We start from the raw sequence: 57,671 nt of genomic DNA on the forward strand, positions 1-57,671 counted from the left end.
TTACTAATAATGTAAATAGAATTGCAGATGATATTATTAGTGATGTAAATAAGAAAAGATTCTAGGAGTCTTTTCTTATTACCACAAATATCTTTGAAAGGCTTAGTTTTATAATTTCATATTAATTTTTCAAGCAAGATTTTGCAATTTACAAAACTATGTTAATTGCTTGAATTTATTATAAGTCAATTTTTATTTTGTGGTTTATTTGCATGGATTTTTATTGAGAGAAGATTTAATCTCTATTTGTAGTATTATACTTTTAGGCTTTCTATTTTTTGATTGTAATTTCCGCTAAATACATAGCTACCAGCCACAACAATATCCACTCCTGCTTTTTTTAGTTCCTCTACATTTTGATTATTTACGCCACCATCTACTTCGATTAAACATTGCGGATTTATTCTTTCTATTAAATCTTTTAATTCTTTTATTTTATCAATTGTATTTGGTATAAATCTTTGTCCTCCAAATCCTGGATTTACGCTCATTACAAGCACCATATCAATATATTCTATTAGATATTTTATGCTATCTATGTTTGTGTGTGGATTTAGAACTATTGCAGGGGAGATCCCATAGTTTCGTATTTTTTGCACTAGAGAGTTTGCGTGTTTTTCTTCTTCTATGTGGAATGATATGTATTTTGGTTTATATTTTGCAAATAAATCAACAAAAAAGCTATTATTTTGCACCATCAAATGTATATCTAGTGGTTTTGTGGCTACTTTTGCTACTGATTCTATTACTATAGGACCTATTGTAAGGTTTGGGACAAAGTGTCCATCCATAACATCTATATGTACTAAATCACAATTTTTGCAAATAATCTCTATATCTCTTTGTAGATTTCCAAAATCAGCCGATAGAATACTTGGTGCCACTAGCATAGCTTGTCCTTATGGTGTTTATGCGGATTTTAGCAAAAAATATAGAATTTACAAAATACCCTAAATTCGCTATAATGGTGTTATTTTATAAAATTTTGGTGCTGTTATGGAAAATAACTTTAAATATGATATTGAAATTATATTTGATACAATAAAACTTGCTAGTGTTGAAATTTTTGATTTATTAAAAAATAGCATGGGAGAATACACTAGCACACAGAATTCTACTGGAGATATGCAACTTAAAGTCGATGTTCTATCTGATGAAGTAATAATTAAGCATTTTAAGAATTTAAGCATTGTTAAGCAAATATGTAGCGAAGAGCAAGAAAGTATTATTAGTATAAGTCAAAATGGAAAATATAGCATAGCTTATGATCCTTTAGATGGCTCTTCTTTAATGGGTGCCAATTTAAGTGTTGGAAGTATTTTTGGTGTTTATGATGGAGATTTTCTGCCAGAAAATATAGTAGCAAGTGCATATGTGGTGTATGGTATGGTTATTGGAATAGGGTTTGCTTCTAATGCTTGTGATGGCGTTAGCTACCATGTATATAATGGCAAAGAATTTGTGTATAAAAAAACACTGAGTTTAAATAATAGTGGCAAAATAAACGCAACAGGTGGCACTCAAAAAAATTGGAGCACATCGCATAAAGAAAAGATCGAATCTTTGTTTAATCGTGGATATAGATTAAGGTATAGTGGAGGAATGGTACCTGATTTACATCATATATTAGTTAAAGGCGGAGGATTATTTTCATATCCTGCTACAAGCGATGCTCCAAATGGTAAGCTTAGAATGCTATTTGAGGTTTTTCCATTTGCATATATATTTGATAAAGCAGGTGGGGATTCTACTAATGGCAAAGATTCTATTTTGTCATTAAAGCCAAGGAATCTGCATGATACAACACCTTGCTTTTTTGGTAGCAAAGAGGAGATAGAATTTGTTAGAGAAAAATAAAATTGACATTTATTTAAGAGATCTAAAAGATTGTCAAAGTAGTCATGCAACTACTAGTTGCGACTTTTGTCAGCTTGCAAATAATTGTCAAAAAAAGAAAGACTTCGAAAGTCTGGTAGTGCAGAATCTGAATGAGCAAAGTAGTGTAATTGTAGAATGTCAAAAGTCAAATGGAGTTAGTAGTTGCTTTGTGTGTAAAATGGTTTTGGAATGCAATACTAGAAATAATTATGTAAATTCTGTTTATTTAAGCATGAATCGAGGCAATGGAGGTAGTTTTGAATTCTAAGTTTTATGTTACAACACCTATTTATTATGTCAATGATAAGCCTCATATAGGACATGCTTATACTACTATCATTAGCGATACACTAGCTAGGTATCATAGGCTATGTGGAGATGAAGTATTTTTCTTAACTGGGACAGATGAGCATGGGCAAAAAATTGAGCAATCGGCTAAGAAAAACAATGAAAATCCTAGTGAATATGTAGATAAGGTGGCTTCTAAATTTAAAGATATGTGGGATAGTTTTAATATAAGCTATGATAAGTTTATAAGAACTAGCGAAGTTGAGCATAAAAATAGTGTTAAAAACGCATTTATAAAAATGTTTAACAAGGGTGATATTTATAAAGGAGAATATGAAGGTAATTATTGTATTTCTTGTGAATCTTTTGTTATGAATGCTATCTTATGCCCTGATTGTGGTAAGGAATTAGTAAAATTAAAAGAAGAAAGTTATTTCTTTAAGCTTAGTGCGTATGAAGATAGACTTTTAAAGTTCTATGATGAGAATCCTAATTTTATCTTGCCAACTTATCGTAAAAAAGAAGTTATCAATTTTATAAAAAATGGTTTAGAAGATTTATCAATTACTAGAACTAGCTTTAAGTGGGGTGTAGAGATTCCTAATGAAGTGGCTCAAATGAGTGATAAAGAGCATGTTGTCTATGTGTGGCTAGATGCATTGATGAACTATTTAAGTGCACTTGGATATGAAAATAACTTGGAATCTAAAATGGAATTTTTCCCACCTGATATACAACTTGTAGGTAAGGATATTCTAAAGTTCCATGCAATTTATTGGCCTGCATTTTTGATGAGTCTTGATTTGCCTCTACCAAAGCATATAGCAGCACATGGCTGGTGGACTAAAGATGGTGCTAAGATGAGTAAAAGTATAGGTAATGTGGTGAATCCTAGCGAAGTGGTTAGCGAATTTGGATTAGATGTATTTAGATATTTCTTGCTTAGAGAAGTGCCATTTGGGCAAGATGGAGACTTTTCTCAAAGGGCAATTGTTGAGAGGAGTAATGCAGATTTAAGTAATGTGCTTGGTAATCTGCTAAATAGACTTTTGGGAATGGGTGAGAAATATTTTGATAATAATTTAGATTCTTTATCTTTTGCCAGTGCTTATGAGGTAGAGTTAAAAGAGGTAGAAGATTCAATTAATATAGCTAGAGAATATATTTTTAAAGTTGAATTACATAATTATTTAGAAAGCATTTGGAGAATCTTTGATCTAGCAAATTTGACAATCACAAAAAAAGAGCCGTGGAAACTCATAAAAGAGAACAAGTATAATGAGGTAGCAGAATTGTTGGTTTTTATATCAAATACATTAATTAAAGGTGCTTACATGCTATATCCTTGTATGCCTGCTTCTGCTAAGAAAATTTTGTCAGTTTTTTCATTAGGTGATGATGGATTTGGTAGATTTGTTGTTAATAAAGAGATTCTAACTTCTGTAAAATTAAATCATATACCACCACTATTCCCAAGACTAGAGGTAAAAGAAGAAATAAAACAAGAGATAAAGTCAGAAGCAAAATTAGAGCCATTAAGTATAGAAAATGTCATAGATAGAGATTATTTTATGAATATTGATATTAAAGTTGGCACTATAATAGAGGTTGAAGTATTGCCAAAAAGTGAGAAGCTACTAAAACTTAGAGTTGATTTAGGAGAAACAAGACCAAGACAGATTATTGCTGGAATCAAGCTTTACTATGAGCCACAAGAATTAGTCGGTATGCAAGTATGTGTGCTAGCAAATCTAAAACCAGCTAAGCTAATGGGAGAGATTAGTGAAGGAATGATACTAGCAGTTAAAGATGATAGCGGATTATCTGTGATTACTCCGCATAAAGTGGCACAAAATGGAAGCAAGATAAGCTAAGGATAGGTTATGAAAAAGGGAAATATACAAATTGGCGTTAATGAAGTTGTTGAAATTACTTTTGGAACATTATTAAATAAGCCCAGTATATCCTTTTTTAACCGAATCTGTGATGATGTAGAGCAAGTAACAAGAGGCGATTTGTTTGTAGCGTTTAATGCAAATGATATAAATTTAGCAATAGAGCGTGGTGCATTTGGTATCTTATTTAGTGAGGATATTGCCATTACTGATAATGAGGTAGCATGGATTTGTGTAGCAAATATAGAACAAGCTATAACCAAATTATTGCGACATTATTTGATTGTTAAGAGTAAGATTTTATTTTTATTAAGTAGTGATGAGTATGATATTGCTAGTTGTATTTTAAATCAAAATAAGAAAATTGCATACTTCAATGGTGGTTTTGTGCAATTATTACAATTTGTGATAGAGACAGAGAGTGCGTATGTGATGTATAGGTATAATGGGGACTTTTTATTAAATGAAATAGAACAAGAAGCAAAAATTCTAGATGATACAAAAATAGATGATGATAAGTTGCCATTTTCTATTAATTCATTCTCGCTTTTTGGCATTAAGATATTTTATAAGTCATTAGACTATTCGTTGCAGATTCCAAAGCTTTTTATACAACCACTATCAAGGATTATAAAGTTGGCTGATGAATATTGCTTTTCTGTGAAGCTTGATAATTTAAATGGAATCTCTAGTTTTAGGCCATTGTATTTAGATGAAAGAGGTTATATCTCTCAACCGGGCACTACTAATAAGGTAGTCCTATCATGCGAAGATGTAAAGCTTTATGAGCAATATTTGGCTTATTTTTCCATGTATGCTAAATGGGCTAAACTTATATTGTTTGTGCCAAAAATATATCATGAGTTATATACTCCATATGCTGATGTGATATGCTATGAAGATAATGACAGGCTTTTTGATGAGTTAATACATCAAAAATATAACTTTGCACTTATTTTAGGAATTAGTTCAGATATGCTTGAGAAGCGTTTTACAAAAGAAGATAAAGAAATTAGTTTATTTGATTTATAAGGAATATTTATGAAAATTGCAATACCAGTATATGACGATAGTCTAAGAATCTTTACAAACACGGGGCATACACCATTTTTTGCCATTTTTGAGCAAGTTGGTTCTGGAATGTTTAAAAAGATTGATTTCGTTGAATTAAGGCATAACCCTAGAGGTAATGTAGAGGCTAGTGAAGGTTGTTCTCATAATGATTCAGATATGAGCGAAGAAGAGCAAATAGCGCATAAACTAGAACATAATATCTTAGGTGAGATAATTAAAGATTGTCAAGTTGTGCTTGTAAAGAAGGCTTGTAAAAACACAGCAAAAGTATTTAATGAATATGGCATTAAAATATGTAAAATAGAAACTAATTGTTTGAATGCAAAAGATTCGTTTGTGTATATAAAATAATTTATTTTTGAAGGAGAATGTGGTTGTTAAAAGGTAATACAAAAAATAATATTTGTTGTGGGGGGGGGGGGTAATTATTTATTAGTATTAATGGCACCCTTGTATAAAGTGAGGGTAGCATGAAGATAAATACTCACAATTATGCACCATATGAAGGTAGGTTTGTAAATTTAAGAGAAGCAGAAATAGAAGATTCTAGCTTCATTCTTTCTCTACGGACAGACGTTAAAAAATCTAGATATCTACACAAAACACAAAATAGCCTAGATAATCAAGCACAATATATGCAAAGATATAAAACATTGAACAATGAATGGTATTTTATAGTTATTTCTAAAGAACAAAAGAGGCTTGGGACAATTAGTATATATCCACATGAAATACTTATTCCGCATTGGAATAATCAAAAAAATATAGATTCTGACAATCTAAAAGCAATAGGAATTGGACGATGGATTATGAGTGATGAGGCTTCATATGTGGAAGTTTTAGAGAGTGTATGTATTGCAAAGAGAATATTATTTATGGACTTTTTGGTGGATTTTGAGCCGTTTATTGCGCATAAAGATAATTTAAAAGTATTGCAATTTCACAAAAGATGGGGTGCTAGGATAGTTGGGAGTAGTGGAGATTTACAGCTTTTAGAGCTACATAGAGATGATTATTTGAAGAATAAAGTTAAGTTTGAAAATATGTTAAAAGAAGGAGAATAAATGAAAGATGAGCAATTAGAGAAAATAATTTTTGAGATTTTAAAGAATCTAGCAGACGAATTAGATGTAAGAGAGTTAGAAAATCCAACATTAGACACCAAGTTATATGGTGTTGGAGGCAACTTAGATTCTTTGGCTCTAGTTAGTTTTATATCTGATTTAGAAGATAGAATGAGTGATGAATTTGGTTTTAATGTTATATTAGCAAATGACAAAACAATGAGTGCTAAGCATTCCCCGTTTAGAAATGTAAAAGCACTAAAAGAGTATATATTGGGAATGCAATAATGCGTGTTGTTGTAATTACTGGCACAAGAAAGGGTATTGGTAGAAATCTATCAGAGTATTATCTTAATTGTGGTTATATAGTATGTGGTTGCTCTAGGAGCAAGAGTGATTTGGTGCATGAGAATTATAGGCATTTTTGTTTGGATATTAGCGATGAGAGTGCTGTTATAGATATGATTTTAGCCATAAAATTAGAGTTTGGCAAAATTGATATTTTACTAAATAATGCAGGTATTGCCTCCATGAATCATGTTATAACAACACCATACAAAAGTGTCAAAAATATTTTTGAGACAAATTTTTTTGGCAGTTTTTTATTTATTAGAGAAGTTTCAAAAGTTATGATAAATTTATATAGAAAGCAATATAAAAATAGCAATTTATCTCCATTTAGAATAGTAAATTTTGCAACAATAGCAGTTCCATTACAATTAGAAGGTGAAGCAATATATGCAGCTAGTAAGGCTGCAATTATTAATTTTACTAAGGTTTGTGCAAAAGAGCTTGCAAGTTTTGGCATTACTATTAATGCAATAGGACCAACACCAATAAAGACGGATTTGATAAAAAATGTACCAAAAGACAAAATAGAACTTCTATTAAATGCTCAATCCATAAAAAGATTCGGAACTTTTGATGATATTTGTAGAGTAATCGATTTTTTTATAGATTCTAAGAATGACTTTATAACAGGTCAAGTTATATACTTAGGCGGGATTAATGATTGATTTTAAAAGTCCATATTTAAATAAAATATCACAACATAAAAAAGATTCCATTGCTTTAATTTTTAACGATACTTGTATTAGCTATGGAGAGCTATTATCTTTAGTTGCTAATAATATTAAGCTATTAGAGTCTTATAGTGATAATGTTGTGGCTATTATTGGGGATTTTGACATACAAACTATAAGCTTTTTTTTAGCTTGCATAGAAACCAAAAAAGTTATTGTGCCTCTTTTTAGTGGTTTAAACAAATCGGATGTAGATAGCAAACTATATGAGAGCAATGCTAGTTTGATTTATAAAAATGGCAATTTAAAATCAATATCGTCAAATTGCAAAAATCATAAAAGTATAGATATGTTATTGAAATTAGGACATGGTGGATTAGTGTTGTTCTCTAGTGGTTCAACTGGTAAACCAAAGGCAATTTTGCATAATTTAGATAATTTGCTAGATAGTTATTTAGATAAGAAAAACAAAAATATTAATATTTTATTGTTTTTGATGTTTGATCACATAGGAGGATTGAATACATTGTTTAACGCTCTAGCAATAGGGGCTTCAGGGATAGCTATACAAGATAGAAAAAATATTGAAAAAATAGTAGAGTCGATTTGCAAATATCAAATTTCCATGCTTCCCGCTTCTCCTAGTTTTTTGAATTTGCTTTTATTAAGTGGGGTTCTCTTAAAGTTTGATGTGTCTTCTTTAAAAATTATTACTTATGGCACTGAAAAGATGCCAACAGCTTTGTTGGATAGGCTTAAAAAATCTATGCCAAGAGTTAGGTTTCATCAGACATTTGGGACTAGTGAAGTTGGAATCTTACAAACAAAAAGCTATCAAAATGCAATCAAGCTAGAAGGTGTTGATTATAAAATTTTAAATAACAGGTTGTATTTGAAATCAAAAACACAAGCTTTAGGGTATCTAAATGTCGATGATCATAGTTTTGATGAAGATGGATATTTTGATAGTGGAGATATGGTAGAGACGGAAGTAATTAATGGAGAAGAGTATATAAGGATTCTAGGTAGGGCAAAAGAAGTTATAAATGTAGGTGGAGAAAAGGTATTACCACAAGAAATTGAAGGGGTGATTATGCAAATAGATGAAATACAGGATTGTTTAGTATATGGTGAATCTAATGCAATAACTGGTCAGAGAGTTAGTGTAAAGGTCGTATTAGAAAGTGGCAAAAATCTAAGTAATATAGAGTTAAAACAAAAAATAAGAAATTTTTGTAAAGATAAACTTGACAGATATAAAATCCCAACAAAAGTCGAAATAGTAAGCAATCTTAATATAACCAACAGATATAAAAAGGAAAGACTGTAAAGAAAAATACATGAATTCGTGGATTCTAAATTTTAATATATTTTGGAACACCTTTTGCTTTTTACTACTTTGAATATTTTTATAAAGGGTAGTAAATGCAAGGCGGATATTATAGTTCTGTTGGCGGAATGGTAACGCAGATAAATCGTCTAGATGTTATTTCAAATAACATTGCAAATGCTAATACAACTGGATTTAAAAGAGATGATGTTGTAGTTGGTGATTTTTTGCGACTTTATGAACAAAGTAAAGATTTTTTGCCAATAGATGATCAAACTAAAGATGCAGCCAAGTTTTACAATAGATCCTTAAATCGTGTTCCTCAAATCGTAGAAGAATTTACAGATAGAAGTCTTGGCGGAATGATTAAAACTGATAATACATTTGATTTTGCTCTATCTAGAGAGAATGCGTATTTTATGATTGAAACTCCAAATGGAATTAGATTTACAAGAGATGGATCTTTTGTTTTAAATGAGGAGGGCAGGTTGGTAAATAAGGAAGGATTCCCAGTTTTACCAAGAGAATACCTAGATGCTCCACAATATATAGAATTTATCGATGGCTATCAAGTTGAAGTTGATACTAACGGGAATATCTATACTAGATCATTAAACAATGAAGAAATAAATGAAGCTATAATGATTTCAAATTTAGCGGTTGCTTCATTTGAGAATCCAAAATACTTAAAAAAAGTTGGTGATAACTTATATGAGTATCCACAAGCTAAATTAAATCAGCTTGAAATGCTAGAGCAAAGTGGAGCAGTAAGGCAAGGATTCCTAGAAAAAAGCAATATAAATGTTGTTTATGAGATGACAGGGTTGATTGAGACAAATAGGTTGGTTGAAGCTTATTCAAAAGTTCTAAAAACACATATGGATGAGCTAAATACTGAAGCAATTACAAAATTAGCAGCTAAAGCATAATAAAAGGATTTAATATGATGAGAGCACTTTATACAGCAACAACAGGTATGTTAGGACAACAATTACAAATAGATGTAACTTCAAATAATATCTCAAATGTAAATACTCATGGATACAGAAAAGAAAGGGCAGAGTTTTCAGATTTGTTTCATCAAGTTTTACAATACGCTGGATCTAGCACTAGCGAGACTACTACATCTCCAACTGGAATTGAAGTTGGTCTTGGTGTGCGTCCTACTTCTGTGCAAAAATTATTTGGTCAAGGTAATTTTAAAGAAACAGAGAATAACTATGATATAGCAATTGAAGGGAATGGATTCTTTCAAATAGAGCTTCCAGATGGAACTATTGCCTATACTAGAGATGGTGCTTTCAAAAGAGATAATGAAGGAAATGTTGTTAATTCGCAAGGGTACTTGTTGGTTCCTAATATAACAGTGCCTGATGATGCTACGCAATTTAGTGTTGGGACAGATGGAACTGTAACGGTTGTGCAAGGCAATGAAACAACCGAACTGGGTCAAATAGAAACAGTGAATTTCATTAATCCTGCTGGTTTGCATGCACTTGGGGATAATTTATATCTAAATACAAATGCTTCTGGTGATCCTATTGTTGGAACTCCGGGGTTAAATGGATTTGGAACTCTAAGACAAGGGTTTATAGAGACAAGCAATGTAAAATTGGTTGAAGAAATGACTGACTTGATTGTTGGACAAAGGGCTTATGAGGCAAACTCAAAATCGATTCAAACAGCAGATTCAATGCTACAAGTTGTAAATCAATTGAAGCGTAATTAATAACTAGCGAATCTTTTTAAGATTCGCATTCTTTGCAGATTCCAAGTAGGGCAATCGAGCTATCTCGAATCTTATAGCCTGTTTCTTTTTCGCAACTTTGCTTTAGATTGTCTATTACTTCTTCTAAATGTATATCTTTTATCATTCCGCACCTTTCACATACCAAATGTATATGTGGCTTTTTTGTTAGCTCATATCTTGGTTTTTGGTTTGGTAGTTTTACTTCGTCAATTATTTTTACTTCTTGCATTGATGTTAGATTCTTATAAATTGTAGCTAAAGACATTGATGGGTGATTTTTTTTGATATTTTCATATATCTCGTCTATACTTATATGTCCTTTGGTATTTATTTCTTGTAGAATTGCCATTCTTTGTGGAGTAACTTTTAAATTTCCGTTTTTTAAAATTTGTTCAAACATTCTATGCCCCTTAAACAAATAATTAATAGTGTTTTAAATTTTTGTAATTGCGATTATATATTATAGGATTGTTAGTTGTCAATAAAAATTATTCTTTAGATTTTAAAAATTTAGATGTAAAATTTTTACTTTTATTATTTGTTTTAAATATATTTTTTGCTAGAATCACCGCTATTATTTTTTTATTTTTAAGGTGTGAAAGTTTGTTTGGTGCTATACAAGATGGTTTTCAAAACGCTATAAATAAGATTAGATTCCATGATGATGAAAAGGCATTAAAAAAGGCTTTAGATGAGCTTAAAAAGGCATTGTTAAAGTCAGATGTGCATTATAAAGTTTTAAAAGAATTGCTAAGTGATGTTGAGCAAAAAACTAAAAGTGCTGGAATTGGCAAGAAGTCTTTTTTAGATTCTTTACAATCATCTTTAACAAATATACTAAATGCACCGGGCAATTATGGATTTATCTTTGCTTCTAAACCACCAACTATCATACTTATGTCAGGTCTTCAAGGAAGCGGTAAGACAACTACAACGATAAAATTAGCCAATTATTTAAAGCTAAAAGGAAAGAAGGTTTTAGTTGCCGCTTGTGATTTGCAAAGACTAGCAGCAGTTGAGCAGCTAAGGCAGTTAAGCTCTCAAGCTGAAGTTGATTTTTTTCATATCGAAAATACAACTGCAGTTGATATTGCAAAAGAGGCTAAAAAGAAAGCAGAACAAGGTTTGTATGACGTCTTGCTTGTAGATACTGCCGGTAGATTGGCTATTGATGAAGCATTGATGAATGAGTTAGAAGATATAAAAAATAGTATAAATCCTAATGAAATATTTTATGTAGTGGATAGTTTAAGTGGTCAAGATGGTGTAAAGAGTGCTGGTTTATTCCATGAGAAAATCAAACTAGATGGAGTAATTTTAAGCAAGTTTGATGGAGATAGCAAGGGTGGCATTGCACTATCAATCGCTCATCAATTAGGAATCCCTCTTAGATTTATAGGTGTTGGGGAGAAGATTCCTGATTTAGAAGTCTTTATCCCAGATAGGATTGTAAGTAGGCTAATGGGAGCAGGTGATATTCAGTCTCTTGCTGAAAAAACTGCATCTATTATAAGCGAGAAAGAAGCAAAGAATCTTAGTAAAAAAATAAAAAAAGGAAAATTTACCTTTAATGATTTTCTAGCACAGCTTGAGAATCTAAAAAAATTAGGCTCTATGCAATCTATATTATCTATGGTTCCGGGATTGTCAAATATGTCTAGTGCTTTAAAAGATGTTGATTTAGATAATTCTAAAGAGATAAATCAAATAAAGGCTATGATCTTCTCTATGACGCCTAAGGAGAGGGAGAATCCAGAACTACTAAATGGAAGTAGAAAAAAAAGAATTGCAGCTGGAGCGGGCATTGATGTTAGTGATGTAAATAGATTTCTAAAGCAGTTTGAAAACGCTGCTAAGATGGCAAAAAAATTCTCAAAAGGTGGTATGGGAGATTTTATGAATCTTATGAAAGAAGCTAGAATGGGGCAGCTTAGACGATAAAGTTTGTCCAAAGTAGAATTTTTCTATTTTTGACAGATTTTATTCTGTATTTTAATTTTAGGAGTTTTTATGGCAACAGTTATTCGTCTAACTAAAATGGGACGCAAGAAAAAGCCTTTTTATAGAATTGTAGTTACAGATAGTAGAAAAAAAAGAGATGGTGGTTGGATAGAATCTATTGGTTATTACAATCCTCTAACAGAGCCTTCTACTGTTAAGTTTGATGCTGATAGATTGAAATATTGGGTTAGTGTTGGCGCTAAAATGAGTGAAAGAGTTAAAACAATTACAAAATAAACATGATAGACAAATTTATTTTATCTTATGTTCAAAAGATAGTCTTAGAACCAGAAAAAGTAAAAATTGTAAAGCGTGTCATAGAAGATAATTTTTACGAAATTGAGATTCTAGCCTCTAGCGTTGATGCTGGACGCTTGATCGGTAAAGATGGCAAAATGATAGGTGCTATGAAGACATTTATCTCTGGGCTAAAGGCTAAAGATGGTAGCTCATATAGAATAGTAGTAAAGCCAATATAAGTGAAAAAACTAGATGATAAAATAGTTGTAGCCAAGATTGGCAAGGTTTTTGGCGTTAGGGGAGAGTTGCTATTGCATGTGCTTAGTGATTTTCCGCAGTCAATTAAAAGTGGTTCTACATATTTCTATGAAAGAGGAGAACTAGTTATCAAGTCATTTGATAGGTTAAAATCCATAGTTAGCTTTGAAAAAATAGACAATAGAGAAGAAGCTAGACTTCTTACAAACTGTCATTTATATACTACAAAGAATGATACGGCTAATACTTGTATTTTGGGTAAAGATGAGTATTTTTGGTTTGATATTGTCGGCTCTAGTGTTTATGAGAATAATATACTTTTAGGTATTGTAGATGATATAGATAGGTTTGGTGGTGGTGATTTTTTGTGCGTTAAGACCGATATAAATCTAGTAACACAAGGAATGCCAAAACAATTTCTAATACCATATACTGATAGATATATTTTAAATGTAAAAAATACGAAACCAAAAAGTATATTTGTTCAATTTTGTAAAGATATTTTGGAAAATAGCTAGATGAAGTTTTCGTTTGTTAGCTTATTTCCGAATTTAATCGAGCACTATTTTTGTGATTCAATATTAAAAAGAGCAATAGATTCTAAACTTATTGAGGTTGATTTTTATAATCCTAGAGATTTTAGTGATAATCGGTATTTGAAGGTAGATTCATATCAGGTTGGTGGTGGAGCTGGTTTATTATTAGATGTGTATTCTTTGGGTAATGCACTTGAATTTTTGACACAAAGATATCCTAGAGCACATATTATATTTTTAACCCCATGTGCGAAATTATTTCATCAAAATGATTCAAAAAGATTAAGTAGATTAGAACATATAATATTTGTCTGTGGCAGATATGAGGGGTTTGATGAAAGGATTTTAGAGTTTTATGCTAATGAAGTTTTTAGTATTGGTGATTTTATCCTAACTGGTGGCGAACTTGGTGCATTATGTCTTTGTGATAGTATTGCAAGACATATTGATGGTGTATTGGGAAATTCTGATTCTTTGCTTGGAGAGAGCTATGAAGATAATTTGCTTGAAGCACCAAATTTTGCCAAACCTTATAAATTTAAAAATTTAAGTATCCCTTCAGAATATTCAAAGGGAAACCATGTTAGAATCCGAACCTTAAAAATGAAAGCGTCAGAGGCTAAGACAAAATATCATAGACCAGATTTATACTGGCAACATAAACATAAGGGCAGATAATGAGAAATAAATACATAGAGCATTTTGAAAATGCACAAATTAAAGACAAGAACATTCCACAATTTAAAGCTGGTGATACTCTAAGAGTTAGTATTAGGATTTCAGAGGGGGATAAAACTAGGATTCAAAACTTTGAAGGTATATGTATATCTCTAAGAGGCACAGGTGTTGGCAAGACTTTTACTATTAGAAAAATTGGTGCTAATGGTGTTGGCGTTGAGAGAATCTTGCCTATTTACTCTGATAGTATCGAGGAGATTAAGGTATTAAAAATAGGTCGTGTAAGAAGAGCGAAATTATATTATCTACGCACTAGAAGTGGAAAATCAGCAAGAATTAAAGAGATTAGAAAATAATCCTTTTGATTCTGTAGCTAATCCTTTGTGATTTTTCGCACACTATATTTCTTTAGTAAAATTAAATACTTTTACAATCTTTAAGCAATTTTTCATTACAATAGCAGGTTTTATTTTGTCATAGAGGTATTTTTATAATGATGAGTTTGTTTAAAGTGTTAATAGCATCTTTGTTTTCCATTTTATTCTTTTCTTCTTTGGCTTATTCTTCTCCGTTTGGCAATAAATTAATTGTTCCTATTGTTGAGATGGATAAGGATTCTGAACATTATGCTTATGTGCCCGCATTTGATTTGCGTGTTGGTGAGAGTGGAGAGATTATTAGATGGTTTGATAAAGATCACTCGGGGATTGTCGCAAAAGCTGCGATTGTAGAGGTTAAGGATAATTTAGCCAAGATTGCTTTTGAGCCTTTTGAAGGCTTGGAACAAAAGGCGTTTCCAACGCCAACACTTTTGCCTCAAAAGAATGATGAAGTAATATTTCGTGCATTCAATGATAGAGCATTTTTGATAGCACCATCACAAGACATATATGAGAAAATAAAGGACGCTTACCCAGATGTTACTTGGATGCACCCTGATTTGTTTGCTGCATATCTAATGGATGTAGGTCATACTGCACCTGTTAAATCTGACTTTAGAAAGGTATGCACACAATATGCAACAGGTATTGTATATATTGTTAATTTGAATGAGGGTCAAGCCCTAGATTGTCAGACATTTTCGGTTGTCAAGAAGGATTATATTACAGGAAGAGCACCGATAGAAGATAGAATGTTGCCATTTTTCTCTCGCATAGGAAATAATAATCAAGAGTGGTTTGAGTATTTTATTAATGATGTTAAAACACAAGATTATTACTTGTATTTTGATTCTTTGTTAAAAGGTGAGATTAAAGATGAAGATGCTACTTTCTTTGGTCGTATAAATAGATATTTTTCAAATACAATAAAGAATATTTTTTAGAGTTTGATATGCGTGATTCTCACTTTGAATACTTTAAAACAATAGTTGGCGATAATGATTGCTTTAATGATGAAGCACATATTCAAGCATATTGCTATGATGCAACAAGAGAGAGGGCATATCCTAAGTATGTTGTTTTTCCACATAATGAAGATGAAGTATCTAAGATATTAAGATATTGTAATGATAATCTAATCTCAGTTGTGCCTAGAGGTGCTGGAAGCGGTTTTACTGGAGGAGCATTACCAGTCAATGGTGGAGTTGTATTAGCATTAGAAAAACATATGAATAAGATTCTAGAAATAGATATGGAAAATATGGTTGCTAGGGTAGAGCCGGGTGTCATAAATGCTCATTTACAAAAGGAAGTTGAATCTCTTGGATTATTTTATCCACCAGACCCAGCAAGTGAGCAATATTCTACAATAGGTGGTAATGTCAGCGAAAATGCTGGTGGTATGAGAGCTGCAAAGTATGGAATCACAAAAGATTTTGTAATGGCTTTAAGGGCAGTATTGCCAAATGGAGATATTATAAGAGCCGGTAAAAAAACAATCAAAGATGTAGCAGGATACAATATTGCTGGTATTTTAATAGCAAGTGAAGGGACACTTGGTGTAATTACTGAAATTACATTAAAATTACTTGCTAAGCCAAAATTTTCTCAAAGTGCAATGGGAATCTTTCCTAGTATAGATAGTGCTATGAATGCAGTTTATAAAACTATGGCAAGCGGGGTAACACCTGTTGCTATGGAATTTTTAGATAACCTTAGCATAAGGGCAGTTGAGAGCAAGTTTCACAAGGGATTGCCTGTTGATGCTGGGGCGATTTTGATTACTGAAGTTGATGGTAGTTTGCAAGAGGATATTGATTATCAAATCAAAAAAATAGAAGAAAAATTCTATGAAAATGGTGCTATTAATTTTATAAAGGCACAAAATTCTGAAGAAGCAGAGAATCTATGGTTTGCAAGAAAGAATGCTTCTCAAAGTATTACAATATATGGAAGTAAAAAATTAAATGAAGATATAACTGTGCCTAGAGCCAGTCTACCAAAGCTATTATCAAAAATACAAGAAGTATCAGATAAATATGGAGTTATTATACCTTGCTTTGGTCATACTGGCGATGGCAATGTGCATACAAATGTAATCGTTAATGGTGGCGATGAAAATGAACTTAAAAAAGGTCATCAAGCAATAGAAGAAATATTTAAAATCACAATAGAGTTAGGAGGCACACTAAGCGGAGAGCATGGAATAGGAATTTCAAAAGCACCATTTATGAAGTTAGCTTTTAATGAGTGTGAGATGAATCTATTTAGAAGTATAAAAAAGGCATTTGATCCAAACAATATTTTAAATCCGGGTAAAATGGCATTATAAAGGACAAACATGATAGATATTCAAAAAATAAAAGATATTTTACCTCATAGATACCCATTGTTATTGGTTGATAGAATCGTTGATATAAAGGTTAATGAAAGTCTTAGTGCATATAAAAATGTAACAATAAATGAAGATATATTTAATGGTCATTTTCCAGGACAAGCAGTGTATCCGGGAGTGTATATAATTGAAGGTATGGCTCAAGCTGGTGGCGTATTGGCTTTCATTAGTATGTTTGGCGAAGATTCTGCTAATAATGGGGATAAAATAGTTTATTTTATGAGTATAGATAATGCAAAGTTTAGAAAGCCAGTTGTTCCGGGAGATAGGCTTGATTATAAGCTTGAAGTCTTAAAGCATAAAGGCGATATTTGGGTTTTGCAAGGGTATTGCTATGTAGATGATAAAATGGTAGCTCAAGCAGAGTTAAAAGCTATGATTGTAGATAAAAAGGCTGAAAGATGAGCAAAATCGCTAGTAGTGCAGTAGTAGAAGAAGGTGCTATTTTAGGCGAGAATGTCGAAATAGGGCATTTTTGTTTTATAGGTAAAGATGTAAAAATAGGTGATAACTGCAAAATACACAATAATGTAACGATTGTTGGTAATACAACTTTGGGGATTGGAAATGAAGTATTCCAAAATTCTGTCTTAGGCACTAAGCCACAAGATTTAAAATATAACGATGAACCAAATGAGCTAATTTTTGGTAATTTTAATAAGATTCGTGAATTTACAATGATAAATCCAGGAACAGAAGGTGGTGGAAGTATCACTAAAATTGGAGATTCAAATTTGCTAATGGCTTATGTGCATGTAGCACATGATTGTATTATAGGCAATAATTGTATTTTGGCAAATGGTGTTACTCTTGGTGGTCATGTAATACTTGGGAATCACATAAACATAGGAGGCTTAACCCCAGTTCATCAGTTTGTAAAAATTGGGGATTATGCTATGGTGGCTGGTGCTAGTGCATTATCACAAGATATTCCTCCGTTTTGTATGGCAGAAGGAAATAGAGCTGTAATTAGAGGATTAAATCTTCATAGGTTACGCAAAAATTTTGAACACCACGAAGTTGATAAGATTAATAGTGCTTATAAGCGGTTATTTGTGGCTAATAAACCCATAAAAGAAATAGCAAGCGATATTTTAGCTGAAGATTGTGATTTAAATGTTTCAAATTTATGTAATTTTATAATTCAATCAACTAGAGGCATACCTTTTGTGAGGAAGAATAATGAGTGAACGAGTATGTAATTTTTGTAAATCAAAAGAAACAAATAAGAATCCATTAATTACAGGAAATGATGTATGTATATGTAAAAATTGCGTTATTGCATCTTATAAAATAATTTTTGGTGTGGAAGATGAGTATGACTATAAAAATAGTGAAGAAGATAGCAGTATAGATGACAATTTGATTCCACTAATACCACCAAAAGAATTAAAGGTTACACTTGATGAATATGTAATAGGACAAGAAGAAGCAAAAAAGGTATTTAGCGTAGCTGTATATAATCATTACAAAAGAATATCTCAAAATGTTGGCGATGATGATGTAGAAATTGCAAAATCAAATATCTTGCTTATAGGTCCAACTGGTAGTGGCAAGACATTAATGGCACAGACTTTAGCAAGATTTTTAAATGTCCCAATTGCAATTTGCGATGCTACAAGTCTTACAGAAGCTGGATATGTTGGAGAAGATGTAGAAAATATATTAACTAGATTGCTACAAGAAGCAGATGGTGATGTAAAAAAGGCAGAGAGAGGAATTATATTTATAGATGAGATTGATAAAATATCTCGTCTATCAGAAAATAGATCTATAACAAGAGATGTATCAGGTGAGGGAGTTCAACAAGCATTGCTAAAGATAATAGAAGGAAGTGTTGTAAATGTTCCTCCAAAAGGTGGTAGAAAGCACCCTAATCAAGAATTTACTCAAGTAAATACAAAAGATATATTATTTATTTGTGGTGGTGCATTTGATGGGCTAAAAGATATTATCCAAAGACGCACAAGTGGAAATACTCTTGGATTCCATAATGTTAAATTAGAGCAAACTTTAAAAGATGATTTGCTAAGCAAAGTTGAACCAGATGATTTGGTATCTTTTGGGCTTATACCAGAGTTAATAGGTAGATTGCATATGATAGCTACTTTGGGAGAAATCACAAAAGAAGCAATGATTTCAATACTTAAAACACCTAAAAATTCTTTAGTTAAACAATATAAAAAACTTTTTGAAATGGACGGGGTTAATTTAATTTTTGAAGATGATGCACTAGAAGGGATAGCCAATTTAGCAATAGAGCGTAAAACAGGTGCTAGAGGTCTTAGATCTATTATGGAAGAAGTTATGCTGGATATTATGTATGAGTTACCGGAGCTAAAGGGATATGATGTGATTATTACAAAAGATTCTGTACTAAAAGCTTCAAAACCAATATTGGTAAAACAAAAAAAGAATAAAAAAAGTGCTTAAGGAGAGAAAGATATGCTAATAGATAAGATAATTGGTTGGTTTTCGCATGATATTTCTATTGACTTAGGAACAGCAAACACAATAGTAATAGTAAAAGGGCAGGGTGTAATAATAAATGAGCCATCAGTAGTAGCAGTCCAAAATGATAGGTTTGGTAAAAATAAAATACTAAGCGTAGGACAAGAAGCAAAGGAAATGGTAGGCAAAACCCCCGGAAGCATAACTGCAGTTAGACCAATGAAAGATGGAGTTATCGCTGATTTTGATATGACAGAGAAAATGATACGCCACTTTATAGAAAAGGCACATAAGAGAAAAGCATTAATGAGACCACGAATTATAGTGTGTGTGCCATATGGACTAACTGGAGTTGAAAGAAAAGCAGTAAAAGAATCTGCAATGAGTGCTGGAGCAAGAGAGGTGTTTTTAATTGAAGAACCCATGGCAGCAGCTATTGGTGCTGGGCTTCCAGTAAAAGAGCCTAAAGGTAGTTTGGTGGTTGATATTGGTGGTGGAACTACTGAAATTGGTGTTATTTCTCTTGGTGGTTTGGTTATTTCAAAGTCTTTAAGAGTTGCTGGTGATAAGCTCGATTGTGCGGTAGTTGAGTATGTAAGGAGAAAATATAGTCTTCTAATAGGAGAGAGAACTGGAGAGGAGATTAAAATTGGAATTGGTTCTGCAATTAGCTTACCTGAACCTTTAAGTATGCAGGTTAAAGGTAGAGACCAAGTAAGCGGTCTTTTAAATACAATAGAGCTTACAAGCGAAGATGTAAGAGAAGCTATGAAAGAACCGCTAAAAGAAATATCAAATGCCCTAAAAGATGTGCTAGAGCAAATGCCACCTGATCTAGCAGGAGATATAGTAGAAAATGGGATTGTCTTAACTGGAGGTGGAGCTTTAATTAGAGGGCTAGATAAATATCTATCAGAGATAGTGAAATTACCTGTATATGTTGGAGAAGAGCCATTATTGTGTGTAGCAAAGGGAACGGGTAAAGCATTAGAAGAAATTGATGTATTACAGCAATTATCCTATGAGTAATGTATGAGAAAACTTGCTCTTTGGGTTCTTTTTTTATCAATTGTATTGTTTTTATCCATTAGGCTTTCTAAGGAGATTCATGCACAAGTGTTGTATTTTTCTGATTTAGTGAAAGTTGGGGTTTTAAACTTAAACAATAATGTCGTCAATACAATTACAAGGCATTTTGACCAAGCAAAACAGATTAAACATTTAAATAATGACTTAAAAGACAAGGAAAAGATAGCTTATGAGTTGGAGTTTCTAAAATCAGAATATAATGCCCTGCTATCTTCGGTTAATTCTACATTTGGTATGGAAATGCCAAATATGCAACTAGCAAGAACACTATCTTATGTGAATATAAATGACTATACAAAGGTATGGCTAGAATCTCATACTGGTAGAAATGTTGATCATTCGGTAATTTATGGGTTGGTGGTAGATGATAAAGTAGCAGGTATTGCAAGATATGAAAATGAAAGACTAATAGGCTACCTAAATGGTGATGAGAAGTGTAGTTATGGTGTTGTTGTGGGTGAGAATAAATTAGGTGGGGTTGCCAAATATGATTTAACAAAAGGATTCATTGTTGATTATATACCTTTGTTTCCTGCCATTGAAGTTGGTGATTTGGTTTATACAAGTGGTTATGATGGAATCTTTTATTCTAATATTTTTGTAGGAGAAGTTACTGGAATAGAAAAGAGACAAGGTTATCAAATCGCTACTTTAAAAGTTGCCATAGATGATGTATCGCGCTTATATTGGTTGATTGATATAGGTAATGAACATGTATTAAATAATATTCACCTAAATGACAACAACTCTACTGATTCAAATGAAACTAATTTTAAAGATTTGATAAATATAAATTAAAATATAAAATATTGTGATAGAATTAGGTTAATTTAAAGTTAAACTTAAGGGGGTTTTATGGACATAATAGAAGAATCTTTGTTTAGTAAGGCAGAAGCTAGATTAAATCAGCTAAAAAAACTGCCCGCTCTAAAAAAGGATAGAAGCATTACAAAGGCTTTAAAAGAGCATGGAATATCAAGAAGAGATTTTATGAAATGGGCTGGTGCTATGACTGCTATGCTATCTTTGCCGGCTAGTTTTGCACCATTGACTGCTAGAGCTGCTGAAGTAGCTGATAGATTACCTGTGATTTGGTTACATATGGCAGAATGTACCGGCTGTAGTGAGAGCTTGTTAAGAAGTGATGGTCCTGGCATTGATAGTCTTATATTTGATTATATTTCTTTAGAATATCACGAAACATTAATGGCTGCTTCTGGATATCAAGCAGAGCAAAACTTAGAAGACGCTATTGAAAAATACAAAGGAAGATATGTTCTAATGGTAGAAGGTGGTGTCCCAACGGCATTAGAAGGGCAGTATTTGACTATTGGCGCACATGGTATGACTGGTTTAGAGAGTGCTAGAAAAGCTAGTGAGAATGCAGCTGCTATTTTTGCTATTGGAACTTGTTCTAGCTTTGGTGGGATTCAAGCAGCAAACCCAAATCCAACTGCATCAAAGCCTCTAAGTGCCGTTACAAATAAGCCTGTAATTAATGTTCCCGGCTGTCCTCCTAGCGAGAAAAATATAGTTGGAAATGTATTGCATTTTATTTTATTTGGCACATTACCTAGCGTTGATGCGTTTAATCGTCCAAAATGGGCATATGGTTTAAGAATCCACGATTTATGTGAGAGAAGAGGGCATTTTGACGCAGGTGAGTTTGTGCAAACTTTTGGCGATGAAGGTGCTAAGAATGGGTATTGTCTATATAAAGTAGGCTGTAAAGGACCATATACATTTAATAACTGCTCTAAACTTAGATTCAACTCTCATACTAGTTGGCCTATACAAGCAGGACATGGTTGCATAGGCTGTAGTGAGCCAAACTTCTGGGATACAATGGGACCATTTGAAGAACCTATGGCAAATAGATTGTTTAATACTCCTATGTTTGGTGGTGCTGATAAAACAGCAGATAACATAGGAATCGCACTCTTAGGAGCAGCAGCTATTGGTATGGCAGCACATGCAGTATTATCAAACATTAAAAAAGATAAGGAGCAATAATGACAAAGAGAATTATTGTAGATCCAATTACTAGAATTGAGGGGCATTTAAGAATTGAGGTTATTGTAGATGAGAACAATATAATACAAGAGGCGTATTCTAGCTCTACACTATGGAGAGGATTGGAAGTAATAGTTAAAAATAGAGATCCTAGAGATGTTGGATTTATGGTGCAAAGAATCTGTGGTGTTTGCACATATTCGCATTATAAAGCCGGTATTACAGCAGTAGAAGATGCACTTGGTATTGAAGTGCCATTTAACGCACAAATGGTTAGGGCGTTAATGAATGTTTCTTTGGTATTGCATGATCATTTAGTGCATTTTTATCATTTGCATGGGCTTGATTGGTGTGATATTACTTCTGCACTAAAAGCAGATCCAAAAAAAGCTTCAGAATTAGCATTTAAATATTCCAAAAATCCTATTGCAACTGGTGCTGATGAGCTAAAAGCAGTGCAAGAGAGGGTAAAAAAGTTTGCAAGTGGAAAACAAGGCTTAGGACCTTTTGCGAATGCGTATTGGGGACATGGGACATATAAATTCACACCAGAGCAGAATCTAATAGTATTATCACATTATCTTAAAGCATTAGAGATTCAAAGAGTAGCCGCACAGCTTATGGCTATTTTTGGTGCAAAGCAACCACACCCTCAATCTTTAAGCGTTGGTGGTGTAACTTGTGTTATGGATATATTAGATCCTTCAAGACTTGGTGATTGGCTTACAAAATATAAAGAAGTAGCCGATTTTGTGAATCGTGCTTATTATGCTGATGTTGTAATGGCTGCTGAAATGTATAAAAATGAACCTAGCGTGTTAAAGGGTTGTGGAGTTAAGAATTTTATCAGTTATGAGGAGATTCCTGTAAATAAAAGCGAATTTTTATATAGCACTGGTATTGTGAGAAATGGTGATATATCAAAACTTCTGCCACTTGAAGAAGATCTAATAACTGAAGAGGCAACTCATTCATGGTATAAAGAAGATAAACCTCTTCACCCATATGATGGAGAGACAGAGCCAAATTATACTGGATTTGTAGATGCAGATACTATTGGACCTGATGGGAAGCCAATTCATACTAAAGCATTGCAATTAGATGGAAAATATAGCTGGATTAAATCTCCTAGATATAATGGTGAGCCTATGGAGGTTGGACCATTGGCTGCTATTGTTGTTGGATTAGCAGCAAAGAATCCTAGAATCACAAAAATTGCTACACAATTTTTAGAAGATACTGGATTACCTGTTGAGGCATTATTTACAACGCTTGGAAGAACGGCAGCTAGAGTGTTAGAATGTAAACTTTCTGCTGATTATGGTATTGAAGCATTTAACTCTTTGGTTGAAAATCTAAAAACCGGCGATCAAGCTACATGTGCTCCTTATAAAATAGATAACAATAAAGAGTATAAAGGTAGATATATAGGCAATGTTCCTAGAGGAATGCTTAGCCATTGGATAAGAATTAAAAATGGTGTTGTGCAAAATTATCAATGCGTAGTGCCTAGCACATGGAATGCTGGACCAAAAGATTCAAAAGAACAAATGGGACCTTATGAGGCTTCATTGGTTGGGACAAAAATACAGGATTTAACACAACCTTTAGAGATAATAAGGACTATACATTCATTTGATCCTTGCATTGCTTGTTCTGTGCATGTGATGGATACAAAAGGGCATGAGCTTGGAGAGTATAAGATAGATCCAATAGCAATTGGTTGTAATATCTAAGGAGATTCCTATGGAGAAGAAATATAAAGCAGTCTATGAGTTCTCAAAACTCACTAGAATACTCCATTGGGTTAGGGCTATTTGTATAGTTATACTTACAATAACTGGATTTTATATTGCATATCCGTTTATAGCACCTGATAATCACACTGGTGAGCCTACTGGATTTTTATATGCATTAATGAGGAGTTGGCACTTGATACTTGGATTTGTATTGATTGCTATTTCTGTATTTAGAATCTACTTGTTTGCATTTACTAAAGAGTGTTCTTTTGAGAGAAGATCATTTTTAGATGTGGTAAATCCAATTGTGTGGTTTAAAGTTTTGAAAGCTTATTTGCTAGTTGGTGGGCATCCTCATTTAAAGGGTGCGTATAATCCTTTGCAAATGGTTACATATATAGGTGTTATGTTGCTTATTATTGGCATTAGTGTTACTGGATTAATATTATATGCACATGTGTATCATAATGGTCTTGGTGGTGCTATCATGCCATTTACTAGAGAGCTTGAAGTGCTTTTTGGTGGATTAGCAAATGTTAGGTTTATACATCATATATTAACTTGGGCGTTTATTATATTCTTACCTATCCACATATACATGGCTTCTTGGAATGCTACTAGATATCCCGGTGCTGGTATTGATACTATAATTAGTGGATATAAATTCGAAAAAGAAGAGCAACATTAATTGAAGATTCTAGTTTTAGGTATTGGAAATATACTATTTGGAGATGAAGGCATAGGCGTTCATCTATCGAATTTGTTAAAGCTTAATTATACTTTTAATGGTGAGCATGAAGTTGTGATATTAGATGGTGGCACTATGGCACAACATCTAATCCCTATCATTACTGAATATGATAATGTGCTAGTTATAGATTCAGTAGATGCAAACGACGCTAAAATAGGAGATGTTTATTTCTTTGATTTTAGCGTTATACCTGATAATATCACTTGGGCTGGTAGTGCTCATGAAGTAGAAATGCTCCAAACTTTAAAAATGATAGAGATGTTAGGCGACTTGCCTCCTACTAAGATTTTGGGTGTTAAGCCATTTATAATAGGTGAAGATCCAACCTTTAGCCTATCTCCAAAAATATTAGAATCTGCAAAAACAATGGAAGCACAAGCAGTAAAGCACCTAGAATCTCTTGGTGTGGTTGTTACAAAAACTGATAATAGAGATTTGCAAGAAATTGCACATCATTCTTATAGAGGGTATTAAGTGATAGCTTCTTTTGTCTTTAGCAAGATAGATGATTTTGGGTTTTGCGATGAGGTTTTGTATTTTTTTGTAGAAACTTTAGATAAAGCATGTGATGATTATAAGCTTGAGCATAGATTTTTAATAAATACAGATTCATTTTGCCTAGAAGTATGTGGAGATGATACAGATATTTTAGAGTTTGCAAACCATATCTCTCGTGTTATACCTCTATCTTTGCAGTGGTGCTTTAGAGAGCTAAAAGTTATTTTAGAATTTAGTGCAGATTCAACAACAAAGATTCAGCACAATTTTGATGTAAGCAGATTTATAAATCCACTAGAAATCTCTAAAATAACCAATATAGATAGTGAATATTTTTGTGATTTATGGGGTGATTTTGTGTGTTTTAAACAAAGTAAAATGCAACTTTTTAAAAACAACACAAAACTAGAAATACACAATAAAGAATCTTTAAAAGAAAAATTGCAAGAAATATCACGATCTTTAATTAATGGTGATAGTGTATTTGTTAAGACTATTTTTGGCAAAAAAGAGATAATTTTATTCAAAGAAGATTCAAGCAAAGTAGATGGGGATTATATTTTTATGCCATTTTGTCTAAATTCATTACAGACAATATTTAGAGTAAAACAAGAAGAGCTTCAAGCATTAGCCACAATAGAAAAACCAATAATAACGCTAAAGCCAAAGTCTGTATTTAAGAATCTCTTAGGCGATGATACAAAATGTATTTTGCCTTTTGAGCCTTTATTAATTCTATTAGTTAAGTTTTTGCCAGATTATAGTGGGCTTTATTTAAGAGATATTGGAGATTCTAAGAAGCATTTTGGTGTGTGCTATTTTGTGCCACAAGATTTTAAAGAAGCAGAAATTAGTGTTGGTAGTAATTCTTTAATTTTAAAGCATAATTTTTGTGATTCTTCTTTTGCTAATGAAGCTAAGAGAGTTATTGTAAAAAATAATCTACTAAAGACTTGTGCTATATATCTTGGGAGAGATAAGAGTAGTGTTTTTGTGTATTTTGATACTTCTTTTAAAGAGCCAATTAAGTTTGCATATGAGACAAATTTGAATCTTATATTTAATGAATTAAAGATTCAAAGTGAGACTACAAGCAAACTTTATAATAACTTTAAAAAAGAAAATGAAAGTTTGTGTAATGCTATAGATGGGATTCCTAGTGTTAGTAAGTATTCATCAAATTTACTTCATTTAGTTGGTGTATGTGGTGTTTTGCTCAATTTAGGAGAGTGTGATGAAGACTTGTATGAAGTCTCACAAAGAGTGTTTACATGTGCTAGTGAGTTTATGGGGGAAAAAGGTCCTAGAATTGATTTTAAGCTAGTTAGGGATTTGGATAATAAAATACATCTTGATACTTTTAAGACAATTAGGTCTGTAATGAGCTTCAAGCTTGCTGGTGTTGAGAGGGAATTACTTTGCTTTGGGATAGTGGATTCTTTGGCTGAATTTTTTGCAAACTTCGCTAGAGATATGAATGAAAATTATCAATTAAAAGATGTGATTATTTGTGGTGAAATGTTTTTAAATAAGCAATTTTTGGATAAGTTTATACACTACTATGCGAAAAATAATGAGATTTTTCCATGTGAAGTTATGGAGTTTAAGGAGTGATTATGAATAGCGTTGAGATTCTCTCTGCGGGGGGGGGGGCTAATTTAGAGCCTTCTTTAGCTTCAACTATTAGCTCTTTGAAGCTTGAGAAGATTTGTGAGTTTATAACTTTAACTATCTCCCAAGAGACACTTAGTTTTATAAACAACAATATAGATTTAATATATTCTTGGATTACTTCTTTAGAATTTGAAGTCAAATATAAAAATACAAAATTCCCTCCGCTCATGAAACCTAGCGTTATTGATTATAAACAGCTTCCAGCAAATATTGCTTGGGAGCTTAATATTCCTCTGCCAAAATGCAGATTCATATATGCTACTGGACATGGTAGTGGTGGGACAGCAATGCTTCATTTTTTAAGAGCATTATATGATGAGAGTGGTTATTTTTTAAATGTAAGTTATAGTTAATCTTTGGCAAAAGACAGATATATTTATCATTATAAGAATCTTGTAGATAATGCTGATAAAACAAATGCCATAGCGATTTTAGATTATGGGCTTAGCAAATATGGGAGCAGACTTGATAGGGATAAGTTTTTTGCACTTTTACCAAGAGATGTGCCATTAATTATGCAAGTTAGAGATCCTATTTCTGTTATAAAGCATGGATTTCATAAAAGTGGTGGTGTTGGAACTAGGGTTACTTTAGGCTTAAATAGTGATTTTAATACACTATCTCCATATATTTCGTGGGATGGGTACACAAGAGAGTTGGTGCCAGTTTATGATAGCTTTAAGATCCAAAGTTTTATTTATCATTCTTTGCTTAAGAGTATTGCTAGTCCTTGTGTTTATTATGTTGATTTTGATGATATTGCTAAGGAAAATGTTTTAAAAACAATGGAAAATATTGCTAATGCATTTTCTTTATATGCACCAACTAAAACAGAGCATTACAAAAAGATTTTTTGTGCAAAAATGTTTAGAGGTGCATTGCATAATCTATGGCATACATATCCGCTAACGCTTATTGCAAGAGCTAGAGATATAGGATTGGATAGCGATTTAGAAGTTCAGCTTTATATCTCAAAACCAGCTGCACATTTTGGTGGGTGCTTGGATATTATTTCTTTATTTGCTTGTGAGTTTAGCGATGATATATGTGTGTATATTACAGAGGATTCTTTTGGAATTTTAAAGAGCAATGAGGTTTTATATAAGGCTACTTTTGATTATGTAGAGAGACTTTTGTCATTTTTGTGTGATAAATCAAAAGAATATGATTCACAAATCACACTTACAATACAAGATGTATTAGAATATTTTAGAGGTAACAAAGGCGCTAGGGAGAATCTAAAAGAGATTTTAGATTATGAATTAGCACATATTAAAAAGCATAGAGAGGATATTGTCAATAATTGGCAATATTATTTGGAGTTTGATAGAATCTAATAAAAACTTTTAGGGTCCTTGCTTGTTAGAGATTATTATTGGTTGTTGTTTAGTATTATGTGTGATTGTTGGTTGGCTTTTTATAAGACAAAGAGTTCTTTATAGCAGCCTAAAGGTGCAGTTAGCATTAAAAGAAGAGCTATTAAAAGAAAAGGAGCTTCAACTAAAGAATATAAAAGAAGAAGCAATGCTGCAAAAATCACAGCTAGAAGAGCATTATCAAAGACTATTAGAAAACCAACAAAAGTTTGCTAAAGAATCTTTAGAATCATTAGAAGGTAAATTTGATAAAAACCTAAAAGAAACTCAACAAAACTTTCTAAATCAAAATAAACTCCAAATAAGCGAGGATTCAAAAAAGATATTAGATTCTATCTTTACACCTATAAAGCAGAGTATTGATGATTATTCAAAGCAACTAATCAAAAATGAAGAATCTCTAAAAGTAAATATAGACCATATTTTTAAATATACACAAAACATAGGAGATAAGGCTGATAAATTAGCTAGTGTACTAAAGGGCGATAAGAAGATTCGAGGGAATTTTGGTGAGTTGCAACTAAAAAATGTCTTAGAGCAAAGTGGGCTTAAAGAGGGTGAGCAATATAAATTGCAAGAAAGCTTACGAGATGAAAATAACAATAGATATGCTCCTGATGCGATAATTTATTTAAGCAAAGATAGGAGTATTGTTGTAGATTCTAAGTTTTCTTTGCCCAGTTTTGATGAGAGTAGTGATTATGAATTACTCTCAAAAGAAATAGCAAAAAATATAAAAGCAAGAATTGATGAGCTAAGCAAAAAACCTTATGCCTATATTGCTAATGCACATGAATTTACGCTTTTATTTTTGCCATATCAGAATCTGCTTGATTTAGCATTGGATAGTGATTCATCAATCTATCAATATGCTTATTTAAAAAAGGTCTATCTAACCACACCAAATACACTCTTTATTGCATTAAAGACAATAGATGCAACATGGATTAAGATAAATAGTAATACAAATGTTCTAAAGGCTTTTAAAGAAATTGAGAATTTTTATGATAAGTTTTCTAGTATTTTAGATGATTTTGATAAGGTTAAAAAGACTATAAATACTTTAGTAAATGCAAGTGAAGATATGGATAAGAAGCTAAGCAGTGGCAAGGGGAATTTGGCAAATAGATTTGATAATCTAAAGACTTTAGGTCTAAAGGTGCAAAAGGAAATTAAGCAAGATTACTTAAAGGAATAGTAAAATTATTTTAGTTTATAATCCAAAATCTAGTTTTAAGGTAGAGTATGTTTTCTCAACTAAAAATAATTCTAAGCAAACGCGATAGAGCTTTTATATATTTTTTGCTTTTATTTTCTTTGCTTGTATCTTTAATAGAGCTTATTGGAATCTCTGCTATTGCTCCATTTATATCTATAGCAAGTGATTTTACTCTAATAGAAAATAAACCATATTTTGCTTATTTTTATCATGGTCTAAATTTTACATCTTATTATGATTTTGTCGTGTTTTTCGGTATTTTCTTGCTTTGTTTTTATGTCTTTAGAAGCATTATAAACTTAGCATATCAGCATTTTTTGGCCAAATTCACATTTGGTAGATATCATTTGATAGTTGGCAGATTGTTTGTAAATTATCTGGGTATGAATTATGAGGAATTTATTACTAAAAATACTAGTTATCTAACCAAGACAATCACAACCGAAGCACATAATTTTACTATTTTGTTATCTGCTACACTTTTTATGATTTCTGAAATTTTTGTTGTATTGCTAATTTATATTACGCTTTTATTCGTAAATTTTGAAATCACATTTAGTATTACTATTTTATTAGGTATTTTTGGTTTTTTGATGACAAAATTTGTATCTAAAAAAATAAAAGGTCAAGGAAAACAAAAAGAACAATTTCAAAAAAGCTTTTTTCAGAGTATTGCAAATAGTTTTGGTAATTATAAAATAATTAAGCTAAATAGTGATGATAGTTCGATTTTAGAGAATTTTAGCAAGTCTTCTTGGGGTTATTCTCTATCAAATATTAAAAATCAAACTTTCTTTCATATCCCTAGATTGCTTTTAGAGGCTATTGGATTTTGTTTGATGATTTTTGTTGTGTTGTATTTATTTATAACGGATGGAGATAATATTGCTAGTTATTTACCATTATTATCAATGTATGTTTTAGCATTATACAGACTGCTTCCTTCAATTAATAGAATCTTAGATTCATATAATAAAATATTATTTAATTTTAGATCTTTAGAAATAATATACAATGATATAAACATACAAACCAAGAATCTTGGAAATGGTGAAATAAGCTTCAAAGATAGTATAAAGCTTAATAACATAAGCTTTGGCTATGGTGATAAAAATGTCTTAGAAAATATAAATATGCTAATAAAAAAGGGAGAAAAAATAGCATTTATAGGAGAATCTGGGAGTGGTAAAAGCACATTAGTTGATTTAATTATCAGTCTTTTAACTCCAAAGAGTGGTGAGATATATATAGATTCCACTAAGCTTAGTGATGCAAATATAAAAAGTTGGCGTAAGAAAATAGGATATATACCACAACAGGTTTATTTGTTTGATGGAAGTGTGGCTGATAATGTGGTCTTTGGCAGAATCTACAATGAAGAGAAGATTAAGTATTGTCTAAAATTGGCAAATATTTATGAGTTTTTAGAGGGTAAAGATGGATTAGATACCAAAGTTGGAGATAGTGGTGTAGCACTTAGTGGTGGGCAAAGACAAAGAATTGCAATTGCAAGGGCATTGTATGGAGAGCCTGAAGTATTAGTGTTAGATGAGGCTACAAGTGCATTGGATAATGCAACAGAGCAAAGAATAATGGAAGAGATATATCAAATCTCACAAGGAAAAACTCTCCTAATAATAGCACATAGGCTAAGCACGATAGAAAAATGCGATGTGATATATAAAATACAAAATGGGATTCCAACAAAAATAAACTATAAGGATATAGGATAATGGATTTAAGTCATTATTCAAAATTACCAAAAGTTAGTATAGTCCTTACTACCTGTAATAGAGAATATTTTTTTACTGAAGCAATTTTAAGTATATTAGACCAAGACTATCCAAACTTAGAGATAATAATTAGCGATGATAAATCAAGCGATAATACCTTTGTCTTTGCCCAAGAATATGCAATGGAGCATTCAAATATAAAGGTTGTGCAAAATACTAGAAGTAGTGGTTCAGCTGGTAATCGAAATAATGGTTTAGATTATGCAAATGGTGAGCTTGTATTATTGCTTGATGATGATGATGTGCTTTTTAAAGAGGCTATTTCAAATTTGGTAAATATATATTTGCAACATGATAAAAGATATGGAATCATTATTGCAAATTGCACTAGAAGTGATGATGGCTCATTATCTGGCAGAGGAGTAGATGAATCTGGTGAAATTAGTTTTAAGGATGTCTTAAGTGGTAGGCTTCAAGGAGAGTTTGTAACTTTATTTGAGAGGAATTTGCTTGGAAGAAGGAGATTTAGCGAAGAGAGGGGTAATATGGGCTTACTTTGGCTTAGAATGCATAAACAAAGTCAGAGCTATTATTATCATAAGCCTTTGAAATTTTATAGAATTCATGCAGATTCTCTAAGTCATACTCTAAAATATAATCCGCTTTTAATGGCAAAGAACTATGAACAAAATATTTTGTTATTCTATAAAGAAAGAAAAGAAGTATGTCCAAGGTATCTATCAGAGTTATGTGCTACTGCTGCACTTTTGTATCATCAAGGCGGAAATAGAAATATGGCTTTTAAAAAGATTCTGCAAAGCTTTACAATATACCCTAGCTTACAAGCATTAAAGGCATTGTTTTATATATGTCTTCCAAAAACATTTATCCCAAGAATAATTACAAAGCAAATAGTAGAAAAATGAAAATATTACTAACTATACGATCTTTAAATTTTGGTGGGGCGGAGAGACAATGGGTAAATCTTGCTAAAGGGCTTTATGCTAGAGATGATATTGAGTTGTTGTTATGCACATTTTATAGTGGTGGTGATTTGTATGATGAAGTCTCTCATTTGCCTTATGTGTGTGTAGATAAAAAAGGCAAGAGTGATTTTTTATTTTTATGTAGATATAGAAAAATAATCAAAGACTTTAAGCCAGATGTTATCTATGCTTTTATGCCAGATTCTAATCTTTTTAGTCTGTTTGCTTCTGCTTTTTTAAATATACCAGTTGTTTTTGGATTTAGATCTAGTGCTATTAATGTAACAAAGCTACCATTTTTTTCAAAAGCATATTTTTATGCACAGAAGTATTGCAGTAAATATGCAAAAGCGATAGTTTGTAACTCTAATGATGCAATTAGTTTCTATAAAGAGTATGGATATTTTATGGATAGAGCTTGTGTTGTGTATAATGGGATTGATACTGCATGTGTTAAAGATAGAGACAATATCCTAAAAGAAAGGCTAAACCTACCTAAAGAATCTATTATATTTGGAATTGCAGCTAGAATGAATAAAGTGAAAGATTATCCGCTTTTTGCCAAAGCTGCTAGATATTTGTGTGGCAAGAATAGTAATGTATATTTTATATCTATTGGCAAAATAGATGATGTAATTTTAAGAGAATGCTTAGATGTATTGGGAGATTTTAAAGATAGAGTATTGTTTTTAGGGGCTAAAGATAATGTATGGGACTATTATTCTATCTTTGATTTTATACTATCTACTTCATATACGGAGAGTTTTTCTAATTCTATTGCAGAAGGCATGGCGTGTGGGGCTTTACCTATTGTTAGTGATGTTGGAGAGAGTGCTGTAATAGCAAATTTTGGACAAGACTATAAATTTTGCTTCAACAAGCGTGATGAAAGGGGCTTGTATAAGTGTTTAGATTCTGTAATATCATTAAGCAATGATGAACAAATAAGACTAAGTTTTGAATCTAAAAAGCATATTATTGATAGATTTTCAATATCTAAAATGGTAGATAATACTTGTGAGGTTTTAGGTAAATGCATATAGTAATACTTATTTATTCATTTGGTGCTGGTGGTGCAGAGAGGGTTACTTCATTGCTTCTAGAAGAGCTAATAAAGGAATATAAAATTACCCTTGTATTGCTTGAAGATGTTTGTCATTATGAGATACCAAATGGTGTAGAGAAGATAATCTTAGGTAAAAATAGCAATAATGAAAATGGGGTGATAAAGCTTTTAAAATTACCATTCCTTGCTTATAAATACTCAAAAATTATTAAAGATTCTACACATTCTCTATCATTGATGACACGCCCAAATTATATAAATATACTTGCGTCATTTTTTGTGAGACAACCAAGAATCTTTATATCAGAGAGATGTTATCCATCAGAGCAATATGGCTATAATAATCTAGCCTCTAAGATTAATAGATTTTTAATTAAGGCTTTGTATAACAAAGCGTATAAAATCTCTGCTAATTCAGAGCAAAATGCAGATGACTTAGTAGAAAATTTTGGTATAGCAAGAGAGAAGGTTACATTTTTACCTAATGTATTTTGTATAGATAAGATACGAAATTTATCACAAGAGGAAACAGAACTAAAGCAAATAATAAAGCGACATAAAAGCAATGGTGAAATAATTTTTGTAAGTGTAGGGCGACTTGATGTTGGGAAGAATCATATTTTACTAATTAATGCATTTAATGAAATTTTGTCTTTAGGTTATAAGGTGCATTTGTTTATTATAGGATCTGGTGAGCTAGAATCCTACCTTAAAGAAGCAATAGGAGATAGTAAGAATATTACATTACTTGGCAAGACAAAGAATCCTTATGCACCTTTGAGTGTGGCTGATTTTTTTGTGTTTGGTTCAAATCATGAAGGATTTCCAAATGTGTTAGTAGAATCTATCTCTCTAGGTGTGCCTATAATCACTACAGATTGTGCTCCTAGAATAATTTTGGGAGAAAAGAGACGAGATATAGATTCTATACCTTTATTTAAGTGCGGGATAGTAACCTCTATAAATGACCTAAATAGCATGGTTGGAGCTATAAAATATGTTCTTGATAATTCAAATATATTTCATAAAGATGAGCTCTTAGAGTATTCTATGGAGTTTGATATATCTAAAAAAATAGGAGAATATAAGCAGTGGCTGGAGATATAGCTTTTAAACTTTCAAATCTAAATTAGTTTTTTTATTATTTTTATTTTCTACATTGTTTTTATTCATTTCAGATATTATCTCCATAGAATCATCATTTATATTATTAGTATTTGTTTCAAATAAAATATCAAGCATTTTTTCTTTGTTAAATTTACTTTCTAATAATGTTTGTAATGCTTTATTTATATTTTCATCTACATATGTTTCATTATTGTCTGATTTACCTTGTATGGGTTTTCTTTTAGTTGGTTTGTCTTCGTTGTTGGTATTGTCTTGTGTTGCTAGCTTTTTTTGTATTCTTTTAGTGCATCAAGCCATTTTTCTTTAAACTTTTCCTTGTCTGTTAAGCTCAATAGTTCCAATGATGTGTTAATATCATGCGACATAATGCCACTTAACACATTATCGCCTTCAATCATATAAACGCTATTTTTTCTAATAAAATTTCTTAATTCACTATCATATTCTACTTGTTTTCTTATAGAGTGAGTACCAATTATATTTTCATTTAAAGACGCTATTCTGTTAAAAAGTAAGAAAAATTCACCACTTTCATTAATATTTCCATTTTCATCTAAAAATTCGTCTCTAAATGAGAAAAAATCGCCATATACATCTTCTCTATATTCTAACTCTTCTTTTGCTAATATAGCCCTTTGTTCACTTGGAATTTTAGAAAAATCATTATATATATTAGACAGAGTAGCTACTATATCTATATGACCATAATCTCTAATGTTTGAGTTTGCAGAAATTTGATAAAATTCATTTATATGATTAGCATCAATTTTAATATTATCTGGTATATTTGTTGCTTTATTAAAATTGCTATCAAAAAATCCATCTTGATCAACTTTATAACCAAATGACCTATTTGTATTATTTTGATTGATTTGAATCTGCATGTTCATATAACTAAGATCAAAGCGTACCATATCAACTCCATTGCTTATAAAGTCTTGACTTTAATTAACGCTTAAACCACCAAGCTTAAACTCTAAAAACGATTTATATTTACTAGATAGTTCCTTTACTATCATATTGTTATTCAGAAGTTGGCTAGAGTTTGTTCTATATGCTGTACCTGTTGAAGCATTGTAAATAGATGCGGAATATGTGAAATAAGCGTATTTTCCATATTTGGAATAGCCTATATTTTTCTTAACAGAATATCCAAGCCACTGATTTTTATTACCACCAACTGCACTTAGCCATTCTTTGCCTCTATATGAGCTAGGATTTGAACATGTCTGATCTATCCCGCATAATTGACCAAGCTCATATTCCTTCTGAGTTGGCATCATTATTACATGTAATTCATTATTGTATAAATTCCTGTCTATAGCCCAACCATATACCCACCTACAATTTCTTTTTCTTCATCTTTATTAAGGATTCTTACTTCATTAGAACTATCACTTAAGATTCCATTGCTTACTTTTGCTAAGAAATCATTTGCAAAAGAATTATTAATAAATAAACTAGTAACAATAATACACATAAATATTTTATTCATGTATAGCTCCTTGAAATTTAAATTACACTCAATTTGCGATTTTGTATCGATTTGTAAATCATATCTGTAACTTTTTTAAAAAATTATTAATATAAAATTTGTAATAATATATACTTTAAATTTGAGTATAAAGGTAACATAGTTCATGGTAAGAATTTTATTTTGATTTCATGTTTCTTGTTGGAGAGCTTTTTGCAAGTGATAGGTTAAGCATAGATTCGTTATTTAAAAAACAAATAGGTTTGAGAAGCATCACTAGCTTATCTATTCTAAGCACTGGCAACTCTAATTCATATTATTTGTATCCAGATATTTCAATAAGTGGCGATCCAACAATTTGGAATGATACAAAAGGATTGTTTTTAAATCAGACATTTATTTATACATTGAATCCTAAGATCGATTTATTAGTATCTGGTGGCGGTAGCTATATGAGAAAAGAATATACAAACTATGTAGATAATTCATACTCTAGTAAAAATACAATAAATTTTGATAATTTGTGGCTTGGTTTTATTTATACTGCAGATAGTATATATGAGTTAATACCGCAGATTACACTTCAAACTGCTGTGATTCAAAGAGAAAGTGCTGTTGATATGACGGAAAATTTTTATTTTAAATCACAAAGTATCCAAGCTAGCGTTAGAGGATATAGTGATCCAGTGGTGTATAGTATATATGGTGGTTTTGGTTACAATGCAGATAGAAAGTTTAATAATTTCAATATAAGATATGGAAATAGCTTCTATTTTGGTGGGAATTTATCTGTTATTTTAAGTCCAAAAATTACATTAGACTTTGGTATAGAACAAAGATATCAAACTAGACAAAAGGTAAATGGCTATCAAAATTCTGAACTAAGATCCATACCTACATTTAGTGTTGGATCTACATATAGCTTAAATTCTAATACTGCAATTTCTGTTAATGGTAGTTTTGGTGGTAGCTCAGCATCGCCTGATAGTGTGTTTGGGATAAGCCTATGGAGAAAGTTTTAATATCATTGTTCCTATTGACAGGCATTATAAATGCCGAGTTTGTAGTTAGATCTTATATTGATATAAAAAATCAAAATGTAGTAAGACAGACATATGAAGAATCATGCGGTGCTTCTTCATTGACTACATTGATTAATATGATTGATGATAAAAGGCTAAGTGAAGCAGATGTATTAAAGATTATTAGTGGCGATGAGTTAAATACTAATTCTGTTAGCTTTGCGTCTTTAAGTGAGGTCATTTTAGAAATGGGTTATGAGATTAGAGCTTATCAGATTGGTAGAAATGCATTAAATAAGCTTATAAATTTACCCATGATAGTTAAGATAGAAAATGATCCGCGATATCCACACTTTGTTGTAATTATCAACTATTATGGAGATTACATTAAGATATTAGATCCAAGCCATGGAGAGTATATCAGCTCTAAAAAGGATTTTTTAGTATATGGGATAATAATGGAGCTGGTGGTTATATATTGGTGGTTGCGCCAAAGAGTAGAGTTGATAATAAATTAGAGATTCCAACTAGTTTGGTATTTGATTTTCAATCATTTAGATTATATTAAATTGTTATATAAGATATAAATAATGGTAATCTTATGCTAAAATTCGCACGACCCTTTCATCTAGTGGCCAAGGATAATGCTCTTTCACGGCATAAACGGAAGTTCAAATCTTCCAAGGGTCGCCAATATCATATGCAGTCTTCTATATGCTCATCTAAGAAATATATATTTGTATATCCAGAATTAACTAAATCGCTACCAATTACTGATACGGTATGCCCAGAGTAGCAGTTTAGAAGTATATTTTTTCCACTATCTAAGATACTTTGTAGTTCCTCTTGTGTTGTTATATTTTTTGCACCATTTATATGACCTCTTCTAAAATCATCTGGCATTCTAATATCAACTATTTCCCATTCTTTATTGTCTATAATATCTTGTAAATCTTCTTTAAATATTGCTTTTGCTAGACTTTTGTTATTTCTTCCATAGTATTGCATTATATTTCCTTATAGTAACTAAGTGTGCTATTGCCAAATTTTTTACTTTTTATTAGTGTGAAATTCCCGATATTTTGTGGAGTTTGTATGTTTGATATATGTTCTATTATTACATATATGAATACCTTTGAATCTAAGCTTTTTATAATATTAAAAGTTTTGTCATATACATTATCCATTCCATCTCGTATGCAAAATGGAGGATCAAAGTATGCTATGCTTGGTTCTTCTGGTTTTAATTCTTTATATTTAGAAAATGTATCTCCAAATATTATTTTATACTCACAATCATTGCATATTGTTTGAAGATTTTCTTTTAGCACTTCATATGAATCTTTGTCCTTTTCAAAGAAGATTCCACATTTTGCACCACGACTTAGAGCCTCACAGCCTATGCTACCAGTGCCTGCGAAAAATTCTACAAAATTCACCCCAACAACATCTGTATATAGCGTATTAAATAGAGATTCTTTTAAAATTGCCTTACTTGATCTAGTTGTAGATAGATTTGCCATTTTTAGCTTTCTTCCTTTGAATCTACCTCCGATTATTTGTATGGTTTGTTTATTTTTCATTTTTTATATGTTCTTTTATTGTTTCTTCTATTTCTTTTGCGTATCTTCTAAGAATTTCTTCTAGTTTATCTTGCAATGTTAAATTCGTGTTGTTATTTTCTATTTTTGTGGAGTGTTGAACTATTTCTTGCCATTTTTGATTATTTATTGGTTCTATATTTTGTGTGTTTGGACCTTGTTTTTGTAGTTTTAGAAAAAAAGATTCTAATTTTTCTAGTAGTATTTCTTTTGTAAATGGCTTTTTTAGGTTTGAATTTTCATAATCACCTATCAAAAATACTGGCTTATCTGATTGTTCTATTTTCTCTGTGGATACTACAAAGTCGCATTGTTTGTAGCTTGTAATGTAGTCTTTTAAGTATATTTCCAAACTTCTATCAAGCAATAGCGAGTTGCTAATTAATGCGATTTTCATATCTGCTCCAAAATTTTTGGAAATTATACAAAAACTAACAAGAGATTCTAAGAATCTCTTGTTTTACTTTATAACTCCGCAAATCATTCTAGCACCACCGCCACCTAATGCTGCTGGGTGATCATGATAGTTGTCACCACCAACATGAATCATTAGTGCATGATTTTTAATTTCATTGAGAGATTTTAATTTTGGTGTTAATACGGGAGTTGTAACTTCCTTGTTTGAATCAGAATATATAGCTGGCAAATCACCCTTGTGTCCATTATCGCTCCAAGGATATGAGTGTCCCCCATTTTTTTCTGGGTCCCAATGTCCACCTGCTTTCATGCCAAGTCCTTTATCAGTTGCTCCACAATCTGCATTTTCATGGATATGGAATCCGTGAATCCCGCTTTCTACACCTTTTAGATTCGGATAAAATGCTACTCCATATTTTGTTTCAACAGCTACTATTTCTCCTGCATTTTTATTGCCATTTTTATCCAAAATTTCCATATTTATAACTACATGGTTTTTTTCTGATTTTGGATCATATAATTTTGTCTCGTCTTTTGCCATTGCTATGTTTGATAGCATTCCAGCCACAATTGCACTTACAAGTATTTTTTTCATATTTTCTCCTTTAATAATTTGTTTCATTTAATTGTAGCATAAATACAGAGATAATATTAAATTTTGTATTTTTTAAAATTTGGCTACAATTTCCTCATGGATACGAGAATATCGAAATTCATAGCAAACAATAAACTGCTTACCCTTAGTGTCATTGATGATACATATGATGACATTTGTGTATATACTGCTAGTTGCTATTATGTTTTTTGTGTTGAAACTTTGAAGCTTATTTTTAAAAGTAGTGTTGATTCAAAGCATATAAAACTGGCAAAGAAGTTTCCAAAGTGTGGTGTGAATATAGCCAAAGATGGAGCATTAAAAACATTGCAAGGTGTGCAAATTAAGGCACATTTTAAACATGCCACAACAGAGCAGAAAGCTTTGTATTATAAAACATTTCCTTATGCTAAATTAGGCGAAGGAGAGGTATTTTCTTTGGAGATTTTGTGGGCGAAATATACTGATAATTCATTATTTTTGGGTAAAAAATTAGAGTATACAAAGGAATAATTATGAAAAAAGTATTATTGTTAATGAGTGGCGGAGTTGATTCTAGCTATTGTGCATATTTGTTACAAAAGGCTGGATATGTAGTTCATGGTGTTTATTTGAAATTACATGATAAAGAAGAAAAACATAACTATTATATAAGAAATATAGAAAAATGCGCAGAGGCTCTAGGAATCTCGTATGATATTGTAGATGAGAGAGGGTTATTTAAAGAAGCAGTCTATGACTACTTTGTGGAATCTTATAAAAAGGGATTAACTCCCAATCCATGTGCCATGTGTAATCCAAAGGTAAAGTTTAGTATAGCTTTTAATATGGCAGATAAACTTGGTTATGATTTTGTTGCTACTGGTCATTACGCACAGATTATAGATTCTAAAATTGCTCAAGCAGTTGATACTCATAAAGATCAGAGTTATTTTTTGTTTGGTTTAAGACAAGAATGGATAGAGAGAATTATATTTCCATTAGGAGATAAGATAAAAAAAGATGTAAAACCAATTGCACTAAATGAGCTTCCATGGCTTGGGACATTGGAGACTTATAAAGATTCACAAGAAATATGTTTTGTTGAGAATACTTATGTAGATGTGCTAGAAAAGCACTTTAATACAAATAATGAAGGCGATGTTCTTGATACAAAAGGTAACAAAATAGGAAAGCATAAAGGCTATATGCAATATACAATAGGCAAGCGAAAAGGATTTACTATAAATGGTGCATTAACACCACATTATGTAGTAAAAATCAATCCTGATAATAATACTATTGTTGTTGGAGATAAAGAAGAATTAGCTATAAATGAAGTTAGGGCTATAAATGTATCTTTGCCGATTGATTTGTTTGCTAATAATGCAAAGTTAGAATGTGATGTAAAGATTCGTTACAAGAGTCATAAAGTGAAGGCAGAAGTAGAATTAGAGCGAGAAGGCAATAAAGAAATTATAGTAGCACGACTAAGTGAGAGTGCATATGGTGTAGCACAAGGTCAAGCATTAGTATTATATGAAGAGAATAAAGTATTAGGTGGTGGATTTATTGTGTAAAAATTAAACAATGTAAAAATAAATTTTATCAAAAGTTTAATAATTCTTTGAAATTGGAAAATAAATAACTAAAATGATAGATGTAAATTTAACAATAAGGGTTTGATATGGAATTAATTGGTGAAATCAATACTTTCTTGTATACCTATTTTTTGGTATTTTTGTTACTTTTTAGTGGTATATATTTTTCTATAAGAACTAGATTTATACAATTTAGATTTTTGCCTCAAGTTTTTAAGATTCTAAGAGAGAAATCACATGAAGAGCATGTAAGCCCATTTGGTGCATTGATGATTTCTACTGCTTCTAGGGTTGGGATTGGTAATATAGTTGGTGTTGCAGTTGCTATGAGTGCTGGTGGTGTTGGTGCATTATTTTGGATGTGGGTTACTGCTATTTTGGGTGGTGCAAGTGCATTTGTTGAAAGTACTCTAGCGCAAGTGTATAAAAGGAGAGATGGAGAATATAACTATAAAGGTGGTCCTGCTTATTATATAGAGAGTGCACTTGGTTCTAGGACTTTTGGTATTATTTTTGCAATTTCTCTTATTCTGTGCTTTACATATGGGTTTAATGGTCTTCAAGCATATACTCTAACTTCTGTGTTTGAGGTGTATGTTGGTAGTGAATCTTTTAATGGTGGTAATTTTAAAATATTTTTAGGTGCGATTTTAGCTATATTAGTTATTGGGTTTTTCTATGGCAAAAACAAAGCTTCAGCCATTGTAACTTCAGTGTTAGTTCCTGTTATGGCAATTGGCTATTTTATAGTTGCATTTATTGTTATTGTTAGTAATTTTGAGCAAATCCCTGTTGTATTCTCTCATGTATTAGAACAAGCTTTTGATTTTGAGGCTATTTTTGGTGGTTTTGCTGGTAGTGCTATGGTGATAGGTATAAAGAGAGGACTATTCTCAAATGAGGCAGGTATGGGTTCAGCTCCAAATGCAGCAGCAGCGGCACATACAACCCACCCAGCAAAACAAGGTATGGTTCAGACATTATCTGTATTTATTGATACTCTAGTGATTTGTAGTGCTACTGCATTTATCGTGCTTTGCTCACAAGAAAATGTGGGGAATCTTCAAGGTATGGCAATTATGCAAAAGGCTATGGAAGGATATTTTGGTAGCTTTGGTATGCATTTTGTTAGTATTGCTGTTGTGTTATTTGCCTTTACATCGCTTATTGGTAATTTCTTTTATTCTCAAATGAATTTTAGATTTATTACAGAAAATAAAATGGCGTTAAATGTCTTTAGGGCAACTGCTGTTATTATGGTGTTTGTTGGAGCACAGATTAACTTCTCTCTTGCATGGGATTTGGCAGATGTTCTTATGGGCTTTATGGCAATTATTAATATTATTGCAATTATTAAGCTTGGTGGAATAGCCATCAAGGTTCTAAAAGATTATGAAAAACAAAGAGCAGAAGGAAAAGAGCCTCATTTTAAAGCTTCAGATGTTGGTATAGAAAATACAGAGTGCTGGAAATAATCCAGCCCTCTAATCTTCAATGTTTCAAATATAGCTAAACACGATTCGTATTTAATTTATGTAATAAAAATATACATGTATTTCAAATTGTTATTGGAATAGAGTTTAGCTGCAATAAAACAAGATTGTATGCATAGAGATTTTATAAAAAGAGAATCTTTAACTCACTTTCAAACTAAAATGCAAATCCAATACAATTTATAAATCGCATTCTGTTTAAATCAAATTAGTTTGTATTGTATTGGTATTTGTATTGTTACATTATTTTTTGGTTGCGGGAAATATGCTCTCGCGTCCAAAATTGTCTTATGAGCTGACTTATCTAAGATACCATGACCTGATGAATCTATAATTTTTATATTTTGGACTCTGCCATCTTTTAATAATTCAAATTTTATATTTACAATGCCTGATAATTTCATTATTCTAGCTTTTCTTGGATAGTGCAGATTTTTATCTATTGCTTGTTTTATTGATATTAAAAATGGGTCATTTGTTTTGCCAAATACTAGTGTCTGTGGTTCTTGTGTTGCCTGTGGTGCGGTTGTAGTATTGGTGCTTGGCTGTGTTTTGGATTCTGTTTGTGCTATATTTTGTGGTGTTGGTATTGGTTCTTTTTTTCTTTTTTCTTTTTTCTTTTTGATTGGTTTTTGTATTTCTTTGATTTCTTCTATGGGTTTTATTTCTTGTGATGTTGGTGTTGTTTGTGCTACAAATTGTGTGAGTGCGATGGATATACTTTGTGGTTGCACGCCCACATTTTGTGGTAGCTTTGTATTGGCGTATAAAAGACTAAAAATAGCAATAGAATATATACCAAATGCTATGAAGAATGCTTTTAGTGTTCTATTTTTCTGTGGCGATGCTGAAGTTTTCATGTCCTTTTTCCTTTAGAATATCTATTATTTGTATAAAAGTTTGAAACTTTGCTTCCTTATCGCTTCTTAGCTCTATTAGCATTTTTCTATCGATTTGATTTATAGAATCTCTTAGCGAAATTATTGATATTTCTTTGTCGTCAAGATATATTTTATTTTCTTTATCTACTAGAATTTTTACTTTTTTCTCATCGTTTTGAGATTCGCTATTTGCACTTTGTGGTAGATCTATTTTTATCTTTCCTTGTGCGATAAATGTTGATATACTAAGGACTATTGCTAGTAAAACCAGCATAACATCTATAAATGGAACTATGTTTAGAGATTCGTTTTTTGGTATTTTTATCATTTTAGATTCTTATTTTTATATGTATTGCTAAGCAGTGTTATCTTGCGATATAGTGCATTGTATGCAATTAGCGTTGGTATAGCTACTGCTAAGCCTAGTGCTGTGGCTTTTAATGCTAAAGATAGTCCAGTCATTATCTCTTTTGTATCTATCGTTCCGCTAAGTCCCATATCATAAAATGTGATCATAATCCCAATTACCGTGCCTAGAAGTCCGACATATGGAGCATTTGAATAGATTATATATAGTGTTGTTAGATGTTTGGTAATAGAATCTTCAAAGGATTCTTGAGTGTCATAGTCATTTAAATTTATCTTCGAAAAAAACATAACTCTCTCAATAGTGAGCCATAAAGCTATAAAGCCCATAATCCCTAAAATACTGAATATTGCGTAGTCTATTGTTTCTTTTAGAAATTCCATATTTTCACCTAGTCAAAATTAAAAATTATTCTTATAATTGTATCAAGTGAAACTAAAAAATTTCTTTTATTATTTTTATTTTTTCTTGCAGTATGTGTTCTTTGATTTGTGTTGCATTTGGTGGAATTTCTTTGGATTCTATCCATTGTTTTGGGGAGTATTTTATTTTCTTAAATGCTTCTATTAGTTTATCTGTGTCTATTTTTTTTATGCTACGATATGCTTTTCTAGCTTTTAAATCTGCATTAAATAGTTTGATTTGTGAATTGAGTAGCTCTAAATTACCTTTATAAGATTCTAATAATCTAACTATGTTAGATGCTTTTAGATTTTCTATTTCTTGTATTTTTATGTGGTTTTGTATTAGAAGTAGTATATCTTTTTTTAGTCTGTTTGGGATTTGCATGTCTATTAGAGATTCTACTAGTTTTATATCATCATGTCCGTTGGAGTTTCCATAGAATCTATATATATGTGGTTTTGCTATATCATGGTATAGTGCAGATAGTTTTAGGCATAAGTTTTCATATTTTAGATTTTTTATTGTATTTATGGTGTGCAAGAATGCAGAAGCTTTCATGTGATATAGGCTACTTTCTTTTAGCGTTGTTAACTTGTAGATATTTGGAAAGATATATTCTAACACTCCAAGTTCAAATAGGCTTTCAAAGAATAAATGAGCATTTTTGTAGCTAAGTGCTGTTTCTGCTTCCTTATATACTCTGTTTGGTTCTAAGTATTTTAGTTCGTCTTTCATGTTATAGATTAGAGCTTTTGTATCTTTATGTATTTTCCACAATTGTCCAAGTTTTGCTTTGAATCTTGCTATGCGTAGCACTCTAAGTGGATCTTCTATAAATGCACTACTTGTATGTCGTAAAATTTTATTTTTTATATCATTTGCTCCACCAAAAGGATCTATTATCTCGCCACTATCTTCATCTAATGCTATAGAGTTTATTGTGAGATCCCTTCTTTTTAAATCTTCAAGCAAAGTTACATTTTCTGTATCGTATGAAAAGCCATTGTATCCATGCCCTAGCTTTGTTTCTTTTCGTGCTAGTGCAATTTGTGAGTTGTTATCTAGTAAAAATACAGGGAAACTTTTGCCAACCTTTTGTAAGTGTGAAAAATCAGATTCCTTATATCCTACTGCTACATAGTCTTTATCTTTTGATTTTATATGTAGCAGTTTATCTCTTACATATCCGCCAACTAGGTATATTTTTTTAGTAGAGTCCATATTTTCCATCTATTCTTTTATAAATAACTCTCATTTTTAAATCCTTATCATTAAATACAAAAAATTGTTGTGAGCTGCTTTTTAATCTTTCTAGTGCTTCATCTATATCAAGTGGCTTGTGTAAATCTAAATCCATTGGTACAATCTCATCTTCTTTTAGGCTTAATGCTTCATCTCTTAAAATATCAGCTGATATTATTTCTTCGCTAGGTGTAGCGTGTTTATTGTTTATTTTATCATGATATCTTCTTAGTATTTTGTGCATTCTAGAGAAGGCTAAATCGCAAGCAGCATATAAATCTTTATCTTTTTGGCTTATTACTATAGTATTTGATTTTGCAACATTGATTGTTAAATCTATTTCAAAGATTCTTTTTTTCTTCTCTTTGCCCTTTTTATCTTGATATGATATTACAACTCTATTACTTATGATGTCTAAACTATACTTCTCCAAGCTATCACTTAGTTTGTATATATAGTCTTTAATTGAATCTGTTAGCTCAAAATGTTTTGAAGTGATTGTTGTATTCATGTGTTCCTCCTAACTTCAACTTTGATTCATTGTATCATAAGTGTTACAAAAATAAATATTTTCTATCTTTATTTTAAAAATAAGCTAAAAATATTTGTAAAAATTGAATTTCAAATATTATTATTTACATAAAGTTATACTAAAAATTTACTTTTTGGGAGTTTTTATATGGAATTAGATTTAATTGATGAATCATTAAAATTCGCAGAAGAATTGCAAGGCAAGATTGAGACAAATATGCAACAAAGTGAAAAAATATTTCACAACAAAATGCAAAAATTGCTAAATAATCCAAAAAATAAAATAATGCTAATAGAGCTATTAGATCGTGCATTTAGATGTAAAGACAAATCATCGACCTTTGAGTTTATAGAGACTATTTTAAGAAAGTATGGTATTGCTGATTTTTTCACTAGCAGTGAGAAGTTTTTGCTATTTTGTTTTTTGAGTTTTGGCGGTGTAGCACCAAAACTTAGCGTGCCATTTTTTGTTAAGCATTTAAGAGATGATACAAAAGGTATGGTGTTAGATGAAAATCCAACATTTTTAGAATCTCACATAGATAAGAGAGCTAGTGAAAACATAACTTTAAATATAAATCTAATAGGCGAGGAAGTCTTAGGTGAAGATGAGAGTAATCATAGAATTGAAAAATACAAAAAAGCATTGCAGAGTAAATTTGTAACATATATTTCAATTAAAATTACAACTATCTTCTCGCAGATAAATATAATTGATTTTGAATACTCTAAAGATGAGATAGTAAAGAGGTTGAATCTTTTATACAAAATAGCACAAGAAGAGCAAGAAAGACAAGGGATCAGCAAATTTATAAACTTGGATATGGAAGAATTTAGAGATTTAGAGCTTACAGTTAGTAGTTTTATGGAGAGTATTTCAAACTTTGATATTGAAGCCGGAATCGTTCTTCAAGCATATATCCCTGATTCATTTGATTATCTACAAAAGTTATTTGCATTTTCAAAAGAGAGAGTATTAAATGGTAAAAAACCAATTAAGATAAGGTTTGTTAAGGGTGCAAATATGGAAAGTGAGGAGACTATAGCTTCTCAAAGAGGTTGGGAGCTACCTACATTTTCTAAAAAAGTAGATACAGATTCAAACTACAATAAAATGCTTGATTTTATACTAAGTGGTGATAATTACAAATACATAAACATAGGTATTGCAAGTCATAATATTTTTGAGATTTCATATGCTTATACAAAAATAAAGCACAAAAATGCATTCTCTTCATTTACTTTTGAAATGTTAGAGGGTATGAGTATGCAGTGTGCTAAGGAGATTTCCCAACTACATAAACTAATATTGTATGCACCTGTATGTGATGAATCTCATTTTAATAACGCTATTGCATATCTTGTGAGAAGGCTTGATGAGAATACTAGTGTAGATAATTTTATGAGATATTTCTTTAACCTAAAAGTAGGCGATAATGCGTGGGAAACACAAAAGAAATTGTTTTTAGAATCTTTAGATGGAATTTCCAAAATAGATTCGAAAACTCATAGGATTCAAAATAGATTACTACCACAAAAGGCTCAAAGTTCATATGATACTAAGAGCTTTTATAATGAACCTGATACTGACTTTATACTGCCACAAAATAGGCAATGGGCGAAAAATATACGACAAAAATACGAAAATATGCCATTTATGGAAGTGTTCGCAGTAGCTAAAGAAGAGCTAAAAACTAGCACAGAATCAATAACTATAAAAGAAAGAATAAATAATAAAGATATAGGCAAAATTCACCTAGCAAGCAAAGAAGATATACAAGAAGCTTTAAAAATTGCAAAAGATTCTAAATTTAGTGAAACTAACTTTAGTGAGATTCATAAGATATTGGCTAAGACCGCACAAATAATGCGAGATAGAAGGGGTGATTTAATAGGTATTTCAGCGCTTGAAGTTGGAAAGACATTTATAGAAATAGACGCTGAAGTTAGTGAGGCTATTGACTTTTTAGAATTTTATCCTCATTCTTTAGAATCTCTAATGGCACAAAATGAAAATACTACTCTTTCGCCAAAGGGTATAGGAGTTGTGGTTGCTCCTTGGAATTTCCCTATTGGAATATCAGTTGGAACTATTGCAGCACCACTAGCAGCTGGAAATAGAGTAATATATAAACCATCAAGTCTATCTTCATTAAGTGGCTATATGATATGTGAATGTTTTTGGGAGGCTGGAATCCCAAAAGATGCGTTAATTTTCATGCCAACTAAAGGTTCTTATATTTCAGAATATTTATTAAAAGATTCTTCTATTTGTTTTGCTGTGCTAACTGGAGGAGAAGAGACGGCTTATGCTATGTTAGATAGTAATCCTACTTTAATGTTAAGTGCAGAGACTGGTGGGAAAAATGCAACAATTGTTAGTAGGTTTGCCGATAGAGATCAAGCAATCAAAAATGTCATTCATTCTGCCTTTTCAAATTCTGGGCAAAAGTGTTCTGCTACTTCACTTTTGATACTAGAAGATGAGGTGTATGATGATTTGGATTTTAGAGCTACTTTAGTTGATGCAGCAAAGTCATTAAATGTTGGCAATCCTTTTGAGTTTAAAAATAAGTTAGGTGCATTAGCAAACTCCAATGATAAAAAGGCTATAAAAGCTATTAATGAGTTAGAGGGTGAGCAAGAGTGGGCATTAAAACCTAGTTTTGTCAATGATAATCCATATTTAATGACACCTTGTATTAAATATGGAGTTAGAGTTGGTGAGTTTATGCACAAAGAAGAGTTATTCTCACCTATATTATCGGTTATGAGAGCTAGAGATTTAGAAGATGCAATAGCTATTGCAAACTCTACAGGATATGGACTAACTGCAGCATTAGAGAGTCTAGATGAGCGAGAATGGGAAATTTTTACTTCTAAAATAGAAGCTGGGAATATTTATATAAATAAGCCTAGCACTGGTGCAATTGTATTAAGACAGCCATTTGGTGGGGTGAAAAAATCAGCAATAGGGTTTGGTAGAAAAGTTGGTATTTATAATTACATAACCCAATTTTTAAATGTTTCACAACACAAAACAGAAAAGAATTTGATAGATAGTAATATTTCTGAAATTTTAGAAAAATTAATGCAAACAAATCCAAATAAAGATGATTTGCGAGATTCAATTATAATGGCAAAGAGCTATGCTTATCATAAGTTAAATGAATTTTCTGTCAAAAGAGACTATGTAAATATAAGAGGTGAGGAGAATTGGTTTTATTATGAGAGTGTAAAGAATGTCGGATACTATGTGTGCAGTGAAGATTCCCTAAAAGATATGCTAGGAGTTTTGATAGCTACTCATACTTTGGGGATTCCGCTTTTTGTGTGCTATAAGGATAACAAGCATATAGAATTTTTAAAAGAAATATCATCATTAATTGGAGCTAGTGTTGGATTTGTAGAACAAAGCAAAGAGGAATTTGCACAAAATGTATCAAAATATGAGCGAATTAGGTATTTTGCAAAGCCTTGTATTGATGATGTTATCTATAAGTCATGTGCGAAGTTAGCTAAAATTATCGCTTCAAGTAAGCCACTTATTAATGGTAGATTCGAGTTGCTTTATTATGTAATTGAAAAATCACTTAGTATTTCGTATCACAGATATGGAAATCTTGGCATAAGAGGAGAGAAAAATGGTTCAAATTAATTTTGAAATTGCAACAACATTTATAGCATATTCATTGCTTATGCTTTTTATTGGATTGTATTTTTATAACAAAAATAAAAATACAGAAGACTATTTTTTAGGTAATCGTTCTATGGGACCTGTTGTATCAGCACTATCTGCTGGTGCATCTGATATGAGTGGGTGGTTGCTTTTGGGATTGCCGGGAGCTTTGTATGTTACTGGATTTAGTGAAATTTACATTGCAATAGGTTTATCAATTGGGGCATTATTAAATTGGAGCTTTGTTGCAAAGAGGCTTAGAATCTACACAAGCGTAATTGCAAATTCTATTACAATACCTGATTATTTTGAGACTAGATTCTCCGATGATAAGCATATTTTGCGTGTGTTATGTGCTATTGTTATTTTGATATTTTTTACATTTTATGTATCTGCTGGACTTGTTAGTGGTGCAAAGCTATTTGAAGCTACTTTTGGTATAGCATATGAGTATGCACTAACAACTGGAACAATCATTATTGTAGCATATACATTTCTTGGTGGATATAAGGCTGTTTGTTGGACTGATCTTATACAAGGCTTATTAATGATGGGTGCTTTAATTGTTGTGCCTTGTGCGATGATATATCATTTAGGCGGTATTGATGAGAGTATAAAAATAGTATCTGAAATTAAACCTCAAGCTTTATCCATGGGTGAGGGAGTTAGTGCTATTGCTATTATTTCAAGTTTAGCTTGGGGTCTTGGATATTTTGGGCAACCTCATATTTTAGTTAGATTCATGTCTATTCGTTCTACAAATGATATTAAAGCAGCTACTATTGTTGGAATCTCTTGGATGGTTATTTCTTTGATTGGTGCTTGTTTAATTGGTGTAATTGGGATTGCTTATGTGTATAAATTTGAGCTATCACTACAAGATCCTGAAAAGATATTTATTGTAATGAGTCAAGTATTGTTTAATCCTTGGGTTAGCGGAATCTTACTTTCTGCTATTTTGGCTGCTGTTATGAGCACGGCAAGTTCTCAACTGCTTGTATCAAGCTCTACTATTGCAGAGGATTTTTATAGAAGAATTTTTAAAACAGATGCATCAGATAAATCAATCTTAAACATAGGTAAGCTTGGCGTATTGTGCGTTGCTTGTATTGCTTTTGTGATTTCTTTTGATGAGGATTCTAGTGTTTTATCTATCGTTGCTTATGCGTGGGCTGGGTTTGGTGCTAGTTTTGGTAGTGTTATGTTGTTTTCTTTATTTTGGGAGAGAATGACTAGAGTTGGTGCAATAGGTGGTATGGTTGTAGGCGCTATTACTGTGGTGCTTTATAAAAATTATCTAGGGACTTATTTTAATTTCCCTATTTATGAGATTGTTCCGGGATTTTTAGCAGCTAGTATTACAATTATAATCTTAAGCCTACTTACAAATGTAAGAGAGGGGACAAAAGTAGCGTATGAAACAATGCTTAAGCACTTATAAAATGTATGATTAAATAATATCTTAATGTCTTGCCTAGAGTTACAAAGATAATCATTTTGGCTAGATTGCATCTTGTAATCCCTAAGGCTAGGGCGAAAATATCTCCAATAATTGGCAAGAAAGTAAAAAACGCACATAAACTTCCGAATTTTTTTGTAATATTTACATATTTTATGGCTTTTTTGATATTTTCTTTAAATCTACTATGAAGAATAAGGTTAGTACCAAAATAGCCTATGGCATATGTGCTTAGCGTTCCTAGTGTATTTCCTAATGTTGCCACTAGTAAGACTAGATATTTGTCGTATCCTAACTTTATAAACATAGCTACAAATACTTCAGAGCCTAGTGGATATAAAGAACTAGCTATAAATGATATTAAAAATAGCCCCAAGATTCCTAGATTTTCTATCATATAGGTGTTATTAGATTCGTATTTCTATGCCATTTTCTTTTAGGTATTTCTTTAGAATTTTTATATTTATTAGATCAAAGTGAAACACAGAAGCGGCTAATGCACCACTTGCACCAACTTTAAATACATCATAAAAGTCAGAATCTCTCCCAGCACCGCCACTTGCTATTATTGGTATTGTTACTATTTCATGTAGTTTTGATATTTGTTCTAAGTCATATCCATTTTGCAATCCATCGCAATCCATGCTTGTAATAAGTAGCTCTCCTGCACCTCTATCTTGTGCTTCTTGTGCCCATGAAAGTAGCTCTTTATTGGTCTTTCTTGTGCCACCATGTGTGTATATTTCCCATTTATTATTTTGATATTTTGTATCAATAGCTACAACAATACATTGAGAGCCGAATCTTTTTGCGCTTTGTTCTATTAGATTTGGATTTATTATTGCTGAAGAATTTATGCTTATCTTATCACATCCAGCATTCAATAGCTCATATATATCATCTAGTGAGCTTATGCCACCACCTATTGTTAGAGGTATAAAGATTTCTTGTGCTACTTTTTTTATTAGTTCAATTCTTGTTTTTTTACCTTCACTTGATGCACTAATGTCTAAAAAAACTATCTCATCTGCTCCATCATCATTATATTTTTTTGCCATTTCTACCGGACAGCCTGTCTCTTGCAATCCTTTAAAATTTATTCCTTTTACAACTTTGTCATTTTTTATATCTAAGCATGGTATGATCCTACTTGCTAGTGCCATATATATATCCTTGTGTTTTATTGTTATAATTCATTATATACAAAATATAAAATAAACAAAAGGAAAGATATGCAATTAAAACGAGTTTTCTCTGGGATTCAGCCCACTGGAGATATACACTTGGGGAATTATCTAGGAGCGGTTAAAAATTGGGTTGATAGAGAAAAGGAATATGATAATGTTTTTTGTGTTGTTAATTCTCATGCTATAACAATTCCACAAGACCCGAAAGTATTAAGAGAAAAAACTTACGAATTATGTGCTATGCTTCTAGCTTGTGGCTTAAAAGATTCTACTTTATTTATACAATCAGAGGTGCAAGAACACACTTCTCTTGGTTGGTTGCTTACTTGCATTACTCCTATGGGGGATTTAAATCGTATGACGCAATTTAAAGATAAAAGTCAAAAAAATCCTAAAAATATACTAGCAGGACTTTTTAATTATCCAAATTTGATGAGTGCTGATATTTTGCTTTATAAAAGTCATTATGTTCCAGTTGGTGAGGATCAAAAGCAACATATAGAATTAGCAAGAGATACTGCAATTAGGTTTAATAGGGACTTTGGAGAGACATTTATTGTGCCAGAACCACTAATACAAAAAGAAGGTGCAAGAATAATGGGACTAGATGATCCAACAAAGAAAATGAGCAAATCAAGTGGAGTTGATAAGCCAAATCACTTAATAGCCTTGCTTGACACGCCAGAGGTGATTTTAAAAAAATGCAAAAAAGCAACTACAGATTCTGAAAATAAAATACTCTTTGATAAAGATAGAGCAGGAATTTATAATCTGCTTACTATATATCAATGCCTAAGTGGAGATAGTAAAGAAAATATAGAATCAGAATTTGCAAATAAGGGCTATGGGGAGTTTAAAGTTGCATTAGCAGATTTGATTATAGAGAAGTTAAAACCAATTAGAGAATCTTATCTCAAACTTATAGATGATAAATCGCATTTAGAATCTATACTAAAAAGCGGTGCAAACAAGGCTAGAGAAATTGCAGAAAAAACCTATAAAGAAGCAAAGGAGAAAATGGGGCTAATCTAGCCTCAAAAATTCCTTTATATTGTCCAATATTCCTTTAATTAGCTTTTTCTTGCTGTTTTCATATCCCCATGCATTATGTGGAGTTAGTAGGAGTTGGTTTGCTATTTCTTTAGAGAAAAGTGGATTATCTTCCTTTGGTGGCTCATTTTCAAATACATCTAAACCTGCGTAAAATTTCTTAACCTTTAGTGTTTCTGCTAGGTCATTTTCATTTATAATCCCGCCTCTACCGACATTTATTAGAATTGCACCTTCATGTATTAGATCTAAATTATCTTTATTTAGTAGATTTTTTGTTTTTTCGTTTAATGGAGCATGTATTGAAATTATCGAGCTTTCTTTTAATAAAGTATCTAGGTCTTTTTGTTGAAAGTCAGGATTGTTGTTATTTCCACTTGTTGAATAGTAGCTTATATATGCACCAAATGCATTTGCTAATCTTGCTACTTCTAAGCCTATTGTCCCTAAGCCTATGATTCCCCAGTTTTTACCATTTATTAATTCTAATTTTTCATCAAGGTTTGTAAAAAGTGGGTTTTGTGCGTATTTTTTACTTTTGCAATAATCATCATAATAAGGAATCTTTGCACTTAAAGCTAAAGCCATCATAAGAGTGTGTTGTGCTACACTTTTAGTGGAGTATCCAACTACATTTTTAACCTCGATTCCTAGTTTTTGTGCTGTTTGTAAATCTACATTATTTGTCCCTGTTGCTGTTATGCAGATTAATTTTAAAGAATCTTTTAGAGATTCTAAAATGTTGCTATCTAATATGACTTTATTTGTGATAATTATTGTTGCATCATTGCATCTTTGTAGTGTCTCATTTTGAGATGTTATTTCATATTCTGTATATTCTCCAAATTCACTTAGATATTGCCCAAGATTGTTATTTCCTAGGCTTTTTGCATCGAGGAATACGATTTTATGTTGCATAAACAATCCTTTAGATATAATTTATACATTCTACAACAAAAAGAGTTTAAAATGAATAATCACAAAAAAGTAGTTTCAATCCTGCTAGGCGCACTTACATATATAAAGCTTTTTCGTGGTTCTAAGATAGTTATAAAATATGGCGGTGCAGCACAGATAAATCCAGAGTTAAAAGAGCAGTTCGCACTTGATATTGTAATGCTATATATGCTTGGTATTAAGCCTGTGATAGTGCATGGCGGAGGGAAGAGGATAAATGAGCTTTTAGACTTATTAAATATAACAAGCGAATTTGTAAATGGGATTAGAAAGACAAGCATAGATGCACTAAAAATAGTAGAAATGGTTCTAAGCGGGGAGATAAACAAGGAGATTACTGCATTTTTGAACTTCCATGGAGTAAATGCAATAGGTATTAGCGGTAAAGATTCGTCGCTATTTTCTGCTGTTCCAAAGGATAATGGGAAATATGGTTACACTGGAGAGATAGTTGAGACCAAAGGAGAGGTGATAGATAAGTTATTATCAGAAGATTTAATACCAGTTATCGCTCCAATTGCATGTGGTAATGAATCTGGACATCCGGGATTTAATATAAATGCAGATAGTGCAGCTAGTGCTATTGCAGTTGCTATTAAAGCTAAGAGAGCTATTTTTCTAACAGATACAAGTGGAGTGCTTAATAAAGATGGAAAAATATATGAATCTCTTAATGCCTCAACAACTATGAAATTAGTAGAAAATGGCACTATTAGTGGAGGTATGATACCTAAAGTTGAATCTTGTCTTGCTTGTGTAAAGGGTGGAGTTGAAAAAGCACACATAATAGATGGCAGAATCCCACACTCAATATTATTAGAACTTCTAACTAGTGGTGGAATTGGCACTGAATTTATGCTTGATTGATTTTGTTGCTTAAGGCGTTTTTCGTTATTATAAATCAAAACAAAATGGGTGGAATGAATGAGTAAGAATATTCAAAAAATGCAAAATGTAAAAAGTGTAAGAGAAGTAGAAATCAAAGATAAAAGGGTGTTAATTAGAGTTGATTTTAATGTGCCTTTAGATGATGAGCTAAATATCAGCGATGATACAAGAATACGAGAAGCAATACCTACTATTAATTATTGTATCGATGCTGGAGCAAAGTCTATTATTCTTGTAAGTCATCTTGGGCGACCAAAGGGCAAGAGTGACGAGTTCTCTTTAAAAGTAATATTAAAAAGATTAGAGAGATTATTGAATAAAAATGTTGTTTTTGCTGATTTGGACAATGCTCAAGTAACGCTAAATACTCTTGTTGATGGCAGTATTATTTTGCTTGAGAATATTAGATTCTATGAAGGTGAAGAAAAAAATGATGATAATCTATCTAAAAAATTAGCAAGTTTATGCGATGTGTATGTAAATGATGCGTTTGGAACTTCTCATAGAAAGCACTCTTCCACATATGGAGTGGCAAAATATGCTAATGTAAAAGTTGCTGGATTATTGTTAAAAAAAGAAATAGATTCTTTTGCAGTTGCTTTATCGAATCCTATTAGACCTTTGCTATTAATTGTTGGTGGTTCTAAAGTGTCTTCTAAATTAACGCTTCTTACTTCAATACTTGATGTGGTAGATAAAATAGTAATCGGCGGTGCTATGAGTAATACATTTTTAAAAGCAGTAGGTTATGACATGAAAGATTCATTAGTTGAGGATAATTTACTAGAAGAGGCAAAAAACATTCTAAGAATTGCAAAAGAAAAGCATGTAAAGATATATTTGCCTGTAGATGTTGTAACTACAACAAAAGACAAAAAAGATATCAAAATTGTCCCTGCACAAGATGTTCCTGATGAGCATATGGCAGTAGATATAGGACCTGCAACTGTTAGGTTGTTTAATGAGGTTATTAGAGATTGTGAGACTATTATTTGGAATGGTCCATTAGGTATGTATGAAGATCAAAAGTTCTCGCGTGGGACATTTAGCATATCTCATACAATAGCAGATACATACGCATATAGTGTAATAGGTGGTGGAGATACTGCAGATGCGGTAAATAGAGCAGGAGATAAAGATAGTATGAGCTTTACTTCAACAGGTGGTGGAGCATCTTTGGAGCTATTAGAAGGTGTTGTGTTACCTGCATTTGAGGTGTTAGATACTAGAGAATAGAGGCTTTTTATGCTGAATCTTTTTATAAAGCGTAATGGACTTGTTGTTAGAGAGAGCATAGCTTCTGTTAGTGCTATTAATTCTAGTGATGATATTTTGTGGATTGATCTTTTGCATCCGACTACAGAAGAGATAGCGTATATTTCTAAGACATATATGCTTGAGATGCCAACCAAAGAAGAAAGAGAAGAGATAGAAGAATCTGCTAGATATTGGGAAGATAGCGATACTATTACTATTAATACTTACTTTCTAACAAAACCAAATGAAGAAAATGTCTTTCATAATGAAACAATCACATTTCTTCTAACACATGGTATCTTATTTACTCTCAGATATAGTGAGTTTAGGATATTTGATGAGATTCAACAAAGGGTTCTTGCAAGTCCGAAATATTTTGAAGATGGATTTGACTTGATTACAAATATTTTTGAGCTAAGGGTTGAGAAAGACGCTGATATGCTAGAGAGTATAGCTAAACAAACTAGAATGCTAAGAAGGTCATTGTTTGATAAAGAATTAAGCGATGAGATACTTAGCACATTATCTCTTTTGGAGGAAATGCACTTGAGTTTGAGAGATAGTTTGTTTGATAAAAGATTGGCTATTACAGCACTTTTGAGAACCGATAAGGTAGATAGTGATTCTAAAAAGTCATTAGGAATCGTACTAAAAGATATAAACTCTCTTGTAGAGTTTGCAAATGTAAATATGAATATCCTTGATAATATACAAACATTATTTGCAAGTCATATAAATATAGAACAAAATAAAATTATTAAAATTTTCACCGTTGTTACTGTAGCTATGATGCCACCAACACTTATAGCTACTATATATGGTATGAACTTTAAACATATGCCAGAGTTAGAGTGGGCTTATTCTTATCCTGTTGTGTTGTGCACTATGATTGTTTCTACTATTTTGCCTATTTTGTATTTCAAAAAGAAAAAATGGCTCTAAACTATAAATCAAACAAATCTTGATTTTGCATACTCCCTTCTAGGAGGCTATTGAAGTGGAGTATCTTGCAGCTATTTTCTAATATGGCAACTAGTTTTGATAGTATCCGTAAATCCCTATGATATACATATA

At 31.6% G+C, this 57,671-nt stretch carries 65 protein-coding genes, 1 tRNA gene and 1 pseudogene (1 of these 67 running past the window's edge); 48 read left to right on the forward strand and 19 right to left on the reverse strand.

Going from position 1 to position 57,671, the window contains the following annotated elements:
* Positions 1-254: 254 nt before the first annotated feature.
* The gene (gene rpe, locus PF022_RS02465) at positions 255-890 is read right to left on the reverse strand and encodes a ribulose-phosphate 3-epimerase (protein WP_271020291.1); all 636 of its coding nucleotides are present in this window, start codon (positions 888-890) and stop codon (positions 255-257) included.
* Between the two features lie 106 nt (positions 891-996).
* On the opposite strand from rpe, the gene PF022_RS02470 reads away from it, so the two are divergent.
* The 11 genes from PF022_RS02470 to flgG all read left to right on the forward strand — a co-directional run bounded on the left by PF022_RS02470 (position 997) and on the right by flgG (position 10,280).
* Complete coding sequence (locus tag PF022_RS02470) at positions 997-1,857, forward strand: class 1 fructose-bisphosphatase (protein ID WP_271020292.1); 861 nt, start codon at positions 997-999, stop codon at positions 1,855-1,857.
* Positions 1,841-2,146 carry a hypothetical protein gene (locus tag PF022_RS02475; RefSeq protein ID WP_271020294.1) on the forward strand — a complete coding sequence of 102 codons (306 nt, stop codon included), beginning with the start codon at positions 1,841-1,843 and terminating at the stop codon, positions 2,144-2,146. The genes PF022_RS02470 and PF022_RS02475 overlap by 17 nt, the downstream gene beginning before the upstream one ends.
* Complete coding sequence (gene metG, locus PF022_RS02480) at positions 2,124-4,040, forward strand: methionine--tRNA ligase (RefSeq protein WP_271022682.1); 1,917 nt, start codon at positions 2,124-2,126, stop codon at positions 4,038-4,040. The genes PF022_RS02475 and metG overlap by 23 nt, the downstream gene beginning before the upstream one ends.
* A 9-nt stretch (positions 4,041-4,049) precedes the next feature.
* On the forward strand, positions 4,050-5,093 hold the full coding sequence (locus PF022_RS02485) for a hypothetical protein (protein WP_271022683.1): 1,044 nt from the start codon (positions 4,050-4,052) through the stop codon (positions 5,091-5,093).
* Positions 5,094-5,102: 9 nt separating this feature from the next.
* A complete protein-coding gene (locus PF022_RS02490; protein WP_271020301.1) occupies positions 5,103-5,486 on the forward strand; it encodes a NifB/NifX family molybdenum-iron cluster-binding protein in 384 nt (127 codons plus the stop codon).
* Between the two features lie 119 nt (positions 5,487-5,605).
* Positions 5,606-6,199: a hypothetical protein gene (locus tag PF022_RS02495; RefSeq protein ID WP_271020303.1), complete on the forward strand. Its 594-nt coding sequence runs from the start codon at positions 5,606-5,608 to the stop codon at positions 6,197-6,199.
* Positions 6,200-6,487 carry a hypothetical protein gene (locus tag PF022_RS02500; protein WP_271020305.1) on the forward strand — a complete coding sequence of 96 codons (288 nt, stop codon included), beginning with the start codon at positions 6,200-6,202 and terminating at the stop codon, positions 6,485-6,487.
* A complete protein-coding gene (locus PF022_RS02505) occupies positions 6,487-7,215 on the forward strand; it encodes an SDR family NAD(P)-dependent oxidoreductase (RefSeq protein ID WP_407081395.1) in 729 nt (242 codons plus the stop codon). Before PF022_RS02500 ends, PF022_RS02505 begins: the two co-directional genes overlap by 1 nt.
* The gene (locus tag PF022_RS02510; protein ID WP_271020306.1) at positions 7,208-8,551 is read left to right on the forward strand and encodes an ANL family adenylate-forming protein; all 1,344 of its coding nucleotides are present in this window, start codon (positions 7,208-7,210) and stop codon (positions 8,549-8,551) included. Before PF022_RS02505 ends, PF022_RS02510 begins: the two co-directional genes overlap by 8 nt.
* Positions 8,552-8,646: 95 nt before the next feature.
* Complete coding sequence (locus PF022_RS02515; RefSeq protein WP_271020308.1) at positions 8,647-9,480, forward strand: flagellar hook-basal body protein; 834 nt, start codon at positions 8,647-8,649, stop codon at positions 9,478-9,480.
* Between the two features lie 14 nt (positions 9,481-9,494).
* Complete coding sequence (gene flgG, locus PF022_RS02520; RefSeq protein WP_271020310.1) at positions 9,495-10,280, forward strand: flagellar basal-body rod protein FlgG; 786 nt, start codon at positions 9,495-9,497, stop codon at positions 10,278-10,280.
* A 16-nt stretch (positions 10,281-10,296) separates the two neighbouring features.
* On the opposite strand, the gene PF022_RS02525 is transcribed toward flgG, so the two are convergent.
* Positions 10,297-10,701 carry a Fur family transcriptional regulator gene (locus PF022_RS02525; RefSeq protein ID WP_271022684.1) on the reverse strand — a complete coding sequence of 135 codons (405 nt, stop codon included), beginning with the start codon at positions 10,699-10,701 and terminating at the stop codon, positions 10,297-10,299.
* Between the two features lie 203 nt (positions 10,702-10,904).
* Between PF022_RS02525 and ffh the strand changes: the two genes are divergently transcribed.
* The 25 genes from ffh to PF022_RS02650 all read left to right on the forward strand — a co-directional run bounded on the left by ffh (position 10,905) and on the right by PF022_RS02650 (position 34,491).
* Entirely contained in the window at positions 10,905-12,242 is a 1,338-nt protein-coding gene (ffh, locus tag PF022_RS02530; RefSeq protein WP_271022686.1) for a signal recognition particle protein, read from the forward strand.
* A 69-nt stretch (positions 12,243-12,311) separates the two neighbouring features.
* Positions 12,312-12,539 (forward strand): 30S ribosomal protein S16, encoded by a 228-nt coding sequence (gene rpsP, locus PF022_RS02535; protein ID WP_271020316.1) that lies wholly within the window; start codon positions 12,312-12,314, stop codon positions 12,537-12,539.
* A gap of 2 nt (positions 12,540-12,541) precedes the next feature.
* The gene (locus PF022_RS02540; protein ID WP_271022688.1) at positions 12,542-12,781 is read left to right on the forward strand and encodes a KH domain-containing protein; all 240 of its coding nucleotides are present in this window, start codon (positions 12,542-12,544) and stop codon (positions 12,779-12,781) included.
* A complete protein-coding gene (rimM, locus tag PF022_RS02545) occupies positions 12,782-13,318 on the forward strand; it encodes a ribosome maturation factor RimM (protein ID WP_271022689.1) in 537 nt (178 codons plus the stop codon).
* The gene (trmD, locus tag PF022_RS02550) at positions 13,319-14,014 is read left to right on the forward strand and encodes a tRNA (guanosine(37)-N1)-methyltransferase TrmD (RefSeq protein WP_271020322.1); all 696 of its coding nucleotides are present in this window, start codon (positions 13,319-13,321) and stop codon (positions 14,012-14,014) included.
* On the forward strand, positions 14,014-14,370 hold the full coding sequence (gene rplS, locus PF022_RS02555; protein WP_271020323.1) for a 50S ribosomal protein L19: 357 nt from the start codon (positions 14,014-14,016) through the stop codon (positions 14,368-14,370). Before trmD ends, rplS begins: the two co-directional genes overlap by 1 nt.
* Positions 14,371-14,510: 140 nt before the next feature.
* Positions 14,511-15,338: a plasminogen-binding N-terminal domain-containing protein gene (locus PF022_RS02560; RefSeq protein ID WP_271020325.1), complete on the forward strand. Its 828-nt coding sequence runs from the start codon at positions 14,511-14,513 to the stop codon at positions 15,336-15,338.
* Between the two features lie 8 nt (positions 15,339-15,346).
* Positions 15,347-16,726 carry a glycolate oxidase subunit GlcD gene (gene glcD, locus PF022_RS02565; RefSeq protein ID WP_271020327.1) on the forward strand — a complete coding sequence of 460 codons (1,380 nt, stop codon included), beginning with the start codon at positions 15,347-15,349 and terminating at the stop codon, positions 16,724-16,726.
* 9 nt (positions 16,727-16,735) lie between these two features.
* Positions 16,736-17,194: a 3-hydroxyacyl-ACP dehydratase FabZ gene (gene fabZ, locus PF022_RS02570; protein WP_271020328.1), complete on the forward strand. Its 459-nt coding sequence runs from the start codon at positions 16,736-16,738 to the stop codon at positions 17,192-17,194.
* Positions 17,191-17,979 carry an acyl-ACP--UDP-N-acetylglucosamine O-acyltransferase gene (gene lpxA, locus PF022_RS02575; protein WP_271020329.1) on the forward strand — a complete coding sequence of 263 codons (789 nt, stop codon included), beginning with the start codon at positions 17,191-17,193 and terminating at the stop codon, positions 17,977-17,979. Before fabZ ends, lpxA begins: the two co-directional genes overlap by 4 nt.
* The gene (gene clpX / locus PF022_RS02580) at positions 17,972-19,222 is read left to right on the forward strand and encodes an ATP-dependent Clp protease ATP-binding subunit ClpX (protein WP_271020331.1); all 1,251 of its coding nucleotides are present in this window, start codon (positions 17,972-17,974) and stop codon (positions 19,220-19,222) included. The genes lpxA and clpX overlap by 8 nt, the downstream gene beginning before the upstream one ends.
* A 12-nt stretch (positions 19,223-19,234) precedes the next feature.
* Entirely contained in the window at positions 19,235-20,269 is a 1,035-nt protein-coding gene (locus PF022_RS02585; protein ID WP_271020333.1) for a rod shape-determining protein, read from the forward strand.
* 3 nt (positions 20,270-20,272) lie between these two features.
* On the forward strand, positions 20,273-21,127 hold the full coding sequence (locus PF022_RS02590; RefSeq protein WP_271020335.1) for a rod shape-determining protein MreC: 855 nt from the start codon (positions 20,273-20,275) through the stop codon (positions 21,125-21,127).
* A 57-nt stretch (positions 21,128-21,184) separates the two neighbouring features.
* The gene (locus PF022_RS02595; protein WP_271020336.1) at positions 21,185-22,342 is read left to right on the forward strand and encodes a hydrogenase small subunit; all 1,158 of its coding nucleotides are present in this window, start codon (positions 21,185-21,187) and stop codon (positions 22,340-22,342) included.
* The gene (locus tag PF022_RS02600; protein WP_271020337.1) at positions 22,342-24,078 is read left to right on the forward strand and encodes a nickel-dependent hydrogenase large subunit; all 1,737 of its coding nucleotides are present in this window, start codon (positions 22,342-22,344) and stop codon (positions 24,076-24,078) included. Before PF022_RS02595 ends, PF022_RS02600 begins: the two co-directional genes overlap by 1 nt.
* Before the next feature lie 10 nt (positions 24,079-24,088).
* Complete coding sequence (cybH, locus tag PF022_RS02605; RefSeq protein WP_271022691.1) at positions 24,089-24,769, forward strand: Ni/Fe-hydrogenase, b-type cytochrome subunit; 681 nt, start codon at positions 24,089-24,091, stop codon at positions 24,767-24,769.
* Positions 24,770-25,306, forward strand: a complete 537-nt coding sequence (locus PF022_RS02610) for a HyaD/HybD family hydrogenase maturation endopeptidase (RefSeq protein WP_271020342.1) — start codon at positions 24,770-24,772, stop codon at positions 25,304-25,306.
* The gene (locus PF022_RS02615; RefSeq protein ID WP_271022692.1) at positions 25,307-26,944 is read left to right on the forward strand and encodes a protein hydE; all 1,638 of its coding nucleotides are present in this window, start codon (positions 25,307-25,309) and stop codon (positions 26,942-26,944) included.
* 2 nt (positions 26,945-26,946) lie between these two features.
* Positions 26,947-27,357, forward strand: a complete 411-nt coding sequence (locus PF022_RS02620; RefSeq protein ID WP_271022694.1) for a hypothetical protein — start codon at positions 26,947-26,949, stop codon at positions 27,355-27,357.
* A gap of 3 nt (positions 27,358-27,360) precedes the next feature.
* Positions 27,361-28,341: a DUF2972 domain-containing protein gene (locus PF022_RS02625; RefSeq protein WP_271022695.1), complete on the forward strand. Its 981-nt coding sequence runs from the start codon at positions 27,361-27,363 to the stop codon at positions 28,339-28,341.
* Between the two features lie 22 nt (positions 28,342-28,363).
* Positions 28,364-29,578 (forward strand): DNA recombination protein RmuC, encoded by a 1,215-nt coding sequence (locus PF022_RS02630; protein WP_271022696.1) that lies wholly within the window; start codon positions 28,364-28,366, stop codon positions 29,576-29,578.
* Positions 29,579-29,625: 47 nt separating this feature from the next.
* The gene (locus PF022_RS02635) at positions 29,626-31,332 is read left to right on the forward strand and encodes an ABC transporter ATP-binding protein/permease (RefSeq protein ID WP_271020348.1); all 1,707 of its coding nucleotides are present in this window, start codon (positions 29,626-29,628) and stop codon (positions 31,330-31,332) included.
* On the forward strand, positions 31,332-32,258 hold the full coding sequence (locus tag PF022_RS02640; RefSeq protein ID WP_271020351.1) for a glycosyltransferase family 2 protein: 927 nt from the start codon (positions 31,332-31,334) through the stop codon (positions 32,256-32,258). Before PF022_RS02635 ends, PF022_RS02640 begins: the two co-directional genes overlap by 1 nt.
* Entirely contained in the window at positions 32,255-33,361 is a 1,107-nt protein-coding gene (locus PF022_RS02645) for a glycosyltransferase (protein ID WP_271022698.1), read from the forward strand. The genes PF022_RS02640 and PF022_RS02645 overlap by 4 nt, the downstream gene beginning before the upstream one ends.
* On the forward strand, positions 33,352-34,491 hold the full coding sequence (locus tag PF022_RS02650) for a glycosyltransferase (RefSeq protein ID WP_271022699.1): 1,140 nt from the start codon (positions 33,352-33,354) through the stop codon (positions 34,489-34,491). The genes PF022_RS02645 and PF022_RS02650 overlap by 10 nt, the downstream gene beginning before the upstream one ends.
* A gap of 3 nt (positions 34,492-34,494) precedes the next feature.
* Here PF022_RS02650 and PF022_RS02655 read toward each other — a convergent pair whose 3' ends face one another.
* The 4 genes from PF022_RS02655 to PF022_RS02670 all read right to left on the reverse strand — a co-directional run bounded on the left by PF022_RS02655 (position 34,495) and on the right by PF022_RS02670 (position 36,007).
* Positions 34,495-34,626: a hypothetical protein gene (locus tag PF022_RS02655; protein WP_271022700.1), complete on the reverse strand. Its 132-nt coding sequence runs from the start codon at positions 34,624-34,626 to the stop codon at positions 34,495-34,497.
* A gap of 146 nt (positions 34,627-34,772) precedes the next feature.
* Positions 34,773-35,426 (reverse strand): hypothetical protein, encoded by a 654-nt coding sequence (locus PF022_RS02660; RefSeq protein ID WP_271022702.1) that lies wholly within the window; start codon positions 35,424-35,426, stop codon positions 34,773-34,775.
* A gap of 30 nt (positions 35,427-35,456) precedes the next feature.
* The gene (locus PF022_RS02665) at positions 35,457-35,792 is read right to left on the reverse strand and encodes a hypothetical protein (protein WP_271022703.1); all 336 of its coding nucleotides are present in this window, start codon (positions 35,790-35,792) and stop codon (positions 35,457-35,459) included.
* A gap of 38 nt (positions 35,793-35,830) precedes the next feature.
* Positions 35,831-36,007: a hypothetical protein gene (locus PF022_RS02670; RefSeq protein WP_271022705.1), complete on the reverse strand. Its 177-nt coding sequence runs from the start codon at positions 36,005-36,007 to the stop codon at positions 35,831-35,833.
* 170 nt (positions 36,008-36,177) lie between these two features.
* Here PF022_RS02670 and PF022_RS02675 point away from each other — a divergent pair, with 170 nt between their 5' ends.
* The 3 genes and pseudogenes from PF022_RS02675 to PF022_RS02685 all read left to right on the forward strand — a co-directional run bounded on the left by PF022_RS02675 (position 36,178) and on the right by PF022_RS02685 (position 37,701).
* Positions 36,178-37,008 (forward strand): hypothetical protein, encoded by an 831-nt coding sequence (locus PF022_RS02675; RefSeq protein WP_271022706.1) that lies wholly within the window; start codon positions 36,178-36,180, stop codon positions 37,006-37,008.
* Positions 36,993-37,576, forward strand: a pseudogene (locus PF022_RS02680) (C39 family peptidase). The gene PF022_RS02675 and the pseudogene PF022_RS02680 overlap by 16 nt, the downstream one beginning before the upstream one ends.
* A gap of 49 nt (positions 37,577-37,625) precedes the next feature.
* Positions 37,626-37,701: transfer RNA gene (locus tag PF022_RS02685), tRNA-Glu, on the forward strand.
* Positions 37,702-37,704: 3 nt separating this feature from the next.
* On the opposite strand, the gene PF022_RS02690 is transcribed toward PF022_RS02685, so the two are convergent.
* The 4 genes from PF022_RS02690 to PF022_RS02705 all read right to left on the reverse strand — a co-directional run bounded on the left by PF022_RS02690 (position 37,705) and on the right by PF022_RS02705 (position 39,621).
* On the reverse strand, positions 37,705-38,016 hold the full coding sequence (locus tag PF022_RS02690) for a rhodanese-like domain-containing protein (protein WP_271020362.1): 312 nt from the start codon (positions 38,014-38,016) through the stop codon (positions 37,705-37,707).
* Positions 38,016-38,591, reverse strand: a complete 576-nt coding sequence (gene rsmD / locus PF022_RS02695) for a 16S rRNA (guanine(966)-N(2))-methyltransferase RsmD (protein ID WP_271020364.1) — start codon at positions 38,589-38,591, stop codon at positions 38,016-38,018. Before rsmD ends, PF022_RS02690 begins: the two co-directional genes overlap by 1 nt.
* Positions 38,581-39,006: a hypothetical protein gene (locus tag PF022_RS02700; protein WP_271020366.1), complete on the reverse strand. Its 426-nt coding sequence runs from the start codon at positions 39,004-39,006 to the stop codon at positions 38,581-38,583. The genes rsmD and PF022_RS02700 overlap by 11 nt, the downstream gene beginning before the upstream one ends.
* A gap of 63 nt (positions 39,007-39,069) precedes the next feature.
* Complete coding sequence (locus tag PF022_RS02705; protein ID WP_271020369.1) at positions 39,070-39,621, reverse strand: superoxide dismutase family protein; 552 nt, start codon at positions 39,619-39,621, stop codon at positions 39,070-39,072.
* A 96-nt stretch (positions 39,622-39,717) separates the two neighbouring features.
* Here PF022_RS02705 and PF022_RS02710 point away from each other — a divergent pair, with 96 nt between their 5' ends.
* From PF022_RS02710 to PF022_RS02720, 3 genes are all read left to right on the forward strand, one after another.
* Positions 39,718-40,134: a hypothetical protein gene (locus PF022_RS02710; RefSeq protein ID WP_271020371.1), complete on the forward strand. Its 417-nt coding sequence runs from the start codon at positions 39,718-39,720 to the stop codon at positions 40,132-40,134.
* A 2-nt stretch (positions 40,135-40,136) separates the two neighbouring features.
* A complete protein-coding gene (mnmA, locus tag PF022_RS02715) occupies positions 40,137-41,180 on the forward strand; it encodes a tRNA 2-thiouridine(34) synthase MnmA (RefSeq protein WP_271022708.1) in 1,044 nt (347 codons plus the stop codon).
* 107 nt (positions 41,181-41,287) lie between these two features.
* Entirely contained in the window at positions 41,288-42,676 is a 1,389-nt protein-coding gene (locus tag PF022_RS02720) for an alanine/glycine:cation symporter family protein (RefSeq protein ID WP_271020375.1), read from the forward strand.
* A 221-nt stretch (positions 42,677-42,897) separates the two neighbouring features.
* On the opposite strand, the gene PF022_RS02725 is transcribed toward PF022_RS02720, so the two are convergent.
* The 5 genes from PF022_RS02725 to hpf are packed head-to-tail and all read right to left on the reverse strand — an operon-like array spanning position 42,898 to position 46,100.
* Positions 42,898-43,554, reverse strand: coding sequence for an energy transducer TonB (locus PF022_RS02725; RefSeq protein WP_271022709.1), 657 nt, complete (start codon positions 43,552-43,554; stop codon positions 42,898-42,900).
* Positions 43,523-43,903 (reverse strand): TonB system transport protein ExbD, encoded by a 381-nt coding sequence (exbD, locus tag PF022_RS02730; protein WP_271020379.1) that lies wholly within the window; start codon positions 43,901-43,903, stop codon positions 43,523-43,525. Before exbD ends, PF022_RS02725 begins: the two co-directional genes overlap by 32 nt.
* On the reverse strand, positions 43,900-44,325 hold the full coding sequence (exbB, locus tag PF022_RS02735; protein ID WP_271020380.1) for a TonB-system energizer ExbB: 426 nt from the start codon (positions 44,323-44,325) through the stop codon (positions 43,900-43,902). Before exbB ends, exbD begins: the two co-directional genes overlap by 4 nt.
* Before the next feature lie 52 nt (positions 44,326-44,377).
* The gene (locus PF022_RS02740; protein ID WP_271020382.1) at positions 44,378-45,568 is read right to left on the reverse strand and encodes a polynucleotide adenylyltransferase; all 1,191 of its coding nucleotides are present in this window, start codon (positions 45,566-45,568) and stop codon (positions 44,378-44,380) included.
* A complete protein-coding gene (gene hpf, locus PF022_RS02745; protein ID WP_271020383.1) occupies positions 45,555-46,100 on the reverse strand; it encodes a ribosome hibernation-promoting factor, HPF/YfiA family in 546 nt (181 codons plus the stop codon). The genes PF022_RS02740 and hpf overlap by 14 nt, the downstream gene beginning before the upstream one ends.
* 168 nt (positions 46,101-46,268) lie before the next feature.
* Here hpf and PF022_RS02750 point away from each other — a divergent pair, with 168 nt between their 5' ends.
* Positions 46,269-49,778, forward strand: coding sequence for a bifunctional proline dehydrogenase/L-glutamate gamma-semialdehyde dehydrogenase (locus PF022_RS02750; protein WP_271020386.1), 3,510 nt, complete (start codon positions 46,269-46,271; stop codon positions 49,776-49,778).
* A complete protein-coding gene (gene putP / locus PF022_RS02755) occupies positions 49,765-51,240 on the forward strand; it encodes a sodium/proline symporter PutP (protein ID WP_271022711.1) in 1,476 nt (491 codons plus the stop codon). Before PF022_RS02750 ends, putP begins: the two co-directional genes overlap by 14 nt.
* Here the strand turns inward: putP and PF022_RS02760 are convergent.
* Together PF022_RS02760 and hisF are read right to left on the reverse strand one after the other, a co-directional pair.
* Positions 51,227-51,655, reverse strand: coding sequence for a YqaA family protein (locus PF022_RS02760; protein ID WP_271020389.1), 429 nt, complete (start codon positions 51,653-51,655; stop codon positions 51,227-51,229). The two genes, putP and PF022_RS02760, sit on opposite strands and share 14 nt — an antisense overlap.
* Before the next feature lie 10 nt (positions 51,656-51,665).
* A complete protein-coding gene (gene hisF / locus PF022_RS02765; protein WP_271020390.1) occupies positions 51,666-52,421 on the reverse strand; it encodes an imidazole glycerol phosphate synthase subunit HisF in 756 nt (251 codons plus the stop codon).
* A gap of 69 nt (positions 52,422-52,490) precedes the next feature.
* Between hisF and trpS the strand changes: the two genes are divergently transcribed.
* Entirely contained in the window at positions 52,491-53,477 is a 987-nt protein-coding gene (gene trpS / locus PF022_RS02770; protein ID WP_271020391.1) for a tryptophan--tRNA ligase, read from the forward strand.
* On the opposite strand, the gene PF022_RS02775 is transcribed toward trpS, so the two are convergent.
* Positions 53,469-54,413, reverse strand: coding sequence for a D-2-hydroxyacid dehydrogenase (locus PF022_RS02775; RefSeq protein ID WP_271022714.1), 945 nt, complete (start codon positions 54,411-54,413; stop codon positions 53,469-53,471). The genes trpS and PF022_RS02775 overlap by 9 nt on opposite strands.
* Before the next feature lie 51 nt (positions 54,414-54,464).
* Between PF022_RS02775 and argB the strand changes: the two genes are divergently transcribed.
* From argB to corA, 3 genes are read left to right on the forward strand one after another with little or no spacing between them, the layout of a single operon-like run.
* Positions 54,465-55,319, forward strand: coding sequence for an acetylglutamate kinase (gene argB, locus PF022_RS02780; protein WP_271020395.1), 855 nt, complete (start codon positions 54,465-54,467; stop codon positions 55,317-55,319).
* Positions 55,320-55,376: 57 nt separating this feature from the next.
* Complete coding sequence (locus PF022_RS02785) at positions 55,377-56,576, forward strand: phosphoglycerate kinase (protein WP_271022717.1); 1,200 nt, start codon at positions 55,377-55,379, stop codon at positions 56,574-56,576.
* 9 nt (positions 56,577-56,585) lie between these two features.
* Complete coding sequence (gene corA, locus PF022_RS02790; protein WP_271020399.1) at positions 56,586-57,539, forward strand: magnesium/cobalt transporter CorA; 954 nt, start codon at positions 56,586-56,588, stop codon at positions 57,537-57,539.
* 1 nt (position 57,540) lies between these two features.
* Here corA and PF022_RS02795 read toward each other — a convergent pair whose 3' ends face one another.
* Positions 57,541-57,671: the end of a class II aldolase and adducin N-terminal domain-containing protein gene (locus tag PF022_RS02795; RefSeq protein ID WP_271020401.1), read on the reverse strand. It continues 475 nt past the right edge of the window; only the last 131 of its 606 coding nucleotides appear in the window; its start codon lies off the right edge, out of view; its stop codon occupies positions 57,541-57,543.

Origin of the sequence: Helicobacter sp. WB40, from assembly GCF_027859275.1 — a bacterium.
GTDB classification, from domain to species: Bacteria; Campylobacterota; Campylobacteria; order Campylobacterales; family Helicobacteraceae; genus Helicobacter_D; species Helicobacter_D ibis.

Bases quoted from the DNA above. Each gene is read 5' to 3' on its own strand.
- rpe (WP_271020291.1), bottom strand. From the start codon at position 890: ATGCTAGTGGCACCAAGTATTCTATCGGCTGATTTTGGAAATCTACAA.
- PF022_RS02470 (WP_271020292.1), top strand. From the start codon at position 997: ATGGAAAATAACTTTAAATATGATATTGAAATTATATTTGATACAATA.
- metG (WP_271022682.1), top strand. From the start codon at position 2,124: ATGGAGGTAGTTTTGAATTCTAAGTTTTATGTTACAACACCTATTTAT.
- PF022_RS02485 (WP_271022683.1), top strand. From the start codon at position 4,050: ATGAAAAAGGGAAATATACAAATTGGCGTTAATGAAGTTGTTGAAATT.
- PF022_RS02490 (WP_271020301.1), top strand. From the start codon at position 5,103: ATGAAAATTGCAATACCAGTATATGACGATAGTCTAAGAATCTTTACA.
- PF022_RS02495 (WP_271020303.1), top strand. From the start codon at position 5,606: ATGAAGATAAATACTCACAATTATGCACCATATGAAGGTAGGTTTGTA.
- PF022_RS02500 (WP_271020305.1), top strand. From the start codon at position 6,200: ATGAAAGATGAGCAATTAGAGAAAATAATTTTTGAGATTTTAAAGAAT.
- PF022_RS02505 (WP_407081395.1), top strand. From the start codon at position 6,487: ATGCGTGTTGTTGTAATTACTGGCACAAGAAAGGGTATTGGTAGAAAT.
- PF022_RS02510 (WP_271020306.1), top strand. From the start codon at position 7,208: ATGATTGATTTTAAAAGTCCATATTTAAATAAAATATCACAACATAAA.
- PF022_RS02515 (WP_271020308.1), top strand. From the start codon at position 8,647: ATGCAAGGCGGATATTATAGTTCTGTTGGCGGAATGGTAACGCAGATA.
- flgG (WP_271020310.1), top strand. From the start codon at position 9,495: ATGATGAGAGCACTTTATACAGCAACAACAGGTATGTTAGGACAACAA.
- PF022_RS02525 (WP_271022684.1), bottom strand. From the start codon at position 10,701: ATGTTTGAACAAATTTTAAAAAACGGAAATTTAAAAGTTACTCCACAA.
- rpsP (WP_271020316.1), top strand. From the start codon at position 12,312: ATGGCAACAGTTATTCGTCTAACTAAAATGGGACGCAAGAAAAAGCCT.
- PF022_RS02540 (WP_271022688.1), top strand. From the start codon at position 12,542: ATGATAGACAAATTTATTTTATCTTATGTTCAAAAGATAGTCTTAGAA.
- trmD (WP_271020322.1), top strand. From the start codon at position 13,319: ATGAAGTTTTCGTTTGTTAGCTTATTTCCGAATTTAATCGAGCACTAT.
- rplS (WP_271020323.1), top strand. From the start codon at position 14,014: ATGAGAAATAAATACATAGAGCATTTTGAAAATGCACAAATTAAAGAC.
- PF022_RS02560 (WP_271020325.1), top strand. From the start codon at position 14,511: ATGAGTTTGTTTAAAGTGTTAATAGCATCTTTGTTTTCCATTTTATTC.
- glcD (WP_271020327.1), top strand. From the start codon at position 15,347: ATGCGTGATTCTCACTTTGAATACTTTAAAACAATAGTTGGCGATAAT.
- fabZ (WP_271020328.1), top strand. From the start codon at position 16,736: ATGATAGATATTCAAAAAATAAAAGATATTTTACCTCATAGATACCCA.
- lpxA (WP_271020329.1), top strand. From the start codon at position 17,191: ATGAGCAAAATCGCTAGTAGTGCAGTAGTAGAAGAAGGTGCTATTTTA.
- clpX (WP_271020331.1), top strand. From the start codon at position 17,972: ATGAGTGAACGAGTATGTAATTTTTGTAAATCAAAAGAAACAAATAAG.
- PF022_RS02585 (WP_271020333.1), top strand. From the start codon at position 19,235: ATGCTAATAGATAAGATAATTGGTTGGTTTTCGCATGATATTTCTATT.
- PF022_RS02590 (WP_271020335.1), top strand. From the start codon at position 20,273: ATGAGAAAACTTGCTCTTTGGGTTCTTTTTTTATCAATTGTATTGTTT.
- PF022_RS02595 (WP_271020336.1), top strand. From the start codon at position 21,185: ATGGACATAATAGAAGAATCTTTGTTTAGTAAGGCAGAAGCTAGATTA.
- PF022_RS02600 (WP_271020337.1), top strand. From the start codon at position 22,342: ATGACAAAGAGAATTATTGTAGATCCAATTACTAGAATTGAGGGGCAT.
- cybH (WP_271022691.1), top strand. From the start codon at position 24,089: ATGGAGAAGAAATATAAAGCAGTCTATGAGTTCTCAAAACTCACTAGA.
- PF022_RS02620 (WP_271022694.1), top strand. From the start codon at position 26,947: ATGAATAGCGTTGAGATTCTCTCTGCGGGGGGGGGGGCTAATTTAGAG.
- PF022_RS02635 (WP_271020348.1), top strand. From the start codon at position 29,626: ATGTTTTCTCAACTAAAAATAATTCTAAGCAAACGCGATAGAGCTTTT.
- PF022_RS02640 (WP_271020351.1), top strand. From the start codon at position 31,332: ATGGATTTAAGTCATTATTCAAAATTACCAAAAGTTAGTATAGTCCTT.
- PF022_RS02645 (WP_271022698.1), top strand. From the start codon at position 32,255: ATGAAAATATTACTAACTATACGATCTTTAAATTTTGGTGGGGCGGAG.
- PF022_RS02650 (WP_271022699.1), top strand. From the start codon at position 33,352: ATGCATATAGTAATACTTATTTATTCATTTGGTGCTGGTGGTGCAGAG.
- PF022_RS02655 (WP_271022700.1), bottom strand. From the start codon at position 34,626: ATGCTTGATATTTTATTTGAAACAAATACTAATAATATAAATGATGAT.
- PF022_RS02660 (WP_271022702.1), bottom strand. From the start codon at position 35,426: ATGGTACGCTTTGATCTTAGTTATATGAACATGCAGATTCAAATCAAT.
- PF022_RS02665 (WP_271022703.1), bottom strand. From the start codon at position 35,792: ATGCCAACTCAGAAGGAATATGAGCTTGGTCAATTATGCGGGATAGAT.
- PF022_RS02670 (WP_271022705.1), bottom strand. From the start codon at position 36,007: ATGAATAAAATATTTATGTGTATTATTGTTACTAGTTTATTTATTAAT.
- PF022_RS02675 (WP_271022706.1), top strand. From the start codon at position 36,178: ATGTTTCTTGTTGGAGAGCTTTTTGCAAGTGATAGGTTAAGCATAGAT.
- PF022_RS02690 (WP_271020362.1), bottom strand. From the start codon at position 38,016: ATGCAATACTATGGAAGAAATAACAAAAGTCTAGCAAAAGCAATATTT.
- rsmD (WP_271020364.1), bottom strand. From the start codon at position 38,591: ATGAAAAATAAACAAACCATACAAATAATCGGAGGTAGATTCAAAGGA.
- PF022_RS02700 (WP_271020366.1), bottom strand. From the start codon at position 39,006: ATGAAAATCGCATTAATTAGCAACTCGCTATTGCTTGATAGAAGTTTG.
- PF022_RS02705 (WP_271020369.1), bottom strand. From the start codon at position 39,621: ATGAAAAAAATACTTGTAAGTGCAATTGTGGCTGGAATGCTATCAAAC.
- PF022_RS02710 (WP_271020371.1), top strand. From the start codon at position 39,718: ATGGATACGAGAATATCGAAATTCATAGCAAACAATAAACTGCTTACC.
- mnmA (WP_271022708.1), top strand. From the start codon at position 40,137: ATGAAAAAAGTATTATTGTTAATGAGTGGCGGAGTTGATTCTAGCTAT.
- PF022_RS02720 (WP_271020375.1), top strand. From the start codon at position 41,288: ATGGAATTAATTGGTGAAATCAATACTTTCTTGTATACCTATTTTTTG.
- PF022_RS02725 (WP_271022709.1), bottom strand. From the start codon at position 43,554: ATGAAAACTTCAGCATCGCCACAGAAAAATAGAACACTAAAAGCATTC.
- exbD (WP_271020379.1), bottom strand. From the start codon at position 43,903: ATGATAAAAATACCAAAAAACGAATCTCTAAACATAGTTCCATTTATA.
- exbB (WP_271020380.1), bottom strand. From the start codon at position 44,325: ATGGAATTTCTAAAAGAAACAATAGACTACGCAATATTCAGTATTTTA.
- PF022_RS02740 (WP_271020382.1), bottom strand. From the start codon at position 45,568: ATGGACTCTACTAAAAAAATATACCTAGTTGGCGGATATGTAAGAGAT.
- hpf (WP_271020383.1), bottom strand. From the start codon at position 46,100: ATGAATACAACAATCACTTCAAAACATTTTGAGCTAACAGATTCAATT.
- PF022_RS02750 (WP_271020386.1), top strand. From the start codon at position 46,269: ATGGAATTAGATTTAATTGATGAATCATTAAAATTCGCAGAAGAATTG.
- putP (WP_271022711.1), top strand. From the start codon at position 49,765: ATGGTTCAAATTAATTTTGAAATTGCAACAACATTTATAGCATATTCA.
- PF022_RS02760 (WP_271020389.1), bottom strand. From the start codon at position 51,655: ATGATAGAAAATCTAGGAATCTTGGGGCTATTTTTAATATCATTTATA.
- hisF (WP_271020390.1), bottom strand. From the start codon at position 52,421: ATGGCACTAGCAAGTAGGATCATACCATGCTTAGATATAAAAAATGAC.
- trpS (WP_271020391.1), top strand. From the start codon at position 52,491: ATGCAATTAAAACGAGTTTTCTCTGGGATTCAGCCCACTGGAGATATA.
- PF022_RS02775 (WP_271022714.1), bottom strand. From the start codon at position 54,413: ATGCAACATAAAATCGTATTCCTCGATGCAAAAAGCCTAGGAAATAAC.
- argB (WP_271020395.1), top strand. From the start codon at position 54,465: ATGAATAATCACAAAAAAGTAGTTTCAATCCTGCTAGGCGCACTTACA.
- PF022_RS02785 (WP_271022717.1), top strand. From the start codon at position 55,377: ATGAGTAAGAATATTCAAAAAATGCAAAATGTAAAAAGTGTAAGAGAA.
- corA (WP_271020399.1), top strand. From the start codon at position 56,586: ATGCTGAATCTTTTTATAAAGCGTAATGGACTTGTTGTTAGAGAGAGC.